At 28.7% G+C, this 57,671-nt stretch carries 37 protein-coding genes and 1 tRNA gene (2 of these 38 running past the window's edge); 22 read left to right on the plus strand and 16 right to left on the minus strand.

The annotated features are described in order from the left end of the window. A protein-coding gene (locus tag VBN07_RS00710) for a hypothetical protein (RefSeq protein WP_323177416.1) crosses the window boundary here: on the minus strand, nt 1–257 show its 5' portion. It extends 319 nt beyond the left edge of the window; 257 of the gene's 576 nt are visible here — the first part of the coding sequence; its start codon is at nt 255–257; its stop codon lies off the left edge, out of view. 955 nt (nt 258–1,212) lie between these two features. On the opposite strand from VBN07_RS00710, the gene VBN07_RS00715 reads away from it, so the two are divergent. The 9 genes from VBN07_RS00715 to atpC all read left to right on the plus strand — a co-directional run bounded on the left by VBN07_RS00715 (nt 1,213) and on the right by atpC (nt 8,286). After that, a complete protein-coding gene (locus VBN07_RS00715; protein ID WP_323177417.1) occupies nt 1,213–1,668 on the plus strand; it encodes a hypothetical protein in 456 nt (151 codons plus the stop codon). A 20-nt stretch (nt 1,669–1,688) separates the two neighbouring features. Then, complete coding sequence (locus VBN07_RS00720; protein WP_323177418.1) at nt 1,689–2,468, plus strand: F0F1 ATP synthase subunit A; 780 nt, start codon at nt 1,689–1,691, stop codon at nt 2,466–2,468. Nucleotides 2,469–2,487: 19 nt separating this feature from the next. Further along, nucleotides 2,488–2,790 carry an ATP synthase F0 subunit C gene (gene atpE / locus VBN07_RS00725; protein ID WP_257088737.1) on the plus strand — a complete coding sequence of 101 codons (303 nt, stop codon included), beginning with the start codon at nt 2,488–2,490 and terminating at the stop codon, nt 2,788–2,790. Between the two features lie 5 nt (nt 2,791–2,795). Further along, complete coding sequence (gene atpF, locus VBN07_RS00730) at nt 2,796–3,341, plus strand: F0F1 ATP synthase subunit B (RefSeq protein WP_323177419.1); 546 nt, start codon at nt 2,796–2,798, stop codon at nt 3,339–3,341. Nucleotides 3,342–3,403: 62 nt separating this feature from the next. Continuing rightward, nucleotides 3,404–3,964: an ATP synthase F1 subunit delta gene (gene atpH / locus VBN07_RS00735; RefSeq protein ID WP_323177420.1), complete on the plus strand. Its 561-nt coding sequence runs from the start codon at nt 3,404–3,406 to the stop codon at nt 3,962–3,964. 3 nt (nt 3,965–3,967) lie between these two features. After that, nucleotides 3,968–5,548 (plus strand): F0F1 ATP synthase subunit alpha, encoded by a 1,581-nt coding sequence (atpA, locus tag VBN07_RS00740; RefSeq protein ID WP_323177421.1) that lies wholly within the window; start codon nt 3,968–3,970, stop codon nt 5,546–5,548. A gap of 5 nt (nt 5,549–5,553) precedes the next feature. Beyond that, a complete protein-coding gene (atpG, locus tag VBN07_RS00745; protein ID WP_323177422.1) occupies nt 5,554–6,411 on the plus strand; it encodes an ATP synthase F1 subunit gamma in 858 nt (285 codons plus the stop codon). Nucleotides 6,412–6,430: 19 nt separating this feature from the next. Continuing rightward, entirely contained in the window at nt 6,431–7,867 is a 1,437-nt protein-coding gene (atpD, locus tag VBN07_RS00750) for a F0F1 ATP synthase subunit beta (protein WP_323177423.1), read from the plus strand. Beyond that, entirely contained in the window at nt 7,867–8,286 is a 420-nt protein-coding gene (gene atpC, locus VBN07_RS00755; RefSeq protein WP_323177424.1) for an ATP synthase F1 subunit epsilon, read from the plus strand. The genes atpD and atpC overlap by 1 nt, the downstream gene beginning before the upstream one ends. Nucleotides 8,287–8,376: 90 nt before the next feature. Here atpC and VBN07_RS00760 read toward each other — a convergent pair. Further along, nucleotides 8,377–8,452, minus strand: a tRNA-His gene (locus VBN07_RS00760). Between the two features lie 143 nt (nt 8,453–8,595). Between VBN07_RS00760 and VBN07_RS00765 the strand changes: the two genes are divergently transcribed. From VBN07_RS00765 to VBN07_RS00775, 3 genes are all read left to right on the plus strand, one after another. Further along, nucleotides 8,596–9,393: a PTS glucose transporter subunit IIA gene (locus tag VBN07_RS00765; protein ID WP_323177425.1), complete on the plus strand. Its 798-nt coding sequence runs from the start codon at nt 8,596–8,598 to the stop codon at nt 9,391–9,393. A gap of 237 nt (nt 9,394–9,630) precedes the next feature. Continuing rightward, nucleotides 9,631–10,638, plus strand: a complete 1,008-nt coding sequence (locus VBN07_RS00770) for a hypothetical protein (protein ID WP_323177426.1) — start codon at nt 9,631–9,633, stop codon at nt 10,636–10,638. 154 nt (nt 10,639–10,792) lie between these two features. Beyond that, on the plus strand, nt 10,793–10,933 hold the full coding sequence (locus VBN07_RS00775; RefSeq protein WP_323177427.1) for a hypothetical protein: 141 nt from the start codon (nt 10,793–10,795) through the stop codon (nt 10,931–10,933). A gap of 151 nt (nt 10,934–11,084) precedes the next feature. Here VBN07_RS00775 and VBN07_RS00780 read toward each other — a convergent pair whose 3' ends face one another. The 3 genes from VBN07_RS00780 to trpS are packed head-to-tail and all read right to left on the minus strand — an operon-like array spanning nt 11,085 to nt 14,416. Continuing rightward, on the minus strand, nt 11,085–11,642 hold the full coding sequence (locus VBN07_RS00780; RefSeq protein WP_323177428.1) for a hypothetical protein: 558 nt from the start codon (nt 11,640–11,642) through the stop codon (nt 11,085–11,087). Beyond that, a complete protein-coding gene (thrS, locus tag VBN07_RS00785; protein ID WP_323177429.1) occupies nt 11,635–13,380 on the minus strand; it encodes a threonine--tRNA ligase in 1,746 nt (581 codons plus the stop codon). Before thrS ends, VBN07_RS00780 begins: the two co-directional genes overlap by 8 nt. A gap of 13 nt (nt 13,381–13,393) precedes the next feature. Next, nucleotides 13,394–14,416 (minus strand): tryptophan--tRNA ligase, encoded by a 1,023-nt coding sequence (gene trpS / locus VBN07_RS00790; RefSeq protein ID WP_323177430.1) that lies wholly within the window; start codon nt 14,414–14,416, stop codon nt 13,394–13,396. Nucleotides 14,417–14,791: 375 nt separating this feature from the next. On the opposite strand from trpS, the gene rpsD reads away from it, so the two are divergent. From rpsD to VBN07_RS00805, 3 genes are all read left to right on the plus strand, one after another. Beyond that, on the plus strand, nt 14,792–15,391 hold the full coding sequence (gene rpsD / locus VBN07_RS00795; protein ID WP_257088713.1) for a 30S ribosomal protein S4: 600 nt from the start codon (nt 14,792–14,794) through the stop codon (nt 15,389–15,391). A 27-nt stretch (nt 15,392–15,418) separates the two neighbouring features. Beyond that, entirely contained in the window at nt 15,419–15,631 is a 213-nt protein-coding gene (gene rpmE, locus VBN07_RS00800; protein ID WP_323177431.1) for a 50S ribosomal protein L31, read from the plus strand. Between the two features lie 179 nt (nt 15,632–15,810). Continuing rightward, nucleotides 15,811–16,803, plus strand: coding sequence for a YwaF family protein (locus tag VBN07_RS00805; protein WP_323177432.1), 993 nt, complete (start codon nt 15,811–15,813; stop codon nt 16,801–16,803). A gap of 82 nt (nt 16,804–16,885) precedes the next feature. On the opposite strand, the gene VBN07_RS00810 is transcribed toward VBN07_RS00805, so the two are convergent. The 11 genes from VBN07_RS00810 to VBN07_RS00860 all read right to left on the minus strand — a co-directional run bounded on the left by VBN07_RS00810 (nt 16,886) and on the right by VBN07_RS00860 (nt 28,456). Further along, on the minus strand, nt 16,886–18,934 hold the full coding sequence (locus VBN07_RS00810; protein ID WP_323177433.1) for a hypothetical protein: 2,049 nt from the start codon (nt 18,932–18,934) through the stop codon (nt 16,886–16,888). 2 nt (nt 18,935–18,936) lie between these two features. Beyond that, the gene (locus VBN07_RS00815; protein ID WP_323177434.1) at nt 18,937–19,716 is read right to left on the minus strand and encodes an ABC transporter permease; all 780 of its coding nucleotides are present in this window, start codon (nt 19,714–19,716) and stop codon (nt 18,937–18,939) included. After that, nucleotides 19,709–20,548: an ABC transporter permease gene (locus VBN07_RS00820; RefSeq protein WP_323177435.1), complete on the minus strand. Its 840-nt coding sequence runs from the start codon at nt 20,546–20,548 to the stop codon at nt 19,709–19,711. Before VBN07_RS00820 ends, VBN07_RS00815 begins: the two co-directional genes overlap by 8 nt. Further along, the gene (locus VBN07_RS00825) at nt 20,532–21,917 is read right to left on the minus strand and encodes an ABC transporter ATP-binding protein (RefSeq protein ID WP_323176582.1); all 1,386 of its coding nucleotides are present in this window, start codon (nt 21,915–21,917) and stop codon (nt 20,532–20,534) included. Before VBN07_RS00825 ends, VBN07_RS00820 begins: the two co-directional genes overlap by 17 nt. 37 nt (nt 21,918–21,954) lie before the next feature. Further along, nucleotides 21,955–22,098, minus strand: coding sequence for a hypothetical protein (locus VBN07_RS00830; RefSeq protein ID WP_323177436.1), 144 nt, complete (start codon nt 22,096–22,098; stop codon nt 21,955–21,957). A gap of 180 nt (nt 22,099–22,278) precedes the next feature. Next, on the minus strand, nt 22,279–23,148 hold the full coding sequence (locus tag VBN07_RS00835) for a hypothetical protein (protein WP_323177437.1): 870 nt from the start codon (nt 23,146–23,148) through the stop codon (nt 22,279–22,281). A gap of 8 nt (nt 23,149–23,156) precedes the next feature. Continuing rightward, complete coding sequence (locus VBN07_RS00840; RefSeq protein ID WP_323177438.1) at nt 23,157–24,032, minus strand: aromatic motif membrane protein; 876 nt, start codon at nt 24,030–24,032, stop codon at nt 23,157–23,159. Next, nucleotides 24,022–25,017: an aromatic motif membrane protein gene (locus VBN07_RS00845; protein WP_323177439.1), complete on the minus strand. Its 996-nt coding sequence runs from the start codon at nt 25,015–25,017 to the stop codon at nt 24,022–24,024. Before VBN07_RS00845 ends, VBN07_RS00840 begins: the two co-directional genes overlap by 11 nt. Beyond that, nucleotides 25,010–25,963 carry an aromatic motif membrane protein gene (locus tag VBN07_RS00850; RefSeq protein WP_323177440.1) on the minus strand — a complete coding sequence of 318 codons (954 nt, stop codon included), beginning with the start codon at nt 25,961–25,963 and terminating at the stop codon, nt 25,010–25,012. Before VBN07_RS00850 ends, VBN07_RS00845 begins: the two co-directional genes overlap by 8 nt. After that, nucleotides 25,941–26,654 carry an ABC transporter ATP-binding protein gene (locus tag VBN07_RS00855; protein ID WP_323177441.1) on the minus strand — a complete coding sequence of 238 codons (714 nt, stop codon included), beginning with the start codon at nt 26,652–26,654 and terminating at the stop codon, nt 25,941–25,943. The genes VBN07_RS00850 and VBN07_RS00855 overlap by 23 nt, the downstream gene beginning before the upstream one ends. Then, nucleotides 26,654–28,456 carry an ABC transporter permease gene (locus VBN07_RS00860; protein ID WP_323177442.1) on the minus strand — a complete coding sequence of 601 codons (1,803 nt, stop codon included), beginning with the start codon at nt 28,454–28,456 and terminating at the stop codon, nt 26,654–26,656. The genes VBN07_RS00855 and VBN07_RS00860 overlap by 1 nt, the downstream gene beginning before the upstream one ends. Nucleotides 28,457–28,585: 129 nt before the next feature. Between VBN07_RS00860 and VBN07_RS00865 the strand changes: the two genes are divergently transcribed. From VBN07_RS00865 to VBN07_RS00895, 7 genes are all read left to right on the plus strand, one after another. Beyond that, complete coding sequence (locus VBN07_RS00865) at nt 28,586–30,346, plus strand: GIY-YIG nuclease family protein (protein ID WP_323176589.1); 1,761 nt, start codon at nt 28,586–28,588, stop codon at nt 30,344–30,346. Nucleotides 30,347–30,474: 128 nt separating this feature from the next. Then, nucleotides 30,475–30,852, plus strand: coding sequence for a hypothetical protein (locus VBN07_RS00870; protein WP_323177443.1), 378 nt, complete (start codon nt 30,475–30,477; stop codon nt 30,850–30,852). Between the two features lie 184 nt (nt 30,853–31,036). After that, on the plus strand, nt 31,037–32,836 hold the full coding sequence (locus tag VBN07_RS00875; protein WP_323177444.1) for a hypothetical protein: 1,800 nt from the start codon (nt 31,037–31,039) through the stop codon (nt 32,834–32,836). A gap of 361 nt (nt 32,837–33,197) precedes the next feature. Continuing rightward, on the plus strand, nt 33,198–33,455 hold the full coding sequence (locus tag VBN07_RS00880; protein ID WP_323177445.1) for a hypothetical protein: 258 nt from the start codon (nt 33,198–33,200) through the stop codon (nt 33,453–33,455). A gap of 206 nt (nt 33,456–33,661) precedes the next feature. Beyond that, on the plus strand, nt 33,662–43,471 hold the full coding sequence (locus VBN07_RS00885; protein ID WP_323177446.1) for a hypothetical protein: 9,810 nt from the start codon (nt 33,662–33,664) through the stop codon (nt 43,469–43,471). 318 nt (nt 43,472–43,789) lie between these two features. Next, nucleotides 43,790–53,440 carry a hypothetical protein gene (locus tag VBN07_RS00890; RefSeq protein WP_323177447.1) on the plus strand — a complete coding sequence of 3,217 codons (9,651 nt, stop codon included), beginning with the start codon at nt 43,790–43,792 and terminating at the stop codon, nt 53,438–53,440. 352 nt (nt 53,441–53,792) lie between these two features. Continuing rightward, nucleotides 53,793–57,671, plus strand: the 5' end (the start) of a protein-coding gene (locus tag VBN07_RS00895) for a hypothetical protein (protein WP_323177448.1). It continues 7,461 nt past the right edge of the window; the window shows 3,879 of its 11,340 coding nt (coding positions 1–3,879); its start codon is at nt 53,793–53,795; its stop codon lies off the right edge, out of view.

Raw genomic sequence — 57,671 nt, forward strand, 5'->3', positions numbered from 1 at the left:
TTGGATAAGTAATGCAATTTATCATAAATTCTTTTAAAAGTATTATCTACAGTAATGTCATTAAAATTCTCAATAATAGTCCCTTCATCTGTAATATCTCTTATAGAATGGATAATTATACTTTTTAATTTATTCTCATTTGGATCTTTATATACTTCCTGTAAGGTATATTGATTTTTATTTAATGCTATTTGAGACATTATTTTATTTATCACAACTCATGATACTTTTCTATTCAAATCAAATTGATTTTTCATATAGATTTCTTTAAATAATTTTTTATCCATAATTTGAATAGAAGTTGTATCAACATATGAATCGTATTTTAATCCTGTATTTTTATCAATTGCTTGTATTAATACTTCTCCTAATTTAGGAACTTTATAGAAGAAAGGAGATTTTCATATATCAATTTTTGGTTGATTTTTCTTTTTCTTAATTGCAGTTCTTAAATTTAAATAACAAACTTTATGACCTATATAGAATGCTATAATGGATCTGTTATTACTTCTTCATTCATCTTTATTATTTTTTTGAAAATTTCCTCTTACTTCAATAGTGCTATAGTCATTTTCATCATTATCATATGGAGATATTAAATTACCTTTATTGTCAAAACAAGAACTAGGATTTTTTTTTATTGAATTTTGTTCTTTTTTTATTTCTGAAGATTAACATATAAAAATTATAATAAAAAAGCCATGTTTTCATGAAGAAAACACGCCCATACTTTTCTGTTTCTGCGCACGGTCACCTGATATATAAACTATCAGCTCTACAAGCGACTCAAGCTTTCAAGTGTCTCATATATCAAATGTCAATTATATTATAACAACTTTTTACAGTTTTTCTGAAAAAATTTATAAAAATTTATAAAAATTTTTAATTTTTTAAAATCTAATATCAAAATATTTTAATTATTTCTATTATTCTTGATTTAGGAATATTATAGCTGAAAATTAATTTTTTGTCCTTTTTATTTTAATGTTTCTATAAGCAAAAAAGTATAAAAAAATTACCAACTAAGTTGACAATTCAATATTTTGCCCATTTGAACCAATAAAATTTTAGTGTGTGGATTTTGATATCTTACTAAAACTTAATTTATGGATTTTTTCTATTATTTTATTGACTTATTTCACCAATTTTAACAACCTAAAAAAATATTGTAAAAAAGGTGATATAACTTTCTAAAAGTATTAAAATAGAAACATGCTACCAATTAAAAAGGCTATAAAAAAAATGACATATATGCAAATGCATACTTTTATATTTGCAATCTTTTTTTTATTAATTTCTGTAGTGTTTTTATCTCTTATAGGAATTAATCGTGGTCTATTTTTTGGGTATGCATTAGGTGGTCTACTAATTTATTTTTTATTTAAATTAAACTGACTTTTTGCGTATTTATTTCTAAGAAATAAAAAAACAAAATTGTATGCTTTATCGATTTTAAAATCAGTTTTATTTTTCTTAATTTTAGGTGCGATCGTGTACTTAATGTTTTTTATTAATACAGAGTACCTAAAACAAATGCAGATTACCGAATATTCAGTATTGCAAGTATTAGATCAGCCATTTAATTTCTTTGCATTTGCTGGAGGAATATTAACTAATGTTTTTGTGATTATCATCACAGAAATAGTTAATAAAAAAATAAGAAACTAAAAAGAAAGGAGATGAGCAGGATGGATACATTTTTAAAAGGTCTTTGAGTTTGAAATCAACCACAAATGTTATCGCTTGTAGTTACTGTTTTTATAGTGCTAATTATTTGTTTAGTTGTCTATTTCAAAGTATCAAAAATTAAACCAAATGAAGCTCCGAAAGGTGTAGCACTCATTGCTGAAGGTTATGTTAAGTTCATTGACAAAACTTTTGATGATGCAACTGGTGGAACACAAGTGCAAAATTCAAGATACTATATTTTGACTTTAGCTACTTTTATTCTAATCGGTAACCTTACAGCTGTCTTTGGTTTAGAACCAATCGTAACATCTTATTCAGTTCCGTTAACATTAGCTTTAATGAGCTGACTTGGTATCTTTGTTTGTGGTGCAGTGTACCGTAAGTGAAGATATCTAAAATCATTTATCAACCCACTTGATTTACCTGGTAAAGTATCTCCTCTTATTTCTCTTAGTTTTCGTATTTATGGAAATGTTATAGGAGGATCTACAGTTATTTTCTTATTTTATTCATTCTGTGGGTGAATATGGACAAAAGTAACAGGGTCAAGTAATCAGCAATTCTTCTTTGGACTGATTTTATCACCTGCATTACACTTTTATTTTGACTTATTCGGCTCTACTTTACAAGCTTACATATTTTCACTTTTAACACTTGTATACTGAACTATTGAGTCAACTGCAGAAGAAGTTAAGCCTAAAAAACTTAAAAAAGGTAAATCAAAAATTGTAAGAAGTAACAAAAACCTTAATTCACAATTATCACAAGCAATTTATTAAATAGAAAAGAGGATTAATTATGATTGAAACAGTAACAAAATTTTTAGAAGAAACTGCAAACAACACTACTCAAGCAGCTGCACAAAATGGTGGAGACATCAAATCAGGTCTTGTTGCTATTGGTGCAGGATTAGCTGCAATCGGTGTTTTAGGAACAGGTATCGGACAAGGTTATGCTGCTGGTAAAGCTGCAGAAGCTGTTGGAAGAAATCCTGAAGCAGAATCAAAAATCCGTTTAATGTTAATTATCGGTGTTGGTATTGCTGAAACAGCCGCTATTTATGCATTTATTATTGCTTTATTATTAATGTTCATTAAATAATAACTATGGTTCAAAATTTAATTTATCTTAAGCAAGAATCATTGAATCAACAAGTCCAAGAAAAATTCAATGGACTATTTCCAAGTGTTCCAATGATGATTGCTACTATCATCGCTTTTTTAATTGTGTTTTTATTACTTACATACCTTTTATATAAACCAGTTAAAAAGATGATGAAAAATAGAACAAATTTCATCCAAGAAAATATCAACAGTGCTATTAAACAAAAAGAAGACAGCTTACAAGTTTTAAACGATGCAAACGAAAAACTTAAAGAAGCTCACAAGCAAGCAGATAGCATTGTTAACAAAGCAAAAATAAAAGCTGGTGAAGTTTCTAAAACTTATATTGACAAAGCAAAAGCTGAATCATATAGATTACTTGAAGAAACTAACCAAGATATAGCGTTGCAAAAGAAAGAATTTGATGCTAATGCTAAAAAATATGTAATCCAAGTAGCTACAGAATTAGCAGAGAAAATCTTACGTAAAGAAATTTCTCGACAAACTCAAGATGAAATTATTAAAAACTATCTTGAATCAAGTGAGTAATTAACTTTCACAGCTATATAACTACCATAAAAGTAAAATAGCAAAACTTTTAAGATTTTATTATGTACAAAAAAAGAAATACATCTGCATATGCAGTAGCAATTTATGACTTGGTCAAAAAACAAGATAAATTTAAATTAATTCAACCTCAATTTGAGGCTGTTAAAGATTTAATTGACACAATTCCAGGCTTTATCGAATATTTAGGAAATGACTTAATTCCTGAAGCTGAAAGATTCAAAACAATCGATATGGCTTTTGATAAAAATCAATTTGACTATATTGTAATTAACTCAATTAAAGTTATAGTTCAAAGAAAAATGGTGTCTCAATTAAAAAACATCATCATTGAATATTTAAAGTTATCAAATGATGCATTAAGAATTCGTTATGTATTAGTTGAATCAGCTTTCCCATTAAGTGATGAGCAACTTCAACAAATCAATGACAAACTTCAAAAAGTTACAAGACGTACAATCGAAATTCACAATGTAATTAACCCAAATATTATTAGTGGATTTAGAATTGTGTCTAAAACCGAAGTTATTGAAATGAACATACTACACGACTTAAACAAAATCAAAAACGAAATTATTTTTAAACAAAAAGAAAAGGAGGTGTAATTTATGGCTATCAAATTAGATGATATTTCTGCAATCATTAAAGAAAGAATTCAAAACATTGGTAAAGTAGCTGACAGATCAGAAATTGGTCAAGTTATCTCAATTGGTGATGGTATTGCTGTTGTATCAGGTCTTCAAAAGGTTAAAAACGCAGAAATCGTAGTTTTTGACAACGGTGTTTATGGACTTACTTTAAACCTTGAAGAAGAAACAGTTGGAGTTGCTTTATTTGGTGATGCTAACTCTGTTTCTGAAGGAGACATTGTTAAAAGAACAGGTCAAGTTATTGACGTAAATGTTGGTGATGCTCTTTTAGGTAGAGTTGTTAACGCCCTTGGAGAGCCAATTGATGGTAAAGGTAAAATTCAAGGAACAATTAAAAGTGAAATCTTCAAAATTGCTCCTGGTGTTATGACTAGAGAAGAAGTTAACCAACCACTTGAAACAGGTATTATTGCAATTGATTCAATGATCCCAATCGGTAAAGGTCAAAGAGAGCTTATCATCGGTGACCGTCAAACAGGTAAAACAGCTATGGCCATTGATGCTATCATCAACCAAAAAGGTAAAAACGTTAAGTGTGTTTATGTAGCAATTGGGCAAAAGAACTCAACAGTTGCGCAAATTGTTAACAAACTTAATGAATTTGGTGCGCTTGATTACACAGCAGTAGTTGTTGCTGGAGCTTCAGAATTAGCTCCACAACAATACATTGCTCCATATACAGGAGTTACTATTGCAGAATACTGAATGTCTCAAGGACAAGATGTATTAATTGTTTATGATGATTTATCAAAACACGCAGTTGCATATAGAACGCTTTCACTTCTTTTAAGAAGACCACCTGGCCGTGAAGCTTACCCTGGAGACGTTTTCTACTTACACTCTCAACTTTTAGAGCGTGCAGCTAGACTTAACAAAGAAAATGGTGGAGGTTCAATTACTGCTCTTCCAATTATTGAAACTCAACAAGGGGATATTTCAGCTTACATTCCAACTAACGTAATTTCAATTACAGATGGTCAAATTTTCACAAAAGAATCACTATTTAACTCAGGACAAAGACCTGCTGTTGATATTGGTTTCTCAGTTTCTCGTGTTGGTTCAGCTGTGCAAATTAAAGCTATGAAACAAGTTGTTGGTTCACTTAAACTTGAACTTGCTCAATACAACGAAATGTTAGCTTTTGCTCAATTTGGTTCAGACCTTGATGAGTCAACTAAATCAATTTTAGAACACGGTGCTAAAGTATATGAACTTTTAAAACAAGAACAATACTTTGCTATTCCACAAGTTACACAAGCTATTATTCTTTTAGGAGTTAAAGAAAGAATTATTAACCCACTTCCAAAAGAATACATTAAAGAATACAGAGATAACGTTATTGCATTTGTAAACAAAACAGCTGAAGGTATGGAACTTTTCTCAAACATTGCTTCAAAAGGTTTATTCACACCTGAAGACTACCAAACAACAGAAAAAGTATTAGTTAAGATAGTACAAAACATCATCGCTACAATTCCTAACTATGATCCTAAGTTGCATAAAGCATTTCCTAAAAAATACAACGACTTACTTAAATAATTAAAATGGCAAACTTAAATTCAATTAAAAATAGAATTAATGTAATTGACAATACCAAAAAGATTACTAATGCTATGCAATTAGTATCAACTGCTAAATTGCGTAGAATTAGAACTGAATTTGAAAGTGTTGAAACGTATTTAAATTCACTAAACGAAATGTTTAGAGAATTAGCATCACACGTTGAACCTAGAGAGTTTTACTCAATTTTCCCTAAAAACACTAATGTTGATTCTGATTTACACATCATCATCACATCTGATTTAGGATTATGTGGTTCATACAATACTAATATTGTTAAATTACTTAAAGAAACTCTTAAACCAAGTGACAAAATCATTGTGCTTGGAGGAAAAGGACTTGCTCTATTACATTCATTTAAATATGATGAACAAGTCATTTCTAAATACACAGAACTAGGAGACAAAATCTCTTATGAACTTGGTTCTGTTGTATCTAAAAAAGCTTTTGAAGAATATTCAAACAAAAGAGTTGCTAACATTTACATCTATTACACAGAATTTATTAACAACATTACACAGGAAGCCAAAAAACTTAAACTCTTCCCACTAGACATTGAATCTGAAAATGCTAGTGTGCAAGCTAGAAACACAATTGAATTTGAACCTAACTCAGAAGTGGTGCTTAAAAACTCAATCCCACTTTACTTAGCAAGTATGGTTTATGGACTTGCTACAGGTTCAAAAGTTTCCGAAATCGCTTCAAGACGTAATGCTATGGAAAATGCTACAAATAATGCAACAGACTTAGTTGATGAGTTAAGATTACAATTTAACAGAAAACGTCAAGGTAACATAACTCAAGAAATCAATGAAATTGTAGCTGGTGCAGATGCTACTTAATTAAAATAAGGAGGAATGAATGGTAAAAAACAAAGGAATTATCGTTCAAATCTTAGGTCCGGTTGTGGACGTTAGATTTGAAGAAGGAAAATTACCTCACTTACTTAATGCTGTTGAATTAGAACATGATGGAAAAGTTTACACATTCGAAGTTGCTCAACACATTGGGGATGATACAGCTCGTACAATCTCAATGGTTTCTACAAATGGACTTCAAAGAGGAATGGTTGTAACTGACACAGGTGCACCAATTTCTGTACCTGTAGGAAACGTTGTTTTAGGTAGAATGTTTGACGTTTTAGGAAACCCAATTGACAACTTACCTTTACCAAAAGACATTGAAAGAGATCCTATCCACGCACCAGCACCTTCTTATGAAGAACAAAAAAGTTCATCAGAAGTGCTTGAAACAGGAATTAAAGTTATTGACTTACTTATTCCTTATGCAAAGGGTGGAAAAATTGGTCTTTTTGGTGGAGCTGGAGTTGGTAAAACAGTTCTTGTTCAAGAACTTATTAACAACATAGCTACAGAGCACAATGGACTTTCAGTATTTGCTGGAGTTGGAGAAAGAACACGTGAAGGAAATGACCTTTACTATGAAATGAAAGCTGCAGGAGTTTTAGATAAAACTGCACTTGTATTTGGACAAATGAATGAACCACCTGGGGCACGTATGAGAGTTGCTCTTACAGGTCTTACAATGGCTGAATACTTTAGAGATAAACAAAATCAAGACGTACTTTTATTCGTTGACAACATCTTTAGATTTACACAAGCTGGTTCAGAGGTTTCTGCTCTTTTAGGACGTATGCCATCAGCTGTTGGATACCAACCGACACTTGCTACAGAAATGGGTGCGCTTCAAGAAAGAATTACTTCAACACGTAGAGGTTCAATTACATCAGTTCAAGCTGTTTATGTGCCTGCTGATGACTTAACTGATCCAGCACCTGCTACAACTTTCAGTCACTTAGATGCTAAAACAGTTCTTGACCGTGGAACAGCAGCACTTGGAATTTATCCAGCTATTGACCCACTTAACTCTTCATCAAGATTACTTGATCCATTAATTGTTGGATATGAACACTACGAAACAGCTCAAGAAGTCGTAGCAATCTTACAAAGATTTAAAGAACTTCAAGATATTATTGCGATCTTAGGGATGGGTGAATTATCTGAAGAAGATAAGAAAATTGTTAACAGAGCAAGAAGAATTAGACAATTCTTATCACAACCTTTCACAGTTGCCGAAAAATTCAGTGGTATTAAAGGTAGATATGTTCCATTATCTGAAACAATTAGAAGTTTCAAGGTTATTCTTTCAGGTGAATTAGATAACCTTCCAGAAGAAATGTTCAGATATGCCGGAAACATTGATGATGTTATCGAACGTTACAAAAAATATCAAGAAGAAAATAACATTTCAACTGAATCATCAACAGATAAAAAATAATGAATAATACAACTCATTTATTAATCACAGTACCATCAGGTGTATTTTATGAAGGTGATGTAAACATTGTTACATTAAAAACAGCATCAGGTTACATCGGACTTCAAGCTAATAGAACGCCACTTTTCTCAAACGTTGAAATTTGCAACTTATCAATCAAACCTGAAAATGGTGAAGAAATTCGTTGCTACATCGGTGGTGGTCTTGTATATGCTGATGAGAAAAAAGTATCAATCATAACAGATGATATTATCAATGTTAAAAACATTGATGTACAAAGAGCGCTTCGTGACCGTGATAAACTTATTAAACAAATCGAAGAGGCTTCACACAATGATTCAGTAAACAAAACAAAATTAGAGTCTAAACTTAAAAAAGCTCTTTTTAAAATTGATGCATACAATTTATTCAATAAATAATATTTGCAACCTTTTTAGGTTGCTTTTATTATGCACTTGATGTAAAAAAAGGAAAACAAAAAAAGTTGCTATTAACAACTTTCTTTCATATGGGGCGAACGACGGGATTCGAACCCGCGCATGATGGGACCACAACCCACTGTGTTAACCACTTCACCACGTTCGCCATAAGTAAAACTATTATACCACTATTTTAAGCATCTAGTAAACAATTTAATTAATTTTTAGACCTTGTTTTAAGGTGTTAAAATCTATTTTCAACATTATAAAAATGATATAAAATTTATTTTATTTAAGGAGTATATTATTATGACTGAAAGAGATAAATACATAGACTTATTAGTAAAAATTGTTGATGCATTCGGTGGGCTTGACAATATTACTTCATTTAATAATTCGGCATCACAATTAAGATATGATGTTAAAAATGTTTCATTAGTTTCAAAAGCAGAATTTCAACAATTAGGTGCTACATCAGTTAAAATTTTCGAAGCACAAAAACACGTTCAAGTTGAACTACCAAATGCAGAAGCTTTAAATGCACTTATCAAAATTAACAAAGACTTAATTTCAACAATGTGTAAATCGGTTGAAGTTTCAACTGTTTCAACATCAAATAATGCAACAGCATCTACTCAAGCAGTTTCAGAATTAGAAATCTTAGCACCTGCTTCAGGACAAATTGTTTCACTTGAATCATTAAATGATGGTGTATTTTCAAATGATTTAGTTGGAAAAGGATTTGCAATCAAATTAGATGGAACATCAGGTAAAATTGTTGCTCCATTTGATGGAAAAATAACAATGCAACCAGCAAGCAAATCACAAGTTATCTTATCTAACACATCATTAGGTGTTGAAGCTGTTATTGTTTTTGGTTTAAACTCATACAAATTAGATGGAATTGGTATGGACGCTAAAGTTTCATTAAACCAAGAAGTTAAATCTGGAGATGAATTAATCGTTTTAGATTTAAACAGATTCAAAGCAGAAAATATTGATCAAGAAATTATTTTTGCATTAACAACTGATTCAAAATTACAAAACTTTAAAAACTTAGAACACAAAAACATCAAACATTCAGAAGTTATTGGTAAATTAGTTTAATCTTTAGATTAAACTGAGTTGTAAATCAGAGCAGAAAAAATCTGTTCTTTTTTTATTAAAAAAATATTTTTTTGGTGATATATATTCCAAAAAAGTTTTAAAATAAAAGTACCTCATTATTTTGATATTTAATGAGGTAACCTGGAATTAGAAAATATAAACTCTTTGATAGCATCTCTTTTTCCGGGACACAAGCACCATTTAAATGGTGCTTTTTTTGTATTACAATTTTATATTATGAGTAAAAGTAAGAATACCAAAGGACATAGATGATTTAGTCACACAGAATTATTGACAGGTTTTATAGATCTAAAAACACGAGAAATTCACAAAGTCTTAATTTCAAATTCACTTTTAAAAAAGTTTGCTAAATCAAATTCAAATTCAAATATTAAGGATATTTTTTCATCATTTTCTGATAGCGATTTTACTGATAAGGAAATCTTTGAGAATGTTCAAGAATTATTCAATAGCAAGCAGACTGAAGTGGATTTTTCGACTTTGTATCAAAACTCAAACAATGAAGAAAAAACTAAATATGAAATATATACTGATGCCATTGAAAAATTAGCTATTGAAAAAATAACTGATGTTACAAAAGAGGCAAATTTTAAAGGTAAAATGCCAGAATACTTATTTAAAGCAATATGTTTCACAGATTCTAAAGTAAAGAATTGAGAAAAGTTTAATATTGATGACATATTGAAAAAAGATGAGGAATTTATAAAAAATAAAAAGGTTACTGAGTGTTTGAAAAAATTCTTTGAAAAAGGAAAAGATAACTTTGCAAATTATCCTGCTAAAAATCACAATTATTTCAATTGTGAAAAATTTGAATCAGATAATCCTATATTATGATTTGTATATTACTTCTTGAAAGTAATATTTCGCGACGAATCACTTGTGAAAATATTCAATGAGAGTGAGAAGCAAAGATTATGATGATATATTATTTGTGGCAATAAAACAGAAGATTATCCTAATTCACTTACATTTATTCTTGCAAATTACTATCATTTTTATGCTGAAACATCTTTATATCTTAAGGCATTAGAAATTTCTGATTTTAATCACATAGACTCAACTGAAGGAACATTTTCAGATAAAAAGTTTATGGTTGATTTAGATAACGTAAATATATTGAAACCATTTGTTTACGATTTCAAGACGTATTCTGATTCTAACTATCTAAAAAAGTGACCGAAATATTCATCAATTATGTTGGTATATTTACATTCTTATTAATAATAAAACCAACAAATATAACTCATTAATCGAAAGTATTGAATTTAAACCTGAGAAACCTACTGAAACAAATGATATTGTTTGTGATCATCAGTTACCTGCCAAAAGCAATGGTGCTCAAAACAAAAAACAGATCTCTGTTGAAACTAATCTTATGAATGAAGTTGCAACTAAAATTAGTGCTGAAAGAAAAAATGTGAAGGGTAGAGCTGCGTGAGCTTCCTTAGGAGCTATATTAACATTAATTTTGGTAGGAATTCTTCTTGGTATTCTAAAAGTGGCTGGATTAATGTAACTAGGTTGATAAAAGTAAGATAGAAAATCTAAAAAAACTGTTTTTCTACCTTATTTCAGCTCAATATGGCTGGTGGATTTGTTTTTATGAAAAGTATATTAAAAATTCCTATCACTGCTGAAGCGATAGGAATTTTTAATAATTATTAATTTTAGTTTTTTGATTCTTGTTCTAAAACTGATTTTTGTTTCTTGAAACGACCTAAGAATTTTTGGATTTTTGGTCTCACGTAACTTACAAATTTTGGTGTAATAAAGTATAAACATAAAGCGTATAAGATTACACAAACACCAAATACGACAGTTACATCATAAGGGAATAATAGTCATTGTGGTTGTCAACTAGCTTCAGCTTTCGCTTTTCCTTCGTTAACATTAATCATTCTAGGAACTCAAAATAGTGTGATTATAATTCCAATAATGAATACATAGTTAACAAGTCTTCAAACACTCATTTTTTCTTTTAAAACAACAAAGAAACCAAATAATAAAACTAAAATTGGAAAGAAAATTGATGCTAATATACGTGCATAAAGAGGTACATTATAAACAGAATTTGGAACGATTCTATCTCAAGGGATGATGTTTCCACTTGTTAAAATCATTGCAGCTGCTAAAACTCAAAATATTACTAAAAATGATATGTATCAACCGTTAATTGGTTTTCTAACTTTCTTTTCGTTTTTGTTTTCTTGTTTTTTATTATTCACGAGAATCTCTCAATCTCATCATTTTTAGGACAAATTCTGCAACAGGCATTGTTGTTGTTTCTTGTTTACCATATTCACGGTATGAAACAGTTTCATTTAATCTTTCAGCTTCTCCAACAATGATTTGGAATTTAGATTTTGACATTTGTGCTTCACGCACTTTTTTACCTAAACGTTCTTCACGGTCGTCTAATTTAGATCTAAAGTCTGCATTGAATAATAAATGGTTGATGTCTGATGCGTATTTCACATCTTCTGGATTATTTGTAGCAGGAATAACTGTGAATTGTTTTGGTGCTAATCAGAATGGAAGCACACCTTTTGTTTGTTCTAAAAGAATTGAAACAAAACGTTCATATGTTCCGATAAGACCTCTGTGGATCATAACTGGACGTTCTTCTTGATTGTCTTTATTTGTGTATGTAATATCAAATCTTTCAGGTAATAAGAAGTCAAGTTGTAATGTAGAAACTGTGATTTCGTGTCCTAAAGCTGTAAAGATTTGAATATCCATTTTAGGTCCATAGAAAGCAGCTTCTCCGATTTTTTCTTCGTATTTAACACCTAATTCATTAAGCACTTTTCTAAGTTCATTTTCAGCTTCATTTCACATCTTGTCATCTGAATAGTACTTGTCTGTGTTTTCAGGATCTCTTAAACTTAAAGAAACATAACTAATTTGAATTTTAAAGATTTCTAATGTTTCTTTAATTAATTGATACATTGATTTGAATTCTTGAGCAATTTGATCTTTTCTAACAAATAAGTGCCCTTCTGTTAAAAGCATTCCTCTAACACGTTCAAGACCTGTAAGAGCACCTGATTTTTCATATCTGTAAAGTTGTGATTGTTCTGAATATCTAATAGGTAAGTCACGGTATGAATGTTTTTCTGTGTTGTAGCAAATAATGTGGTGAGGACAAGTCATTGGACGTGCAATTAACCTTTCATTTTCAAGCACAACTGGTTTAAACATATCATCTTTGTAGTGAGCTAAGTGTCCTGAAATTTTGTAAAGTTCTTCTTCACCAAAGTGTGGCGTTAAAACTTCTGTGAAACCGTATTTTCTGTCCATTTTAAGAACAAGGTTTCTAATTTCATTGTGAATGTACATTCCATCTTCTAATCAGAATGGCAATCCTTGACCACCTAATTTGTTGAATGTGAATAATTTCATTTCTTTACCAATTTTACGGTGGTCTCTTTCTTTTCTATCTTTGAGGATTTCTAAGTATTCTTCAAGTTCTGCCGCTGTATCTCAAGATGTTCCATAAATTCTTGTTAATTGGATGTTATCTGAATTTCCTCTTCAGTATGCACCAGCTAAGTTAAGTAATTTAAAGTGTTTAATGTGTTTTGTATCTTCGACATGTCCACCAGCACATAAATCAACAAAGATTGTTTCATTACTTAAAGGATCTACAAGAGCATAGAATGTAACTTCTTTGCCTGCCGCTACTAATTCGTCATAAAGTTCTTTTTTGTAAGGTTTACCTTCAAATGAATATTCATCAATTGAAACTTGCTTCATAACTAAATTTCTTGAAGCAAGTTTTTTCATAAACTTTTCAATTTTAGGTAATTCTGTTTCTGAAAGTGGTTCAGCAAATTCAAAGTCATAGTAAAAACCTTCTTCAGTAGCTGGACCAAATCCTAATTTAACATTTGGATAAAGTTTTTCAACGGCTGCACCAAGTAAGTGACTTGTTGTATGGTTAAGTTTTTTATTAGCTTTCATATTAATTTACCTCTTATTTATCATTTTTAGGTTTTGTCAATGAGGAATAGAGTCCCATTTTTTTCATTAACTTGTTTAAATTATAATCTGCGATTTTAGAAGCTCTAATTGCACCTTCATCAGTTATTTTGTCAACTTCTTTTAAAGCTGTATTGTATTTTGATTGAATATCAATTAAAAGATTTTTAACTGATGTAGCAACTGCTTCTTTAAATTCTTTATAGTTTTTATCTTTAAATAATTCTTCTGCTTGTTCAAGTGTTATGTTGTTTAATGAAGCATAGATATTAAGTAAGTTTAAGATACCAGGTTTATCATTTGAAATATATACTTTACCTTCTGAGTCAGTAACTGCTTTCATAATCTTGTTGTAAGCTTGTTGTGGGTCTTCAAGTAAGTAAATGGTTGATTTGGTACCGTGTTCACTTTTTGACATTTTAGCAGTAGGATCAGTAAGTGATTTAATTCTTGCTCCAACTTTAGGAACAACTCCGTTAGGAATTGTGAAGTTAGCATTGTATTTTGAATTAAATCTTTCAGCAATGTTTCTGGTTAATTCAAGGTGCTGAGTTTGATCTTCTCCAATAGGAACCACATCAGGGTTGTATAAAAGAATATCAGCAGCCATTAATACTGGATACATTAAAAGACCAGTAGGTATTTTAGAAGTCCCGTTAGCTTGTTTGATTTGTTGTGACTTATCTTTGAATTGGGTCATTCTTTGCAATTCACCAATTGTCGTTTCCGATGTGCAAAGTCAATTCATCATTCCGTGTGCACTAACTTGTGATTGATAGAAAATTGTTACATTTTCTGGATTAAGTCCACAAGCTAAATAAAGTGCAACAATGGTTTTTCTTGCTTTTTTAAGTTCAGCTGGATCGACACTTCCAGTTGTAAGTGCGTGTAAGTCAGCTACAAAAATGTATGATTCATAATCATTTTGCATTTGCACAAAGTTTCTAATTGCACCAATGTAATTACCTAATGTTAAATCACCAGTTGGTTTTATTCCACTTAATAATTTTTGTTTCATAACACTCCTTAACTAATTAATAAAGTTATTTATTAATTATATTGTTTTTTAAATAATGTATATTCATTTTGTTTATTGATTTTACAAATGCAAATAGCTGAATTAAACGAACAAAATTAATTAATAAATTAAGCAAAAAGAAGCGATCTAAAAAATCTTTTTAAATAGGTTATATAGAGCTAAATAATAATTCATTATTTATAAAATAATGATAGAATAAATAAGCATAAAACAGCAGTTTATTATGACTTTTAAATAAATTTAACATGACTATAACATTGCAAGTAGATTAGCTGATTTAATCCAAAGCATTAAGTTAAATTTAACTAGTTAGAAATAAACCCTCTAAGTTATGCAGAAAGAGGTAAAAATACTATGTCAAGATACACAGGACCTGTATTTAAAAAGTCACGTCGTTTAGGATTCTCTATCTTAGAATCAGGTAAAGAATTCGCTAAAGGTAAAAAGAGAACTTATGCTCCAGGACAACACGGAAACAAACGTGTTAAATTATCTGAATACGGATTACACTTATACGAAAAACAAAAAGTTAAACACTTATTTGGTTTAAATGAAAAACAATTAAGAAGAGTTTTTGAAAAAGCTGTTAAAGCTAAAGGGATTACAGGGACAAACTTACTTCAATTATTAGAAGTTCGTTTAGACAACTTAGTTTATAGAGCAGGATTTGCTACAACAAGAAGACAAGCTCGTCAACTTGTTAACCACGGACACTTTGTTGTTGATGGTAAAAAAGCAAACATTCCTTCTATGTCAATCTCATTAGGCTCAGAAATTACTCTTAAAGAAAAATCAAGAGACAACAAACAAATTCTTGAAGCTATGGAACAAAAAGCTGCTTCAGCTTGAATGACAAGAAAAGACTTTTCAGTTAAATTAGACCGTTTACCAGAACGTAACGAAATTCACCCAGAAATCAAGGATGCTTTAATCGTTGAGTTCTACTCAAAATAGTAATTAGGAATATTAGGAGTTTTATTTATGAAAAAAGATATTCACTTACCATACCACGAAGTAAACGTTACTTGTTCAACTTGCCACAAAGTGTTCCAATTCAAATCAGTTAAACCAAACTTTACAGTAGACGTATGTTCAGGATGCCACCCAGTTTACACAGGGTCAAGAGCACAAGTTAAAGCGACAGGTAGAATCGACAGATTCAACAAAAGACTTGAAAAAATGAACGGTAAATAATTATTGTTTCATTTATACATCTAACTCAAATTACTTTATGTAGTTTGGGTTTTCTTTTTGACCTAGGAACAAGGTAATTTAGTTTATTTAATAAATTAAATAACTTAATAATAAAATTTCACTTTTATATATAAAGAATTATAATTATTAGATATTTTTTAAACCCTTAAAGGAGCATTATGAACTTTGAAGAAAAATATTTTTTCTTAAAACCTGGTTTCTGATCTTGAACCGGTGGTGGTGAAATATCAGAGACAATGCTAGCTCAAACTAATTTAGGTCTTAGATTATCTTGAGTTATTGCTATGTTGATTATTTTTGTTATTTGAATCTTCAAAAGACAAATACACGCAGCAATTAAGCGTAAAAATGTGTCTGCAAAAACTCAAGAAATATTAATTAGAACTGCAGGAGCACTAACACTTACATTTATCGCTGCTAGAGCTATTGTGTTTGGAGTTACACAATATCCAGGTAAATGAGAAACTATACCACTTCATATGTGTAGAATTTTAGGAATTTCAATTGGTATTGTGCTTTTATTAAATAAACCACAATGAATGAAATATTTAATTTCACTTAGTTTCCTTGGCGCAACTATTGCCCTTATATTACCTGATGTTAAGATAACTTACACACCTGATGAAACATTTACAGCATTTGGTAAATTCTATGAAAAAGGTAAAGAATACGAGTTCCATATTTACTACGATAACTACATATTCTATGATTTAATGGCGCTTCACGTATTTATGTTGCTTTCTACATTTATTGTTTCTATTGTGTATCCATATTCAATGAGAAACAAAGATATCTTAACAACACTTTCATTATTCGGATTTCTTGTTGTAGCTTGCTTCTTCTTAAACTGAACACTTGATGACTTAGCACCAAGTGCTTGAAAGAGCAATTACATTTACGTAGGAAAAGACAAATATAATCCATTCTCAAGTTTAATTGGTCCATTAATGAAATGACCATTTAATGTGTTTACATTAATTGCATTAGGAACGCTTTACTTATATGCATGTGCCGGTATCTTTATTCTTCAAGATAAAATTATTTTTAACTTTGGAAAAGGTAAGAAATTCTTATCATTTGGTAAGTCTTCAAAACAATTCTTAAAACCTAGATTCAATGTTAAAAAGTATGATAATTTATATGTATTTTAATTAGAAAATTAAGCAATCAAATTTGGTTGCTTTTTTCTTTTACTATGGTGTGCAAGCTGTAAAAAAAGAGTAGTCATTGTGACTACCCTTTAGTTTTTTCATTGTAATATGTGCTTGTGCTTGATGAAAGTTCATCATTAATTGGTTGAAGTGTTTTGTGAATTGTTGAACTATTATTGATTTCATAAATATCAATTACGTTAGCATCAATTCCATCTTCAGCTGAAGCAAAGTAGTTTCTAAGCACTAATTCATAATCAACTGCTTGTGAAGGAACATAGTTAATGTAATTGAAATTTGTTAAGTTTTTGTATGCGCTAATAACATCTTCATTACTTAAATCAAGGTATGAAATTACTTTTGCAATGTAAGACTTAATAAAGTCTGCTAATTTTTCAATTGTAATTTCTGCATTTTCATCATTTTGTTCTTTAAATGTTTTTTCATTTTCAAAAACTAATGCAAATAAGACTTTAATTTCATCATCTGCATTTTCAGGTAATGAAAGTGCTGAAGCTTCTTCATCTGCTTCTGGATATGTAAAGTTCTTAATATCAGTTGCAACTTGTGTAAAGAAGTTGTTTAAGTTTTCTGTTTTGCTAAAGTAATCTTTAAGTCTGTAAGGATAGATGTTAATTCTATCGTTTAGATCAACATCTTCTTCACGTTCACGATGTAAGAATTTGTTGTGTTCTGCATTTAATTCAAGATACTTATCTAAGTATTCTTTGTTAGCAGGAAGTGATAAATCAAGTAAGTCAGCATATTTGATAATTACGTTATTTAATTTGTCTTGATTTTCGTTTTCGTCTATGAGACCTAGCTCAACGAATTTCTCAGTAGCTAATTCTTTAAATGCACTTGGTGAATCTTCTGTACCTGTTTGAAGGACTTTTCATCTTTGTGCAACAGCGTGTTCAATGAATAATTGTTTTTTAAGACCGAATTCTTGTTTTGCATATTTTTTGTCAATTTGGTCGAATTGTTCTGCTAATTCTGGTAAGTTATCTAAGAATCCATCTCTAATTGTTTCTAAGTAGAGTTTGTTTGATTCTTCTGTGTTAATTTTAGATAAGATAAGTCCATCGACTAATAAAATGTTTTCTTTAGGTTTAATAACTCTAATTTTGCCATCTTCGACTTTACCTGGAAAGTTATCTTCTCCATAGTATGCATCAATAGCATCACCATTGTACATAATAGCTGCATTGATATCATTTTTAGGGTTAATTAAGTTATTTAATAATTCAAGTCCATCTCCTTGGAATGAGATGTTTTTGTGTCCGATTGGGAAACCTGTTCCATCTTTAATAAGCGAAACAAATGAATCAATTAGACCTTTGTATGTTTCTTTTGTAACTGTACCAGTGAACTGATCAGCACTGTGAGTTCCATCTGCATTTGTTCAATAAGATGAACCATATAATAAGTTATCTCTGACTGCGTCAGTGATGATTCAAGAATCAAATCCATTATCAGCAACTATTTTAAGCGAGTTGATAATAGAATTTGTTTCATATCCATTATTAAATTTATCAGCGTATAAATCAAGATTAATTGCATCGTCTTCAGTTTTCTTTTCAGGTGCAATTGGTTTTTTCTTAATGTTGTAAGCAATTACCATATCTTGAGAAAAGTAAGGGAAAAAGTATTCTCAAAGTTCAGGGTAATTACCTTTTTCGTCTTTAAGCTCTTCACCATTAAATTTAGTCTTTAATTGTTCGTTGTAATTTTCAAGATGCTCTCAAACTTCTGATTTGATAATGTTTTTAAGATATTGTTTTGTTTTTTCTCTGTCGTTTTTAAGTTCAGGTTTGTTAAGTAAAATTGAATAATCAATTTTTTGTAAGCATTCTTTTTTAATAAGTGATGCAGCTAAGAAATCTCCACTGATTCCTGCAGCTGCTTTGTGGTTGATTAATGCATTATTAAACTCATTAACTTCATTAAATTCAGCATAACTGAATACATCTCTTAACTTCTCTTTATTATCATTTGACATATATGATCTAAAGTTGTAAAAAGGTGGTTTATAACGGTTAATTGCTTTTGAAACAATTAAACCAGTTCCTACTGCTGCGATTGTTAAAATCCCGGCACTAATTAATGATGTTTTAATAATTTTCTTCATTATTATTTCTTACCTTTCTTAACTGCAACGTAAATAATGTTTCCGATAATAGTTAATACAAGGATAATAGCACCAAAAATAAGTCCTCAAGGCTCAAATGAACCTGCGTATAAATCAGTTCCAACTGTTTGCATATTAGACACTGTTCTAGTGATGATAAAATCATCAAATGAAAGAACAGAAGCTACTATTACAGACATAATAATTGAAGGGATCATATAAACAAAGTAAGTTTTGAATCAAGATCTTAATTTTGAGTATCCTAAATCTTGACTTGCTTCGTAAAGGTTGTTGTTGAATTTTTCACTTCTTGGTAACATAAGTGAAATTGCATATGGAAGAGTCATGATTGTGTGAGCTACTACAACACGTCCAAATCCTTCGCTATCTGTTTGAATAACTCCAAAGAAGATACCGAAGACAAGAACAAGCCCAATAGCTGTAATGTTGTCTGGGTTAATAAGAGGAATGTTAATTGTAGAGCTTACGTATGATCTAACAATCTTGTTCTTCTGTCTGTATAGTGCATATACAGTTACAAGTGAAATTGTACATACTAAAAAGCTTACAATAAGCGCTAAAAGTAAACTGTTTACAAGTGACATTGCTCTGTTGTTGTCAAATAAATGAAACCAGTTTTCAAATGTCCCTTTAGTTCAAGTTGGGTTGAATTGACCTTTTGGTGTTGGTTGGTTAAATGAGTAAATAACTCCAAATAAAAGTGGTATATAAACGATTGCTAAAATGATGTAAATATAAGATCTTTTTAAGAATTTACTCATAGTGCGCTCCTTTTTTAAGTCTGAAAATTATTTTAGGAGTTAATAAAATAATTCCATAAATACTTAAGAAAATAGCAGATACCACGATAACTAAAACAGAAACTGCTGCTAAGTCAAATTTATTTCCTGGGTTTGCTCTTGAGTTGATAATATCTCCAACTGTTTGATATTGTGAACCATCTGGCAGAAGTTTTGCTGAGATAACAAAGGTTGTAGCAGACGCAAGGAACACCATACCAAAACCACTTAAGATAGCTCTAATACCATATGGAATGATAACTTTGAAAATTGTTTGAGTTTGATTGTAACCTAAGTCGTGACTTGCTTCAATGATATTTTTTGGCATATCTTTAAAAACTGTGTATAAAGGCATAATCATTAAAGGTAAGTTAAGGTACATAAGCCCAAATACCATAAATGCTTCATTGTTTAAACTTTTTGTGTTGTGTGCCATAATCCCTAAGAATAAGGCTTTAATTGAATAAATTCTAGCAATTGTGAAAATTGCAAGTGGTGAAATTATTAAACTAAGTGCACAAATTTTAAAAATCTTAGATTTAGATGTTGAAACAAAGTAAGCATATGGGAATCCAATGATTAAGCATAACATTGATGCTGCTAATCCGATTCATAATGAACGTCCCATAATTTTTCAAGTACTTGATGACTTGATTAAAACTCAGTTATCAAAACTTTCGTTTGGAATAAGTGCATAAAGCACAATTAAAATAATTGGAAGAATAATAAGTAAGAGCGCAATTAGGAAATAAGGTCAAACTAGATGTGTTTTTTTATCAAAAGTGAAGTTGAATTTATTAGTTTTGGAATTCATTATTTGAATAATCTCACTTAGCGTCTTTACGCATTAAATGGACTGAGTCAATTGTTCAACTTAAGTAAACTTTTTCACCTAGTTCAAATTTCTTAGATGTTTCTACATAAATAACTGTTTGTTCATCGATTTCAACTTTAATGTAGTAGTAGCTTCCTCTGTAAGAAATGTCAGAAATGTGTCCTGATAATTTGTTTGAAGTTTTAGATGGTTCTGAGTAAATGTCAATATCTTCTGGTCTAATAAGTGCATCAAGTACTTCACCTGGTTCAAATTCATCTGCTTCGTGAATTGTTTTGAACTCTTTGTTTAATATCTTAATTTTGCCTTGTTTTGTGAATTTAGCATCAAAGATGTTTGAATCACCGATAAATTTAGCAACTCAGATGTTAACTGGATAGTCGTATATGTTTTTAGGTGTGTCATATTGTTCAATAACACCATCACGCATAACAGCAACTCTATCTGAAAGTTCAAGAGCTTCGTCTTGGTCGTGAGTAACAAAAATAAATGTAAGACCTAATTCTTGTTGAATACTTCTTAATAACACTTGCATTTTTTGTCTAATTTTTGCATCAAGTGCACTAAGTGGTTCATCTAAAAGTAAGATTTCAGGTTCAATAACAAGTGAACGAGCCAATGCAACACGTTGTTTCATACCACCTGAAAGTTCAGAAATAGCTTTATCAGCATTTCCTGTAAGACCTACAAGATCGATGATTTTGTTAATTTTTTCATCCATTTCTTGTCTTGTCATTCTACGTTTGAAGTGTAGGTTTTGGAATGCTTCAACTTTTAATGCTGTGTAACTTTCTCAATATGAATAAACGAAGTCTGAGTTATCAAGTCATTTTTGAATTTTCTTGTATTGGTATGTTCCTTCTTTTAAGTTTTCAAGTTGTTCTTCATATTTTTCTTGTAACTTGTCAAGTTGTTCCATTTTTTTATGACTTAAAGCATCTCATTTTTTAGTTAATTCTTCAAGAAGTTTTACTTTCTTTTGGTCGATAACTTCTTTAGGAATTCTTTTAAGTTTAAGACCATATGCAATGTTTCCATAAACGTTTAAGTGTGGAAAAAGTGCATAATCTTGGAAGATTGTTGAAACATTTCTTTTGTGTGGTTCAAGATCTTTAATGTCTAAACCATTGAATTTAATTTCACCACGTGTAGTTCACTCAAAACCACCTATTAATCTTAAAATAGTAGTTTTTCCTGAACCTGATGGACCTAATAAAGTAACAAATTCACCTGGTTGAATTTGTAAATTAATACTATGTAAAACTGTTTTATTTTGAAATTCTTTAACAACGTCAATTAATTCAATAATTGGTTGCTTATCTTTTTTTCTTTTAACTTTAATAGCCATTATTTTTAATCTCCTTTCCTTAATATAGTTTTAATAGCTATTTTAAAAGGGAGACTGTATCAAATAAGTTTTCAATGTATTCTTCACGTAAGTATTTTTTAGTTGAATAATCAATATCATTGAATACTTTTAATACATTTGATATAGGTAGAATTTGAATTAAAAGCGACTTACTTTTCATAAATGCTATTTTACTAAATTGATTAATTTTGTCCTTAGTTTTTTTAACTTTTTTGAGTCAAATTTTGAGTGATTTTTTTCTATAAGACCATAAAAAATAAGTGTGTTGCAATGGTGATAATTTGATTGAATTTTTAACTTTAAATTTAAAACAAAAACCACCTTATGGTGGTCGTGTTTATTAGAAAATAATATTTCTTTGAGGAAATTTAAGTTCTCTTTGTGTTGTGTTTTCAAAAGTTTTAAGAATTTGGGTTGCTCTATCTAGTTCTAATTCTTCTAAATTTATATTGTATAGTTCTTCAATTTGTTGTGCATCAATTTGACCTAAAGTTGATTTAAACGCAAAGCAAATTGGATCCATAATAATTTGTGAAACACCACTTTCTTCTTTTACATAAAACTTATAGACAATGTTTGAAAATGCAACATAAAATTCATAGTAACCTGGTTTAATATTTGATTCAGTTACATTTGAAAAACTTGTTGGCGACATATCTCCGACTGGTTTGATTTCATTTGTCATATACGTATAGTGTGTATGTCCTGAAGTTGCATTAACTTCTGAGAAACTATTAACTTGATTAATTGAATAGTGTAAATACTCATCTGAATGTCTTGGTTTTGAATCATCTTCAAAGTTAAATGATAATAAACCGTAATCATAAAACACAGTGTTAAAGTAATAAATGTATTGCAAGAAGATGTAAATGTTTTCAGATAGCAATTGTGACATTTGTTCTAATGAAGCAGCAAATTCAGGTTTTTGCACACCTTCGTTTTCCTTTTTAAGTTTTAAAACTGTGTCTTTAAGTGTTGCTAATTTGCTTCTTAACTTAGTTAAATCTTCATTTGTGAAGTTATCTAATTTTTCTTTGTATTTAGGATCTAATGTAATGTTTTGTTCTTTTAAAAATTCATCAAATTTAGTTACTACGTAAGGTTTATCTATTTTGTATTGATTGCCACCTGTTAAATCAATGCAAGCTACAGAAGCAATTGGTAATGCCGAGAAACTAAGCAAAGAAAGTGAAAATAATAATTTTTTCATAATGAATGTTAATTAACATCAACAAATGTATATGTTAATTTTACCCCTCCATAATTGTCTATAAATAAAATTTCATTGGTGTTACCTTTGTTAGAGTTATCTACACCGAATGGAGCAAATAACTGCACATATTTGTTTAAATCGAAAATGTCTAATATATAGTCATTATTGATAATATTTGGAAATGTTTTTACATATCCGTGTAATTTAGGTTTGAGTAATTCAGGATTTTCTCAATCCTTTTCAATTCCAATTTCTAAGATAAATCCATTTTTAGATAACAAGTAATATAAATCATCAAGTGTTTCATCACTGTTTTTTGCATAAACATAATCAATGAATTGATTTGAACTTATTTTTGCATAGTTTGAATAAATTTTTTCAGGATCATTAGATGCGACATCTAAGTTTTCATTATCTAATAATGTTGATTTAATTAAATCAAATTGAGTAATTGTGAATAGTGCATATAGTCAATTTGTTGATAATAATTGATCTATTTGAGCAGTTGATTGTTTTACTATAAATGGTTTTATTCTTGAGAATGTTCCTCAATCAAATTCTCCTTGAATAAATGATTGAGTCATGTTATTCCCAAATACAAATGCATTTTTAATTTGCTGTTTGTAATCAGGATTGCTTAGTAATTCAAATTGTGAGTCAATGTAAGCTTGTTTTTGGGTTTCGTCTTTATATACGATGTTAAGTAAGTTTCAAATTGAATCTTGTTTAATAAAGTTATTTCATTCAAGTTTTAAAGCGTTTTCTTTTTCGCTAGTTTCATCTGTTTTTGATACTGTGCTAGGTGTAAAAGATAAAGTTGCTAAAGGTAAACTTAATGGTCATATCATTAAAATCTTTTTAAATAATTTACTAATTTTCATTAGTCCCCTTTCATAAGAAGAAAACATTAGCAGGTTCTCCATAACTTAGATCTTTAACCATGCTTTTTTCAAATTGAACTAATCCTGTTTCGTATCCGTGAATAAATCTTGAGTGAACAATATTAGAAATTAAGTTAAGTGATATTTTGTTATTTTTTAAATCTCCAAAGTATCAGTTTAACGGTTCTAATTTTAAATTAGAAACAGGTTGCAAAATGTTGTTAATAGTAATTCTAAAAACTAGTTTATTTTTCTTTAAATAATAAACTCTAGCATCAGACATTTCGCCTGATTCATCACCTAATTTGATGTCATCAATGTATGTGTTTGGTACGTTGTAGTTTTTGTATTCGCTTTTTGTTTTTAATGATTGTTGGTATTCGTCTGATAGTGTATAACCATTTCCGATTGGATCTAATAATCAAGATACAAATGTGAAGTCAAATTTATCTAAATTATTTAAGATAAAGTATCAGTTTTCTGAAATAAAATCTGAGAAACTATTAGCGAATTTTTCTTTTTTAGCAGGCGTATTATGTTCTTTAATTTCATTAATTTTTGCTGTTAATTCAGTTATTTTGTTTTCTGCTTCTGTTCTTTCATCACCTGAAAAGTAGACTAAGAGATCTTGTAGTCTGCTTTTTTCAGCAAGAGAATCATTTAATTCATCAGATCTAAATTCTTGTTTGTAACTTGTTGTTATTTCTTTGAATTTTTGAATGATTGATGATGTGTCTTGTTCTTGATTGTATATAAACAAACTGCGTTCTCTTTGACTTTCTGGTTTGTAAACGTTGTTTAAAAGAGTTTCGATAATCTTTTTATGATTAACTTGCTGCAAGTTTTCAACTTTAGGGTTAATTTGTGTTGAGTTATCTATGTATGCTTCTAATTTATCTGAAGATGTGTAATTAGCACAAGAAATTGCAACTCCACTAATAAGAGGCAAACTAATTAAACTTAATATTTTTTTAATTTTAATCATTTTGCACTCCTACTAATGTGTATCTAATAATTTGTCAGTTATCTTGATTAATTTCTTCTAACGCTAAGTACAAGCTTTGAAAGTAATTGTATGAATTAAATAACATAATAAATTTAGCATAATCAAAGTTCTTATATATAAATGATAAATCTTCAACATTTATACTTTTACTGTATTCAATGTCATCATTTAATAGTTTATTGTGTGCAGCAACTAATTTGCTGTGCAAATTATCAATTGTTGCATCAATGTTATCTGTAGTGACAACTTTTAAGATTTCAGCAGATGCTTTTAAATGTGTTTTGTCTTCTTGCGAATATTTAAATACAGGTAGTATTAAATTTTCGTTTAGGACAACGTAAATCACGTCTAAACTTTGAAGAGTTGAGTTGCTATCTAACTGAATATTTTTAACAACATATTTGTTCAATTTGTAATTATGTAAATCAATATTTAACTTAATACCATCTTGTGTTGCTTTTGTGTATTTTGCTAATGTTAAATTCACACCAGCATCATTTTTTTTATCTTTGAAACTTGATGGATAAAAGTTTAAATAGTAATTGAATTTATTTAGATTACTTAAGTATCAAAATCAGTTATCTCTAAATAGCATTTCTAATGTTTTTGATGCTTTTAATGTATCTTGAATTTGAGTGTTGTTTTCTAAAATCGGATTGTTTAATATTTGCGCATATACCAATGATGATTGAATTTCTTTAATAAATTCATCTGGAATATTGTTTTGTGCATTTATATATAAATTCAAATCTCTTGAATTATTTATAAATTCAGAAGATCCTAATTTCTTTAGAAATGCTTGATGTGGTCTTTTTTCTTTTGAAACTTGTGGAGTAGTGTTTCCTGTTGTATTAGTACAAGAGAGTGCTATTGTTGGTAAGAACAATAAAGGTGCAAGAAGCTTAATTTTGAATAATCTTTTCATAATAGATATCTTCAAGACTTTTATGTTTTTGTCCTGTTGAAACTAATTTACCTTTATGAATAAGTGTGTATGAAGTTGCATACTTATCAATCTCACTTAAAATGTGAGAACTGATAATTATTGTCTTACCTTGTTTATTTAATTCAGATAATATTTCAAACAATTTAAATCTAGCTGTTGGGTCTAAGTTAGCAGCAGGTTCATCAAGAATGATTAAATCAGGGTCGTTTAATAATGCTTGAATTAATAAAACTTTTTTCTTTTGACCTGATGATAAGTTGTTAGGTTTGTTTTTCTTTAAATCAGAGATTTCAAACTTTTCTAAAAAGTTATTGATTTTGTCTTTTAATTGTTGTTTGTTTTTGTTTCCAAATAAAGAAACAATGTATAAATATTCAAATACATTTAATTCTTTAGGGAAAATTGCATTTTCAGGAACATAACCAAGTTTTGCTTTTGATTTAGGATCTGAGTTAATAATTCCATTAATGTAAATTTGTCCACTAAAGTTTGTGTATGAACCAATGATTGATTTGATTGTTGTTGTTTTCCCTGAACCATTTTCTCCAATAAATGCGTGGAAAGAACCTTTAGGTACTTCAAAACTTAAACCAAATACTCCTTTTTTCTCATTAGAGTTATGATTATAAATCTTTGTTAAATTTTGAACTTTAATACTTGTGTTATTCATTATTTATAATCCTTTCTAATATATAAAAGTGTATTTGCAGCTAATAGAGAAGCTCCTAAGATTATTCACATCACAACAAAGATTGATTTATTAACAACTTTTTTGTTTCTTTGAATTGAATAAATTTGATCTGTTGTAGCAAATAAATAGTTATTTGATTTTGTTAAATCGTATCTGATGACAATTTGGTCATTGATGATTTGTTGTTTTGGTACATATGTTTCAAATCCACCGATTTGATAATTGTAATCATCTAATCTAACTTTGAATTGAGATGGTGCATATGTATCTGTGTAGTCATCATTTACTAAAAGAGCATTTAAGTAAATTGAATCATTGTATGTAAAGTAAATGTAGTAAATAAGTGCTGAATATAAATAAATTTGTTTTTCAACTTTTGATTTAACTAATTTATTTTTAATAGCATTTTCATCAAGAACATTTGTGTTGTTATCAATTAAATTGTTTAATTCAGAGTCTTCATCATTTAAGTTTCTTTGAATATTGTTTAAGATGAAGTTTTTAATTGAAACCAAATCATTGTTTTTTACATATTCTTGTAATTCTTCTGAATTAAATAATTGAGCAAAGTATTTGTTTGTAAAACTATTAAATACATTTGATTTTAATATTTGCTGAATATTTTCTCATTTTAGTTTTCCGACTAAGTTTTCAGATGTAACAAAGTTGTATTTGTCTTCTGGGTAAATAATGTTAAAGTCCGAAGCGCCATCTCTTGCATAGATGATATCTGTGTTGATGATATTTGTAATAGATGATTGATTTTTAAGTGCACCAGGAACTATATATTGCTGCTTATCTGCACTTATTTGATACTTACGTAGGTTTGGTTGTTTCTCAAGAATATATGAATATACTTGAGAATCAGTATTCTTGTAATATAAGTAATCACTTAAATTATTAGTGTTCTGATTATTTAGTTTATTAAATATATCTTCATTATTAATGTTGAATATTTCTAACATTTGATAAGGAATTGCTAAATAAGAATAAATACTTCACGAAGTAGATGAGTTTTTTGAAATCTTGTATGCCTCTGATAAGTATGCATCTTGTTTTTGACTAAAACTCGTTGCATCGTATCCGTTAGGGATAATGTAGTAATTATCTTTATTGTTATCTAAATAAAAGTAATTAGTATTTGAATCATTACCTGATGGTTGATTAGGGTTTTTAGAATTTAAATAGTAAGCAAAGTTATTAGCTGTTGATGTTGAGTTTGATGAGATAAATCCTCCAGCTAAAAACATCGGAATACTGAATAACAGTGGGACTGTTATAGCAATCTTTGAATTAAGTTTATAGCTTATTAATGAAGCGATTGAACCAAAGAAGATAAATGCTAAAAATATTGTGATTAGCGTGATAAATACGAATGCTACAAAGTAACTAGCATCTAATCTTAAAGTTAATCCTAATATTAAATTAAATAAAGAACAAAATAATGCTCAATATAACCCCATTAATAAAAACATTAACAGTTTACTTATAAAAATAGTTTTTCTGGATATAGGTTTAGAAAATGTAATTATTTCTAAACCTTCTTCCTCTAAATCTTTATATAAGTTAATTGACTTTAATGAAGAAAAGAAGATAGTTATAAATAACAATCCAAAACTAGCACAATAAATAACTAGTGATTTGTTTTGTATATTCATAATTGAAATAATAATTGAAAGGACAATCATTATTGTCCCAACTAAAGCAGGTAAGATTCAACTGCTTTTTTTCTTTAAAATTACCTTATGTAGAAAGTAGATATAGTTTTTTATTTGTGTCATTACTTACTCCTTTTGTACTTTCATATTACTTTAATGTTATTAATAATTTGATAATATTATACATTAATAAATAACCTTATGGTTATATTCTTTATATTTTTTTAAAAATAAATAGGTAAAATATATCTTATGAACGATGATTTAAGAATAAGCAGAATAAAAGAGAAGATTAAAAAAACTCCACATAAGAGTGGAATTTACTTATGGAAAAATGAATTAGACCAAGTCATTTACATCGGTAAAGCTATTGATTTAAACAATAGATTAAATCAATATTTGAATAATTCAATTAACTCTTATAAGACATACAAGATGATTGATGAAATCTATGATTTTGATTTTGTTACATACAATACAGATCAAGAAGCTTTTTTAGCTGAAAAGAACTATATTGAAAAATATCAACCCAAATATAACATTAAGTTACTTGATGATAAGAGATATCCATATTTAAAATTAAATATAAATACTAAAGACCAATTAGAAATATACAAAAACTATGTATATTCTAAAACAACAGATACAACATTTTCATATGGCCCTTTTTCAAATCAACACGAGTTTAAACATTTGTTAAAGGTTTTAACTAGATTTTTTATGTATGAAAATGGATTACCAATTAAAAATCAAGCTTATTCTGTGTCAAAATACAAATTTGACAAAATCATTGAAATTTTAAAATTTCAAAATAATGACTTTTTAGATAAGTTAATTTCTTTAAGAGATAAAGCAAGTGAAAATTGAGATTTTGAACTTGCTAAAGAATATAATGATTCTTATCATTTGCTAAAAAGAATCAAAGATACGCAATTAGTTGAACTTCAAAACATCAAAAACATTGATGTGCATACATTCATTGTTAAAGATGAACACATATCTATACAAAGTTTATTTTATAGATATGGAGTGCAAACTGCACACAATAATGAAATCAATAAATTAAATAACTATTACATTGAGAATGTAATTGATTATGTATCTGATTATTTAGAAAGATACTATTCAGATAAAGATTATCCAGATCACATTATTCTGCAAAGTGAATATGAACAAATTCAACTTAATACAAAACTGAATAATAAAATCACCTTCCCTAAAAAAGGATTATTCTTAGAAATCTTGAATTTATCATTGTTAAATAACAATGAATATTTAAAGATTAATATTAATGATGCAATTTTAAAAGAAGAAATCAATATTAAAACTCAAAAAGAATTAGAAAATATTTTAAATGCTGAAAATAAAATTAAAAATATTTATTTGTTTGATAATTCACATTGATATTTAGAAAATCCAATAGGAGTTTCAGTTTGTTTTTCAAACGGTAAAAAAATTCATGAGAATTATAGATTTTTTAATCATGAAGAAGAATTTAAACAAATGAGCAAGCATTCTGATTTAGAACTTATGTATCTAACTGTTTTTAAATTTGTTAAAACATTTGCAAAACCTTTAAATATTGACGAAAATGATATTTTTATTGTCGATGGATCGTTTGAACAATTAAAAGAAGCAAAATATGCATTAAAAGAATTAGAATTTGAAAATATAAAAGTTTTTGGTCTTGTTAAAAATTCAAAACACAAAACTGAAAAATTGATTAATGATAAAAATCAAATAATTAATATTTCACAAGATGCTTTATTTTTGTTTACAAGAATGCAAAATGAAGTTGACAGGTATGCTAAAAGTAAAATGAAACATAAATATTTAAATAAATTCAGAGAATCAGATTTAAACTCAATACCAGGGATTGGTGATGCAACTGTCAAAAAACTTCTAGATTATTTTAAGACATTTGAAAATGTTAAAAATGCATCAATAGAAGAATTAAACAACGTTATTGATAAAAAGAAATCTAAAATTATTTTCGAAACATATTCAAAATAAAATATTTAACTTTTAAAATGGGTCACAAAATATGGATTGTTCATATTTCGTGACCCAGTTTACTTTTTTAATCTTTTTATAAAATTTTATAAATATTAAAATCTAATTGTATAGACAAAGGAGAGAAAATGAAACTATTACCGTCTAATATTTCAAGACATTTAGAAACAATGTTTGCAAATGATATTAACCAAATCATTGCTTTGATTAACAATTGGTGGTTAATTAATTACAACCAACCGTTTGGTTTAATTGAAATGGATGCCATTAGATTTGGTAATAGTATTAGTCTAAACAAAGAAACCACCGAAGAAAAATGATATAACGGATGTTTAATTAATTGAGGACTAAAAGCAATATTAAGATTAGTTTTTGATTTACAAACAACTAAACCCATTGCACTTGATAATGCTAACCGCATTCTTAATACTAACCTTTTTAGCACAACTTATTATCGCATTCTTGAAGAATTAAGGAGATTAAAAAGAAACAATTATGAAATATAAAGGTTATTCTGAACAATTAGTTTAAGTAATAATAGTTTTGTCTTTTTTATTTATGAATTAAATTCATTACAGTAATTGAGATTTATTAATTAACATTTTTATTTATAAATATTTATTAATTGTTATTAATTAATTAAAAAATGCTTATTTTAATGATTAAAAATAAAAACATTATAATTTGCCTATGAAAAAATTTAAAAGAAAATTATTTTGTGCAATTGCCCCATTATCGGTTATTCCTACAGCATTGCTAGCTTCATGTGCGAAAAAAACAAAAGATCCTTGAACAAATAAGACAAATTCAACAAATTTAACTGAATTACAAAATAGTTCATCAAAAATTAAATTATTAAATCCAGAAGTTACTCCAGGAGCTGATTTTAGAGATTTTTACGCTGATTTAAAAGACTCAGCAGATAATTCATATCCAACGGTTGTTCTTTCTAGAAACGCATCACAAGTATTTTTATCATCATTTATGCAAATTGTTGGTCATTTAAACGCAGCTAACAATGAAAAGCAACCTTACAACGATGTTGTTTATTTAATTGATCAAGTTGTTTGGGACATTGGCAAAACTAATGAAAATCCAGAAAGTCAAAGGTTTAATTTTAAGTATTTATTAAACAAATTTACACCTGTACTAAATACGGAAACAGGTGAAATGAATGCTAAAGATGGAAAATTATTAGTTTTAGACAACTTGAAATATACAACTAACAACCAAGAGGATAAAGCTTATTCAACAATACCAACAACTTTAGAAGAATTAACAACTTATTTACAACCATATCTAGAAGCTGGAATTGATAAATTTGATTTTTATATACCTGATGTATCTTTAATAGCTTTATCCGATGAAGATCGCGTTGTTGTCAGAGATTGAATTTTTAAACATGCCAATAAAATAGTTATTTTAAGTGATGGTAATTCTCAGCCTTATGATTTTATTGAGAATTATTATTTAAATTTTGCTTTAAAAACAGGTAAATCATATACTCAAGCAGAATTGCTTAAACACTGAAATGATTTACAAGCAGATGAATATATTAAAATGCCTATTGATTGTCGTTATTTCTTCACTTTACAAGAGAAAGTTAAAATTTACAACTTAGAAAACACATACATTAATGCTTTTAATCAAAGATTAGAAAACGCAGGTAAAGCTTGAGCTAAATTAAACATTAAGTCATATCCAATTAATCCATTTATGTATAAGGATTACATGCAATTTGCCGAAAACATTGATTATCAAGGAGACTTTGAACGCTTAAATCAAATTTATGGCAAGAGCTTTTTAGATCTTATTGTTGAAGGTAAAAACAATTATTCAGCAAACAAAAAGAATTTAATCTTTATGGGTTCTTCATTATTTAAAAAAAATGAGAGAGGTTGAAGATTGAATCAAAATGAAAATGCTTACAATGAAGTCAAAGCTTATTTCGCCAAAATTAAAGAGTTATATCCTGCTGATCAATATAATTACTTCTTTAAATTGCATCCAAGTTATAGTGCTCAAGATGCTGTTGAATACATTAAATTGCTCGTTGGCGAAGAAGAATATGCTAATACAATTACATTAAATCCTACAATTGCTTGAGAAAATATGTTGGCAATTGATTATCATAACATTGAAAAAGGCACATCAGTATTATTTGATCAAAATAATAATTCAAGAACTCAATTATATGGCTTACAAGGTACAACAACAGTCCTTTTAACCACAATGACATTCCTAAAACAAACATTCAGTTGAGATTTAGAAAAAATGAAAAGCTTTGTCAATATACAAAACTTCCCATTAGCAAATACCTTTAACATTTTATCTCGTGATACTTATTACATTGACCACAAAAAAGGTTATCAAGCTAACATTGCTAAAATGGAACAAGTTTATAAATACTTTGTTGACACTGGTGCTTTCTATCCGAAAAATGAATGAATTGATATGGATACATTTATTACAAAAATCAATGTCAATTAACCTAAAAAACCTATAAAAAAGACAAAATTGTCTAAACTAGGACACAAAATATGGACAAAACCGTATTTTGTGTTTTTTGATATTAAGAGATGATTATTAAACAAATAAAACAAGAACAATTACTATAACTTTTTTCAGATTATGATGATTATAAGAAAGGTTTAATGTCAAAAAATGATTTTGAAAACAATTTTGTTTTTTGTCAATTGCCATTGACCACAAAACTAAATTTATTGTAAATTACAATTTGTCAAAAATAAATGATTTAGATTTAGTTATGAAACACATATCAAAAATAAAATTGAATAAACAATGAATAGCACATTCAAGCCATTGTTCCCAATATTCAATTAAGAATTATTTGCGAACAATATCTAAAAATAATGGCGTTGTTTCAATGGGGAGAGTTGGCAATTCGTCATACAACAGAGAAGCAGAATATTTATTTTCCATTTTAAAATCTGAACGTTTAAAACTAATTTATATAACAAAGATAACTTTTGATGATCTTAGCAAAATAATTAATGAGTTTATTTTTTGATACTTTAATGAAAGTATTCAATCAAAATTAGATTGAAAAACACTCCAACAACGTTGAGATGATATTATGTCTAATTAACCCTTCTATCCACTTTTAGCGTGCTTGTTTATTTATTTTGTTTAGAATTTTCACAAGAAGCAACAAATACCACAAGAATTAACGTCACACCTGAAATTGATGCAATTTTCAAAAAGTTTTAATTTTTTCATAATTCTCCTAATAATTTTGATACAATTGACACTTATATTACATATATATATATATATATAGAATAGGAGATATGTATGAAAAATAAAGCATTAAAAAGGAGCCTTTTAATTGTTCCTGCATCAGTACCATTAGCAGGACTTGTTTTGACTCTTTCGTCAACTACAAGCTCAACCAATGTGCAAAGTAAAACTACTTTAGGCACTAATTGAACTTTTGATAAAGTTAATATTGATTTGCAGGATAATCTTTGAAAGAACTATAATTCACTTCCAACTTCAAATCATAATGCCAGATATGCGCCATATAGATATATAAATATTTTTAATTCAAACGGTAATCAGAATTTCAATGACACCAATGCTAATTGACAATATCGAGCAGTTGGGGATTCATGATTTAGATTATTTGATGCCACAAATCCAGGTTTTCCAAACAACGTAAATGTTTCCGATTGAACAGGTACTAATTACGCAACAGAAAGTGGAACACTTTATTCTTGACAAGTAGATGGTTTTAGAGATAAAAGTGTAGATCATGGACCGTGATGAAATGGAAATGGATATAATCCAAGTACTGATACCAAAAGATTTAAAATAGGTTACAACTTAGTTAATAAACCATTACATGGTTCTGCAACTCAAGGTGCGCAATCAACATTCTATACAGGAGCATTTTATTTTTCAAATGATATGAAAATAGCAAGTGATATTAAAATTCACTTGTATATTAAAGTTGATGATAGAAATAATTCAAATGTTTTACAACAAAAAACTTATACTATCAAATTAAAAGAAGAAAAAAATGCTAACTTATCTGATTATGATATTTCACCTTGAATTGGAAAAGCACAAAGAGTAAATAAAGATCCTCTTCGTGCTTCTCAAGCTGGAGATACTTTAGAAGCATGATTAACTAATTATGCATACTTGCCTTATTACAAAAATATTCCAACATCATATACAAATGGATTGAGTGCTGATTTACTTAGTCAAAAAAGAACTTGAGACAATTATAGATCTTCAGAAAAACATAACGGAATGTATGATATTTTGGTATCTACTCCAACCAATATGTCAGATATTAGATCAAGAGGATTTCAATTATCAAATAGTAGCGGTTCATATGTAAATTTTGGTTTATTCCAAAAAAACCTTATTAATAATGACAGACCAGCTGACATTATATATAACAATCAAGGTGGTTTATTTGTCTTCAATATAGAAATGGATAAAAAGCTTGATTATTTAGTTGCCGGAGCAGTGGCAGAAGTAGAATTTGAGCCATATAATGATGTGGCTAACCCAAGCACTACAACATTTTTTGGTAATACCGGTTCATCAACAACCAATAAATCTTTCTTTGGATCAGCTGAATATCGTCAAAAAGATGATGACGATAATCAAAGAATTGTTTCTGGATTTTGAAAAATAGCTGATAGATCTGAATCTCAACGTAAAAAATTCTATACTTTAGAACTTGTTGATTCAGAACTTGGTTCTGATCTTTATGATCCTAAGAGTGATGCATTTCCGGAAACGACTTTAAGAATTACTGAAAATGGAAATTCAAATATTAATTATGAGATTAATAAAGATGGAATTAATAGAAACAAAAAAACAATTAGTACCAAAAGTGTTTATCAAGATACAAAAGCAGTAAATAGTACAAATTCTTTACGTTTAACAAGTACAATTAATAGTAGAGATGCTAAAAAATGAAAAGTTAAAAATGGTAGTTCATTAACCGCTACCCCATTACCGTCAAGTAGATTTGATAGTGATGGAATCGAATTCAATTCAATTACTTATACATATACTGATCTTGAATTAGCTAAGAAATATGTTGATAATAAACAATGATTAAATAAAGGTCAAAAAGATTATTTAAAAATGGTATTAGATAACGAATCAGGATTTGAAGCAAGTAAGCAATATTCAGATAGTACCCTTTTAACTAAATGAAAAGAGAAAATTGATACTCTTGATAAGCAACAAGAAACAATTGAAAAAAAATATAAAGAAATTCGTGATTTTCCTTTAAGTAATAATGTTTATGATCCAAAATACAATGCAAATATAACTAACAAAATCATTTATGCTTTAGCTACAAAATCATCTAAAGATACTTTAGATTCAATAATAAGTAGAAATATAAACAAAATTAATTTCCGTTCAACTGAATACAATGCTGAATCTGGTGCGATCGATAGAACTACTTCTACAGAATATTCAATTTCTACTCCAAGTGGTGCATCATATAATAATTTAAAAACTTCAATGGATTCAGTCTACAATGCACTTAATAATAATTTAACTGCTGTAATAAATAGTGGTAAAACTGAAATTGAAAAATATTTTGCAAAAATAGAACAATATCCAATTACTGAACAAAATTCTTCAACTTATAGTGGAAATTACAATAAAGCTAAAGACCTTATTATCAATACAATTAAAGATCAAGTTAAAAATCTTAGTTCAAAAAGCCAACTAAATCCATTTGCTAATTTAGATGCTACAAACGAACAAATTCAGGCAATTATTGATTTAATTAGTAAAGTTAATAAATTAAATAATGACAAAAATTCAGTTAAGTCACAAATTGAAACTTATAAACAATCAGAAAATGACTTTAATAATTTAGGTTCTTTTGAATTTGCAAGTTCTACAAGTCAGATTGATTTAAAAGCTCTTGATACATTTGATAAAAACTTAACAAATGCTTCTGATAAAACTATTCAAAATATTTTTGAATCAACCACTATTCTTAAAAAGTTTTATGATGATAATAATGATATTTTTACTAAAAAATGAATAGAAAAAGCAAAAGGTCTTGACGGTGCAATTAATGAATTTAATACCGAAATAGGTAAATTTAACTATTTAGACGCAAATCAAAAAACAAGTGCTAAAAATAATTTAAAAAGTGCTTTGAGTACATTCGATATTTTTTCTTATAATGAAAATACAGTCAAACTTATTCTAAATAATGAATTTATTAAAAAAATAAATGATCATATGGCTAGTGCTTTAGTGACTGCAAAAACAACAGCTAAAACTCAAATTTCAGCATTAAATAAGTTAACAGAAACAGAAAAAACTCAAGTTAAAAAAGAAATAGATAATGCTACTCTTTACAAAGATAGTTATGATGCAAATCAACCGTTTGTTGACAAAATTTTAATAGGTTCAGATAAAAACATTAAAGCAATTGTTGATAAATGAACTGATATTAATAATGAAAGAGGCAGAATTAAAGACTATACTGCTACTTTTGATTATCCAGATAAAAACATTGAACCTACAAATGCTGACAAAAGTTTAGTTTCTCAACTAAGTATTTCTCCTGATGCCGACGGTTTAGAAACTGAAGTTATTTCTATTAGTGGTAATAATGACACAGGAACTTTAACTGTTACTTATAGAGTAGTAAAATCAAGTGATAAAACTAATGTTTATACTGAAAATAAAACCTATGATATTACTGGTTTTGCTAATGAGCAAAATAGAGTTAATAATCTAAATGCCACTCCAAATTATAAAGATGCAAGTGAAAAACCAAATATTCAAGCTTCATCTGTTGTAAATAGAAATAATAACGACGAAGATATTACTTGAGTATTACCAACAAAAACACAAATTTATGAAGGTAGTGTTAGATATCTTGGTTATAACGATATAGACGGTAAAATTAAAATTGCATATAAATTGCAATCAACTGTTAATGCAAGTGCAATTTCTAAAGAAAAAACTGCAGAAATCACAGGTTTTGAAACAGAATCTACTAGATTAAATAATTTAGTCAAACAAGACACAGATGCTAATCAAAATACAATTCTTGACATCACTGCAGACCCTATTAAACGTGCTTCAGATTCAACTTTAAATACTGATTACACAATTGATTTAGCAGATAATTATGGAACTGCTAATAAAGTTGAATTAACTAATTTATCATCTCCTACAGCTAATGATACTGCTGGTTCAGTTTCGTATACATATAAATTAAAAACTACAAGAACTAAAGAAGATTTAGTAACAATTACTGAAGAAGCAGTTAATGCCAATAATATTATTTATAGTAATATTTCAGCAACACAAACTAGAACTGGCTTTTTAACTCAAGCTGAATATGAACAAAATCAAAAAGATGCAGCAAAAAAAGCAATTGACAATTATAAAAATTTAAATGATGCACAAAAAACAGCACTTAAAAATGAAATTGATAAAGCTAATCTAAATCAATTAGATCAAATTGCACAAAATGCAAGCGATTTAAATGATGCAATGGAAGCTTACAAAGATGCAACTAATAATATCGAAACAATTAAACAAGGCACAGATTATACTCAAGCAGATAATAAAAGTGATTTGGATAATGCAGTAAATCAACAAAAAACCGATGTTGATAAAAATAAAGGACCTAATTTATCATTAGAAGAAGTTAAAACTAGAACTAAAGCAATTCAAGCTGCAATTAGTAATTTAAATGGTGATGAAAAATTACAAGAAGCTAAAGATGAAGCGATTAGAAAAATTAATTCCGATTATTCATCATTAACTGACAAACAAAAAGAAAAAGCAATTGCTTTAATTAATGAACAAACAACAATTGAAGGTGTTACTACTCAAGATGCAACTAATAATTCATTAAATTCTTCAATGGAAACCTTGCGTGATTACATAGCAGATCAAGATACTGTAACAGCAGGAAATAATTATACTTATACTACTAACGCCTTAAGAGAAGCTTATGATGGAAATCCAACTAAAGACGGCAATCAAAAAGGTGGAGTAATTAAAGAAGCAGAAGATTTAGTAGATGCTTTAAATACTGACAATAATGATAATTTAATGAATAAAGAAACAATTGATGCTTTAAACAAAAAAATTAAAGGCGCAATTAAAGCTTTAAACGGTCAACAACGTTATGAAGAAGAAGTAGCAAGATTAAATGAATTATCTCTTGCTTTAGCTAAAGTTAAAGATGCAAAACAAGCTACAGACACAGCAAGTGAAATTACAACTGATGAAATTGAATTCATTTCTTCAACTATGCCTGACAATGTGACTCCAGTTGATTTAGTTATTTCAAATCCAAATGAATTAACAGGTAAATTAGACTTAAGTTACAAATATCAATCAACTAAAGAAAATCTTGAAAGTGTTCAATCAACTAAAGTTTATACATTAAATAACGATAATGCCTTAAGCACTTTGACTGAACAAGAAAGAGTGGACGCTATTTTAGCTGATTCAAATATTCCATTTACTATTAATGAAAATGATACTAACGCAATTGATAGAAATCAATTACCAAATGCAGTTGCTAAAGAAGCTATTAAAGCGTTTAACAACCCGGCAAACTTAGATGTTGAAGGTTATTTAAACAGTATTGAATTATCGCCAAACAATGACAATGGTACATTAGATATAACATTCAAAATTGCTTCAACCAAAGCAATATTAAATTCAAATAATGACCCACAAAACCCAGCAGTTGTTTCAACTAACACAAGAAAAATTACTTTAACAGGCTTTAAAACAACTTTACAAGCTGAAAAAGAAAAAGTTACTGAATACATTAATAACAATGTTCCTGAAACAAAAAAACAAGCTTTATTAGATGAATTAGCAAAAGCTAATACTCTTAATGAAGTAGCTAAAGTTCAACTTAAAGCAGAAATTGAAAAAGCTATTGCTGAGGCAACAAATAATTACCCTCATTTAAATAACGATCAATTAGATGCTTATAAAGCAGATTTAAAATCAGCTACTTCAACTGAAGCAATTGAAACCCGTAGCACATCAGCAAGCACATTAAATGCCAAAATGAAAGAATTAAGTGATGCTGTTAAAGCCGAATTAAACGCTTTAACTAATAAAGTTGTTGAAGATGATCAAAACGACGATGCTAAAACAGCCATTGTTTATACTTTAGCAGATGCTGATAAAAAACAAGCTTATGATAATGCTTTATTAAAGGCTCAAGAATTACTTAATAAAACTAATGGCGCTAACTCAGAATTGAGTGCTGTTGAAACAGTATTAAGCAATTTAAAAACTGCTTATAGCGAGTTAAATGGTGATCAAAACCAAAATGCATTAAACGAAAGAATTGATGCTTTAAACAATTTAACTGATGATCAAAAAGCACAATTAAAAGAAAATATTGCTAACGCCGACGCTCAAGCAGATGCTGAAACTATTGTAGAAGCAGCAGAAACATTAAATGCCAAAATTGCCGATACCAAAGAACAATTAGCTGAATTAAATAATTACAAAAACAATGATGTTTATAAATTAGATAAAGAAAATAAAGACGCTTATGACACAGCACTTGAAAATCTTCAAGATGCTTTAGATGAATTAAGCAACAAAGACTTAACTTCTGTAAGTGCTGATGATCTTAACAGTGAAGCTACTAATTTAGACACCAAAGTAAGTGAAGCAAATCAAGCTAAAGACCTATTAGATGGTATTAGAAGCGATCTTAAAGACAAATTAAACAATTTTGATAACTTAACCCCTGCCAACAAGCAAGCGTTAATCAATTTAATTAATGCCGATGACAAAGAGTTAAGTAATGAAAAAGTGGTTGATTATCTAAACCAAGCATTAAACTTAGCTAAAACTAACGTTAATAATAAAATAGACAAATTAACACATTTAACACCAGCAGAAAAACAAGCTTATAAAGAAGCTGTTAATGAGGCTGAATTAAATACAACAGATGGCGAAAAATATGACAAAAATCTTAATGACATTTTAACCCAAGCCAAAGCTGATGATGAAGCCAAAAAAGCTTTGATTAAGTTTATTAATGACAAGCAATATTTAAATGATGCTCAAAAAGCAACTTTAATTGATAAAGTTTATAAAACTCCATTAGCTGAACTTAATGAATTTGAAAATGATGCCACATCATTAGATGACGCAATGAAAACATATAGCGAAATTGTCTCTGTTGATAAAGATAGCATCAAATATAAAGAAGCATTTGAAGATAGACAAGCTGAATATAACAATCAAATTACTAATCGTGACAACGCTTTAAATAAAACTGATGGTGCTAATTTATCATTAAACCAAGTTAATGAAGCAATCAAGAAATTAAACGAAGCAATCAACAACTTAAATGGTGAAGAAAGATTACAAAGAGCTAAAAATGAAGCGATTGCTAAAATCACTGGAGATAATCCAACTTATACTGATTTAACAGATGCTCAAAAAACAGTTTTAATTGATCAAATCAATGCCCAAACATCAATTGCTGATGTTAATGCAGTCGATGCTAAGAACAAGCAAATTAACGATTTAACCAAAATGCTTAAAGAGAATATTAATGGTGAAAGTGGTATTAAAGACTCAATTCATTACACAGGTTCAGAACATGATGTAAAAGGGAATTATGATGAAGCCATCGAAGCAGCTAAAGAATTATTAGCTCAATTAAATGAGCCAAATTCAGATACTAATAATATTGTTGATTTAGATAGAATTAAAAACCAAAACCAAGCAGTTCATGATGCAATTGCTGCATTAAATGGTGAAGAAAACATTAAAACACGTAGAGAAGAAGCTTTAGCTAAATTAGAAGAATTAGAACACATTAATAATTTACAAAAAGCAGCTTTAACTACTCAAATTGATAATGCAACATCACCAGAAGAAATTGACGAAATTGTTGCTAATGCAACTAACTTAAATGAGCAAATGGGCTTATTGAAAGAGGAATTAGCAAATCAAGCACCAGTTAAAGAGACACCTAAATACTTAAATGCTGATGAAGATCCTCGCAATAAATATGATGATTTATTAAATGACGCTACATTTTTAGTTGACAAAGAAAATGGTGGTGCTCAACTAAGTCCAGAAGCAGTTGCTGACTTAATTAATAACATTAAAGTTGCTGAACAAGCACTAGATGGCAATGAGAAATTTGATGAAGTAAAACAACAAATTATTGCTGATATCGATGCTTTAGAACATTTAAATGATGCTCAAAAAGCATCCCTTAAAGAATCATTAAATGAGAAAAAATTAATTGCCGACCTTAAACAAGTTGGCGAAGATGCCAAACTTCTTGATAACGCAATGGCAGAAATTAAAGCTAAAGCTCAAGAAATAGCTAATGATTTAGCCCAAGAAGGAAATTATAAATATGTAGCAGCAACCGAAGAGCCAAAAACAAATTATGATAATGTTAAAGCCAAAGTTGATGCGTTAGTTGCTCCTAGTGGTAATAACTTAAACTTAAAAGAAGTTCAAGACTTACAAAAAGCCTTAATAGCAGCTGAAAAAGCACTTGATGGAGAAACTAACTATGATTACTTCAGAAATAAAGCAATTGAAAAAATTCAAAATAATCCTAATTTAACAGATGAAGAAAAAACAGCCTTAATTGACCAATTAAATAATGTTCAATCTCCTAACGACGATGAAAGAATTACTAAAGAAGAATTTTTAAACAATTTAGACAAAATTGTTGATAAAGCAAAATTAATTGAAACAATTAAGAATGATGACAATTTAACTCCAGAACAAAAAGCAGACTTGATTGATGACATTCTTAAAGCAGATTCAACACAAGCAAACTATGATGATGTGCTTGGTAAAATCAAAGCTAAAGAAGATGCATATAAAACATTAAATAATGACGATTCATTAACAGAAGACGATAAGGTTAAATTAAGCAAAAACATAGCCAAAATTGAGCCTAATAGTCCTAAATTTAATGAAGAGTTAAACAATGAAAAAATCAAACAAGATGCTATTAAAGAAATTAGAAACGATGATAATTTACCTGAAACATCAAAGAACAATTTAGCTAATGAAATTGCTGAATTAGAAAATAAACAAGCTAAACCAGCATTAAATCACCAAATTGATAAGGTTAAAGAAAAACAAAAATTAATAGACGAAATTCAAGCTTCAAATCTACCAAACGAACAAAAAGAAGCTTTAATCGATGAAATAAATTCATTCAAGGGAAACGATGACAAAGCTCCAGTAATCCTTGATAAAATTCGTGATCAATTCAATAAATTGAAAGAAATTCAAGAAGATCCAAACTTAAGCCAAGAAGACAAAGCTCAATTAGTTGAAGATGTTTTAGCTAACGATCCAAAAGATGAAAAATACAATGAAATAGCTAAAAACATTAACAAAAAACAAGAAGCAATTGATCAAGTTAGACAAAATCCAAACTTGACTGAAGAACAAAAAGATTCAATTTCTCAAAACATTAGAGAATTAGATGAAACAAACGAAGAATTTACTAATAAATTAGACAATGAAAAAGCTAGATTAGACTTAATTGATCAATTACATCAAGAAGCTAAAGACAACAAAATTTCTGACGAAACCAGAGATAAATTAATTAGTGAAACATTGAATTTAGTTAATGATTCAAGCTTTATAAATAACTTAAATAACGTTAAAGCTAAAGACAAATTAATTCAACAAGTTAAAGCGAGCGATGTGCTTAATGACACAACCAAAGCAACATTAATCAATAACATTTTAGATAATAATCCTACAAGCACAGAATTTGATAATAAACATAATCAAATTACTCAATTATATGTTGATGCTGAAGAATTGGCTAAAGCTAAAAATGATTTAGTGGATTTAACCAAATCTAAGAAATTTGAAAAATTATCTAAAGATAAACAAGATGCAATTAATAAAGCAATTGCCGATTCATATGAAATTTTAAATAATCTTAACTCTTATAAAAATGAAGATGTGGTTAAACAAACAATTATTGATAAAAAATTAAAACAAGCATCACCAATCTTAATCTGACCATACTTTGTAGCTGCTTCATTTGTATCTTGATTAATTGGTATGTTAATCTTTGTATTTGGTAGAAAGAAAAAATAAGAAGTTAATTAACAATTAAAATCAATCAGTACTAGATAAAAATAGTGCTGATTTTTTTGTATTTTTTAAAAACCAAAAAAATTCACAAAAATCACTTAAAAATTTTATAAATGTGAAACTTTAAGGGTAAAAATATGTAAAAAATTACATTTTTTGTAAAAAAAAAAAAAAAAGTTGCCTCAAATATGATTTTTATGCTATATATAAGTATATTTAATATGAATATTTGACTTATAAAAAAGAATAAAATAAGTGCTTTTCTAGCTTAAAAATTAATAGTTTTAGCTTCCTTAAGTATTTATTGAAAAAGGAAATTTTATGAATTTAAAAAACAAGAAAAAATGAATTCTTTTACCTTTAAGCGCAGGAGTTACAGCTCCACTTGCTTTACTTACAACAGTAAGTGCATCTGCAAATAATGAACCCCGTGAAGTGAGTTTATCACCAACAGGTAGATGAGATGAGGGTATTCAAAATTGAACAGGTAGAGAGAACATAGGAACATTCCATCCAAGTCAGACAGATTATGTATGAGAAGATTGTGATGAATATGGAACATACTATTATAAATTTTGATCATTGAGTCACATAAAAGAGTTTCCTGAGTCTAAAGTAAGAGAATCTATGCAAATAGATAAAGTCGTAAATGAGGATGGTACAATTGATTGGACACTTCAGTATTTTAAACCTTTTGGTTTCGTAGAAATAGAAGGTATTGATAGTGAACAAAAAGCATATTTTGCTTTCTATCTTACTAAAGACATACAATTAAGTTCACCTGTCGAAATTAAGAGATTCCAAAAAGATGGTTCTGATAGACTAATCACTAGTTCAGTTACGTTACAACCAGGACAAGAATTATCTTCAAGTCAATTAAATCAAGTTGGTCTTGGTGGTTCTTGACATCACTATGGTACAAATGATGAGCTAACTAGATCTTCACTGGACAAAGTCGAGTGATATAACCTTCAGAATAAACCAAGCAATAGTTCTAATCATGTGCAAAATCTTCTATTTTCGACATGAAATAGAAACGATATTAATGATCCAGGTGGTAAATTTATTGATGGTAAGAAAACATCAATTAGAGATTTTACTTACGATTATGAATTTCAAACTGCCGGATGAGATCATTCAAAATTTGAGATTAAATTTAAAACAGCACCTATTCCAGGTGCACAAAAAGGTTATTTTTCAGGAGTTATGACATCTGAAAGATCACGGCAAGATGATGGTACTTACTCTAGAGTTCTTTTAAATGGTGTTAGAAAGAAAGAAACAAAGAAATTTGAAAGATACCCTGTTATTGTAGAACAAGTGTTTGAGGATATTTATGACACTACAAATATACCTGCAACCAATTCAACATTAACAAAGACTATTACATCTCCAGTGGATTGATCATATAAAACATTCACTAAAGATGTTCAAATTCCTGCGCAAAGATTAACTCCAACATCAGGTAATGCATCTTATACAGTGAAAAATGAATATTTAATAAATGATATTATTCCTGCTAGTTTAAATGGACTTTCAAATGAGCAGAAAGCGAACTCTATTTCATTTAATCCTACTGCAATACCTGGATTTGATATTGTTTCAACAAATAAGAATGTATATAGAAAAAAACTTAATAATTCATTTCTAGAAGATGCTGTAGTAGTGCAAACTATATACAGAAAAAAAGCTGATAAAACAAAACTTGAAGAAGAAATTAATTATTCGAAAGGTGATTTCTTTAATCAGCATCCATATCTTGATGCAGATGATGATTTAAAAAATGCTTACAATGCAGCTTTAACAGCAGCTAAAAAAGTATTTGAAAATAATAGTGCAAGACAACCTCAAGTTAACACAGCATATCAAAGTTTAAATCAAGCAAGATTGAAATTAAATGGAAAGATAAACTTCGATAATTTCAAAGAGAAAGCCAGAAAAGTCCTTTTTGAAAGTAATCCTACTTGAGAAGAAGATGGAACTACTGTATCATTAATACCTCTAAATAAATTATTGACACTTCAAAGAGATGGAGCTTGAAATTTAATTAGTAATGCAAAAGATATTTCATCTGCTACTCCTATTCGAACTTGAGCAGAAGAGCTTAATGATTTAAGAAAAGAATTAGAGCTATCTAAGGATATTAAAGAAAACCAAGATAATAATAATCATAGTAATTACACAGAAGCTACAACAGGTGCAAAAGAACCAAGTGATAATAAAAAAGATAATTTTGATGAAGCGATCAAAGTTGCTGAAAATTTAAAAGATATTTCAACCTACTCATCAGAATCTATTAATACAATTAAATCTGCTAAAGATGCATTGGTAAAAACTCGTAAAGCACTTAACGGATTTGATAATGTGAATGCTGCTAAAGCTGCTGCTCGACAAACTATTAATTCACTTCCAAACTTGAGTGAAACAGAAAAAAATAATGCTAATAATCAAGTTGAAAGTCAATCTACAATTGCTGGTGTTAATGGTAAATTATTTGAAGCACAAAAACTTGATGCTAAAAACAAAATTGGTCAATTAAGTAACTTAACAAATACTCAAAGAGATGCTGCTAAACGTTTAATTGACTCAAAATCATCTAAAGATCAAATTGATGCCATTGTTAATAATGCAACATCTGTTAATAATGAAGTTCCAAAACTTACTGCTGCTAAAGCGATTAAAACAAATAATGAAACAAGATATACAGAAGCATCAACAACTCCAAATAAATCAAACTTTGATAATGCTATTTCAGCATTAAATGATTTAACTACATATACAAACTTTGATACAGCATATCCAAACTTACAAACTAAGTTAACTAATTTATCAAGTGCAACAGCTAATCTTAATGGAGTTACAAATTTAAACACAGCTAAAACAAATGCTATTGCCGCAGTTAAACGTTTAAATTTAAGTGGCACACAAAAAACTGAAGCCGAAAAACAAATTAATCAACAAACAACAATTAATTCAGTTAATGCAGTCAAAGCAAATGCTGAAGGTTTATCAAATGCTAGAGCTAAATATGATGAAGCTATTGCAGAAAAAGCAAAACCAAACTATATTGAAGCAACACCGAATCCAAATAAATCAAACTTCGATAATGCATTTGAAGCTCTTAATGGAGTAAAAGATAATACAAACTTTACTACTCCAAACGGTGATTTAAGCAATTTAGTTTCAAATATGACCACTGCTATTAATGATTTAAATGGAAATACAAATTTATCTACATCTAAATCAAACGCTTTAATTGAAATTAATAAATTGACTTTCTTATCATCATCTCAAATACAACTTGCTAAAAATCAAGTAAATGAGGTTGATACAAACTCAAGTGCTAAAGTTGATGAAATTGTTTCAAATGCAAGAAAATTAAATGCTGCACGTGAACAATTACAAATTGCTAATAACAATCATCTTAATCAACCTAACCATACAGAAGCATCAACAACACCAACAAATAAAAAAGCTGCTTTTGAATCAGCAAGAAATGCTGTTGATGCAATAAAAGATACAAGCGACTTTAAAACTGCTATTACAAATATTGATAGCTTAACTACTAATTTACAAAATGCTATTAGCAATCTAGATGGAATTACAAACTTAGATAATGCAAAAACAGCTGCTAAAAATACTATTGATGGATTTAGCTCTGACACATGAACTACAACACAAAAACAAACTGCTAAAAATGAAATTGATTCACAAAATACAATTGCTGGTGTTAATGATAAATTATTAGAAGCACAAAAACAATATGCTTTTGATCAAATTGATAATTTTGCAAACTTATCAAAAGAACAAAAACTTAAAGCAAAAGAATTAATTAGTTCAAAATCAACAAATGAAGAATTTAAAGATTTAGTAGCAGCATATAAATTAGTCAATAATGCTCTTGCTATTCTTAATGATGCTAAAACAGCAAAGAATTCACCTAAATATACAGAAGCTTCAACGACACCAACAAACCTAAAAACAGCTTTTGATACATCATTAGGTAAAATAAATGCATACAACTTAGAAACAGAGACAAACTTTGAATCACTTGTAAACAAAACAACACAAAGTCAATTTAATGCAGCTGCAATTGATCTTAAGAGAAAAACAACTGCTCTTGATGGGGATACAAACTTAGCAAAAGCTAAAGAGAATGCTATCAGAGATATTAAGTCATATACTAAATTAGATGAACAATCACAAAGAGATCTTGCAATAGCTACTGTAGAAAAAGACGCGACAGACTCAATTGCTAAAGTGCAATCAATTAGGGCTAATGCTGAAAAACTTAATGCTGCTTTAGCCGCATTAGAAACTGCAAATGCTCAATGACAAACACCAAACCATTTACAAGCAGATACAAACAAAAAAGAAGCATATGAAAGTGCTAGAGCAAAAGTAGATGCAATTAAATCACAAAATAATTTTGAATATGAAACACCAAATATCCAAACATTAACAAGTGATTTAAATACTAAAACAGCTGCTCTTAATGGGAATGATAGATTAAGAAAGGCTAGAGAAGCTGCTATTGCTAAAATTAATGATGCTGCTCAAATACCTCATTTATTAGAGGTTCAAAAAACAAAAGCTATTGAAGCTATTAATAATGCACAAACTCTTGCATTAATAGATTCTATTTCTGAAAATGTAAGAGATTTAAATAATGCTATTGGTCAGCTTAAGGATAATGAAACTGTTAAACAAACAGATAATTACAAACAATCCGAAGATGGTTCACAAAGAAACTTTGATTCAGTTGTTGGAGAATTACAATCTTGAAAATCAGTAACAGAGTTTACACAACCAACTCCTAACTTATCTACAGATTTACAAAGATTACAAACTGCAAGAGAAGCTCTTAATGGAGATGAAAGATTAAAAACTGCAAGACAAGAAGCGCTTGCTGCTATTGATGCTGCATCACACTTAAGTGAAGAACAAATTACAACTGCAAAAAATTCTGTTAATGGTTCAAATGTAGTTGCAACAATTGATGCTATTAAAGCAAATGTAGAAAATCTTGATGCTGCTAAAGCTCAATTAGAAAGAGCGTTAGAAGCAGAAAAAACTGCAAACTATAAACAAGCTTCAAATGATAGAAAGCAACCATTTATTAATGCTAAAAATGCAGTTAACAACATTAAAGATCAAACAGACTTTACTCAACCAGTTGATGCTCAATTAGCTAAAAACTTAAAAAATGCTATTGAGGGTCTTAATGGTCAAGATAGATTAACTACAGCTCAAATAGAAGCTAAAGCTGTTATTGAAGGAATGTCTAATTTATCAAAAGCTCAAAAAGACGCTGCTAAAGCTGCTATTAAAGCTGCAGACAGTCTTGATTCAATCGAGTCAATCAAAAACAATGCATCTAAATTAAATGATGCTTTAGGTGTTTTAAAAGATGCAATCGCAACAGAAACTACACCAAACTACACACAAGCTTCAAATCAACAAGCATTTGATGATGCTAAAAAAGCAGTTGCTGCATATAGCAATCATACTGATTTTAACAATCCAATTTCAAATATTCATGACTTAAAACAAGCATTGACTAATGCTAAAGGTGCTCTTGATGGAGAAGAAAGACTTAGAACTGAAAGAGCAAAAGCTAAATCTATTATTGATAATTTACAAAACATAACACCAACTCAAGTATCAGCTGCCAACAATTTAGTTGCAAATTCAAATGATTTAGAACAAATAAAAGCTATTGCTAAAAATGCTCAAGATATTGATTCAGCTTTAGGACAAGCTAAAGAAGATGGCAAAGTTAAACAACAAGTTAAATATACAGAAGCAGAAAGAAGTTTACAAACTGCATTTGACAATGCACTTGATAAAGTTACTGATTTAAAACAAAAAGTTGACTTCCAAAATCCAGATGAACAGTTAGTAACTAAATTAGCAAACTTAACTAATGCTAAAAATGCTCTTAATGGAGAAACAGAACTTCAAAGTAAAAGAGATGCTGCCAATGCTGAAATTGATAAGTTATCTCCATTAGATGAACAAATCAAAAATAAAATTAAAGATCAAATTCAAAAAGCTGCAAATTCACAAGTTGTAGAAAGCATTAAAAATAATGCTAACGACTTAAATGAATTAGCACAAAAACTTGAAGAAGCTAAAGAAATTATTAATTCTCCAAAATACACACAATCAACACCTGAGGAACAACAACAATTCAATGACGCTAAAAAAGCAATTGAAAATGCTATTGCTGCAAAATCAGATGGAACACAACAAGTTGATAATAAACAAGAATTAATTAATAATTTAAATAACGCAAAAGATGGTTTATCAGGAGCAAATAAATTAAAAGATGCTCAAGATGCTGCTCTTAGAGAAATTGAAAACTTACAATACTTATCAAAAACTCAAAAAGATAAAGCAAAACAATTAGTAAATGCTGCCACAACAGTTCAAGGAGCAAAAGACATTGCTACAAACGCAACAAATGTTGACGCTGCTATCGAACAAGTTCAAAGATTTAATGATGTTAAATCAAAACCACAATTCACAGAAGCATCAACAACACCTACAGATAAAAAACAAGCTGCTCAAACAGCGTTTGACAACTTACAAGGTGTAGAAACAGTAACAGACTTTACAACAAGTTCTATTGCTGACATTGCAGAGAAAACAGAAGCTCTTAAAAACGCAATCAACTCACTTGATGGTCAACAAAACTTAGATGATGCAAAAACTGCTGCTAAAGCTAAAATCGAAGGATTACAACACTTATCAGAAACTCAAAAAGATAAAGCAAAACAATTAGTAAATGCTGCTACAACAGTTCAAGAAGCAAAAGACATTGCTACAAACGCAACAAATGTTGATGCAGCTATCGAACAAGTTCAAAGATTTAATGATGTTAAATCAAAACCACAATTCACAGAAGCATCAACAACACCTACAGATAAAAAACAAGCTGCTCAAACAGCGTTTGACAACTTACCAGGTGTTGAGTCAATTATGGACTTTAGAACAAATCTAATTGACCAAATCACAAACAAAACAGAAGAACTGAAAAACGCAATTGACTCACTTGATGGTCAACAAAACTTAGATGCTGCAAAAGCTGCTGCTAAAGCTAAAATCGAAGGATTAGAAAACTTATCAGATGCTCAAAGACAAGCTGCTAAAGCTGAAGTTGATAAAAAACAAACAATCGGTGACGTTCAAGCAACTCTTGAAAATGCTAAAAAATTAAATACTGCTAAAGGAGCATTAAACGCAGCAAATGAAGTTGAAAAAACAAAAGCATACATTGATGCTTCAAAAACTGCTAAAGATGCATTTAATGCTGCAAAAGACAAAGTTAATGCAATTAAAGATGTTGAAGACTTCTCACAACCTATTGCAAACATCGACACATTAACATCTAGCTTAAATAATGCAATCAGCAACTTAGATGGAGCTAGAAACTTAAAAGAAGCTCAGGACGATGCTATTGCTAAGATTGATGCTTTAACAAACTTAACACCAGCTCAAAAAGACGCTGCTAAAGATTCAATTAGAAACGTTACAACTAAAGATCAAGTAGCTAGCGTGCTTTCAAATGCTCAAAAAGTTGATAAAGCTATCGCTAAATCAAATGAAGCTGCTGATAAACAAAACACACCAGCTTATGTAGAAGCTTCAAATGAACCAAAAGCTAACTTTGACAAAGCTAAAGAAGCACTTGATGCAATCAAGAACACAACAAACTTTGAAGTATTAAGTGATGATCCTGATGCACTTATTAGCACTTTAGATGCTAAATCTGAATTACTTGATGGTTTAGCTAACTTAGCGACAGCAAAAGAAGAAGCTAAGAAAACAGTTGATGGAATTGAAGGATTATCTCAAGGTCAAAAAGATTTAATTAAAGCTGCTATTGAAGATGAATCAACAAATTCAAAACAATTAATTGATCAAATCCTTAATAATGTTGCTAAATTAAAAGAATTAGTTGATGCATTAGAATCTGCTAAAGCAAAACAAACAACTCCTGATTACACAGAAGCTGATGAAGATAGACAAACTGCATTTACTAATGCTAAAGACCCTATCAAAGATGCTATTTCAAGCTTTACAGATCCAAAACAACCAATTGCTAACGCAGATAATTTATTATCAGATATGACATTAGCAACTGGAAAATTAAATGGAGATGATAAATTAGCTACAGCTAAAACTGAGGCAATTAAAGAAATTGATAAATTAACCAACTTATCAAAAGCTCAAAAAGATGCTGCTAAAGATTTAATTAAATCTGAAGACACAAACACACTTGCAAAAGCACAAGACATTGTTAATAATGCAAAATTATTAAACAATGCATTAGCTACACTTGAAGCTGCTAACGACAAATTAGATAAAGTGGATTACACACAAGCTTCAGATGCTGCTAAAAATGCATTTAATAAAGCTAAAGATGCTGTAAATGCAATCAAAGACACAATGAACTTTGAAAACAAACTACAAGACATTGAATCATTAACAAGCAAATTAGCAAATGCTATTAGTAACCTTGATGGTAAAGATAGATTAGCTAAATCTAAAGAAAAAGCTAATCAAGCTATTGATGCATTACAAAACATCTCAGAAACACAAAAAGCTGCTGCTAAAGCTAAAGTTGAAGAACAAAACACAATTGACAATGTAAATAGCATTGTTGCAAATGCAAAAGCAGTTGATGCTGCTCTAGAAACAATTAAAGAAATTGTCCCAGTTAAAGAAAAAGTTCAATTCAAAGAAGCCGATGCAGACAAACAAAATGCATTAACTACAGCATTAGATAATTTAATTTCGTTAGAAAGCAAAGAAGACTTCCAGAACGCTGTAGAAAACTTACAAGATAAAGTGCAAACTCTTAAAGATGCTCACAAATCATTAAACGGAGATTCAAACTTAGCAAAAGCTAAAGCAGATGCTATTGCTGCTATTGATAAGTTAATTTACTTATCAGAAGCGCAAAAAGATACTGCTAAAGCTGATATTAATGCTAAAGAAGCTGTTACAGATGTAAATAACATTGTAAGCAATGCTACTTTAATGAATAATGCTAAAAAAGCTCTAGATAAAGCTTCTAAAGCACAAAAAACAATTGCTTACACAGAATCTTCAGAACAACCAAAAGCTAACTTTGATGCAGCTAAAGCTAATGTAGAAGCAATTAAAGATATTACTAACTTTAATGAGCCAGCAGATAATATCGTTGATTTAACAAATAAATTAAATAATGCAACTGCTGCTCTTGATGGAAGTGCAAGCTTAGATGCCGCTAAAGAAGAAGCTCTTAAAGAAGTTGCTAAACTTTCATACTTATCAGATGAACCAAATTCATCAGATTCAGAAAAATTCAAAGCTTCTGAAGCTATTAAAAACGCTATAGATGTTGAATCATTAGCAAAAGCTATCGAAGATGCTAAAGCTTTAAACAAAGCTAACTACGATAAAAAAGTAGATGAATTAAACGATTTAACAAACCAATACTTACAAAGTACATATGGAACAGATGCTTCAAACAAACATAGAGAAAATGTTGTTAAAGCAATTAATGAATTTAATTCAAAAGCATTCTCAGATGCAAATGGAGAAGCTGCTATTGCTAAAACTCAAAACTTACTTGATTTAGTTGATTCAATCACAACAAACAAATCAAGAAATAACTTTGAAGAGTTAGCTGATGCTTCAGACTTTGCTAATATCGATACTTTAGCAAACGCTGTAATTAAACACAATTACTTTGAAACATCTACAAAAGCTAAGAAAAAACTTAACTCAACAGACCTTAAAAATATTAAACAATTAATTTCTAAGGCTGGAGATATTCAAGGATTAAACGTGCTTACAACAGCTATTACTAAAGAATTAAAAGAAAACTCACCAATGGCGATTTGACTATACCTTATAGCTGCTTCAGTAGCAACTTGATTATTAGGAATGTTAATCTTTGTATTCGGTAGAAAGAAATAAGAAGTTAATTAATAATCAAAATCAATCAGTACTAGATAAAAATAGTGCTGATTTTTTTGTATTTTTAAAAATCACTTAAAAATTTCATAAATGTAAAACGACACCAACAACATTGAGGTGTTATTATGTCTAATTAACCCTTCTGTCCACTTTTAGTGACCTGTTTATTTCTTTTATTTAGAATTTTTACAAGAAGCAACAAATGCCACATGAATTAATGTCATACCTGAAATTGATACGATTTTCAAAAAGGTTTTAATTTTTTCATAATTCTACAATTAATATATAATGAATATATATATATATATATATATATTACAAAATAGTTATATATATTGAATAGGAGATATGTATGAAAAATAAAGCATTAAAAAAAGGTCTTTTAATCGTGCCTGCATCAGCACCATTAATAGGACTTACTTTGACTCTTTCAGCAAATCATTCAAAACAAGATGAGAATATTGCAATTAATAATGATAATTATGTGTTTGATAAAGTTAATTCTAATATTTCAGATGATATTTGAACAGGTTATGATAATTATAGTAATGGCACAGTTCATAGGTGATACAACTCTTTAAATGCAGATGGAGTAACTAATTTAAGTCAAACTGGAAATAATAAGCTTAAATGAAGCGCAACTGGTGATGCATGGTATAGATTATTCGATGCTTCAACTCCAGGTTTACCATCAAATATTAATCAAACTAATTGAAACGGTGAGGGTTTTGCTAATGAAATTGGTAATATGTATTCTTGAGAAAGAGATGGTGCTTCATCATCATTACCTGATAACACTGGTTCTTGATGAAATGGAAATGGATATAATCCATTAACTAATACTAAAAAAGTTAAAGTTGGTGTTAACTTAACTAATGCTGATACAAATAATGACTTTTTTAATGCTGGAATTTACTTTTCAGAGGATATTAGATTAGTTGGTGATATCAAAATTCATTTATTTGTTAAAGAAGATAGTAACAGTGTTAATATTGATCAAACCGAAGGTAAATTAACTACATATACTATAAATATCAATGATGATCCAAAAGCTAATATTGGCACAATGGAAATAAGCCCATGAATAGGTAAAACGCAACAATTAACTAGCGCAGAGAAATCAGTTAGTACAACCATAAACGGTAAGTCAAAAATGGCTTACATTAGCAACTATGCTTATTTGCCATATTATGATCATATTCCAAATGAGTACGAAAATAATATGTCAGATGCAAATAAAAATCAAAGAAACTGATGAAAAAACACTAGAAAACAAGGAAGTAATGAACTTTATGATGTTTTAATTAGAGGTTATACTCCAGAAGTATTAAAAAATTCTAATTTTAGTTTCACAACCGATAAATATAATAAAGTTGGTTTTGGTTTGTTTCAAAACTCAATAATTAGGGATAAGACTCCTGTTATTACTAAAAATAATATAACTCAAAATCAAGGTGGATTATTTGTTTTTAGAGTTAATACAAGTACATCGCATAATGAAATTGTTGCAGGAGCTGTAGTTGAATTAGAAATGAAACAATTCAATAATTCAGCTGAACCTTTTAATCAATTATATTCTGGTAATGCTGGTTCTACCACTGGAAAGAAAACATATTTTGGAGTTTCAGAATATAGAAATTTAAATAATAGAGATGAACACAAGGTTATTGGTGGATTTATTAAAATGGCTGATCGTAAACAGTCATATTTAAAGAAATTTAACACTGAAGAAAAAATTCAAGACAATCTTGAATTTTACAATAAAGCAACTGATGGAATCCCACAAGCTAATTTATCTATTTCTGAAAACGGAAATAGTGCTTTCGCATACAATATAGATAAAAATGGTGTTTCTTATGACAGCAAAAATGTAATTAGAACAAGAAATATTTATCAAGATTATAAAAAATACAATAACTTGGATAATTTACGTCTAAATGCTTCTTTTGCCCCTGGTACAGATACCAAAAAATGAAGAATGATTGCTAAATCTACGACAGCTTCTGCATCAACTACTTTTGGAAGAGAATATCTTGATTTTGCACCAATTGAATACACATTTACAGACTTAGAATATCTTAAAAGATATATTCAATCTAAAACATGATTAACTAAAGGTGAAAAAGATGCTTTAACTAAATATGTTGAAGCTGATACATCTTTTAATGTTGATAATGAATTTACAAATGAAACAGCTAAAAATAGTTGAAAAACGAAAATTAATACAATTGATGATTTACAAAAATCAATAGAAGAAAAATATAAAGAGGTTCGTGAATCTCCACTTAATACTCAAATCTATGATAGTAATTGAAATACAATTGCCACAAATAAAATGCTTTATGCTTTAGCTGATTTAGAAGTTAAAAATAATTTAGAAGATTTTATCAACACGAATTCTGGCATTATTAAACTTAAATCTGCTGAATATAATGATGATCCAAAAGCACAAGATAGAAGTAACTCAAGTAAATATAGTACATTAGAATCATTTGATTTTTTAAGTCGAATTTTACAAACAATTAAAAAAGTTTTAGGAGATAGACTTGATGCAATTCTAACTTCTGGTAAAAATAATTTAAATTCTCTATATAACAAATTGAATGATTATGAAATTACAAAAGCTAATTCTCAAACTTATTCAACAAATAATACAAGAGCAACTAATTTGTTAACTAATAATCTTATTCAAAATGTTATTGATACTTTAACAACTGAAGAAGAAGTTAAAACTTTTGACTCTACAAAATCAAGTCTATACAAATCTAATATTAAGAATGTTTTAGATACTATTGCAAATTTAAATTCTCTTGTAACAGAAAAAAATAATTTAAAAACTCAAATTTTAGAGCAACAAAAACCTCAAAATGATTTTAAAAATTATGCTGTTTTTACAAAATCAACCAATTCTATTAATTTAAATTCTTTTGATACTTTTGATGCAAATTTAAAAGATGCAAATAATAAGACAATTCCGAACATTTTTGACACAACTCAAACGTTAACCACTTTTTACACTAATGGAAAAAATACTTTGCAACAAAATTGAATCGATAAATTAACTGGCGATGAAATTAATGGGGCTGTTGAAGAATTTAAAAAAGAAATAAACAATTTTACTTTCTTAAATGGTAATGAAACTAGTGGTGAAAAATTCTATATCATTAATTCTCTAGAAGGAAAATTGGTATGACAAGGCCCTTTTACCTATAATGCTCAAACTAAAACTTTAGCAATTAATAAAAATTATTATTCAATTATTAATGACGAAATGAAACTTGCGTTTGATATTGCGATATCAAATGCAAAAAATCAAATTAATAGTCTTACTTATTTAAGTCAAGATGAAAAAGATAATGTTAATCGATTAATTAGTCAAGCTCAATTGTATAAAGATACTTATGTAGCTGATGAAGACTATTCTAATAAAGTTCTAATCGGTTCAGATAAAAATATCAAAACTATTGTTGATAAATGAACTGATATTAATAATGGAAGAGCTAGAATTAAAGACTATACTGCTACTTTTGGTTATCCAGATAAAAACATTAAACCTTCAACTGCAGATCAAAATTTAATTACTACTGATAACATTAATCCTAATAATCAAGGGGTAGAAACTAAAATTATTAGTAGTCAAGCTGATGATAATGCTGGTACTTTAGTAGTTACTTATAAAATTCTTAAATCAAGTGATAAAGACAACGTCTATACAGAAAATAAAACTTATACAATTACTGGTTTTAGTGATGAACAATCAAGAATTAAAACTTTAAGCGCTACTCCAGAATATAAAGAGGTAAATAAAAAACCTAATATTCAAGCCTCAACTGTTGTAAAAGCAAATGATCCAAATGTTGATATTGATTGACAATTGCCAACCAATACAAAAATTTATGCAAATAGTGTTAGATATCTTGGTTATAACGATATAACTGGAAAAATTAAAATTGCATATAAATTGCAATCAACTAAAGATGTTAATGCAATTTCAACAGAAAAGACTGCAGAAATAACTGGTTTTCAAAATGAAGTAACTAGATTAAATAATTTAGTAAATCAAGATTCTAATACAAATAAGATTACTAATATTACAATTGTTTCTAATCCAATTAAACGTGCTTCAGATTCAACATTAAATACTGATTATAATGTTGGTTTAATTGATTCTAATTTTGCTAATGCTAATAAAATTAGTTTAACGAATGTGAATCAAGATTCAACTGATGAT

Source organism: Mycoplasma sp. 4404, assembly GCF_034863325.1.
GTDB lineage: Bacteria > Bacillota_I > Bacilli_A > Mycoplasmatales > Metamycoplasmataceae > Mycoplasmopsis.